At 46.5% G+C, this 57,671-nt stretch carries 41 protein-coding genes and 1 pseudogene (2 of these 42 cut by a window edge); 25 read left to right on the forward strand and 17 right to left on the reverse strand.

Going from position 1 to position 57,671, the window contains the following annotated elements; genetic code table 11:
• The 7 genes from AAE250_RS07120 to AAE250_RS07150 form a co-directional block, all read left to right on the forward strand.
• Positions 1 to 1,127: the 3' portion of a glycoside hydrolase family 88 protein gene (locus AAE250_RS07120; RefSeq protein ID WP_294597751.1), read on the forward strand. Its footprint begins 94 nt before the window's first position; 1,127 of the gene's 1,221 nt are visible here — the last part of the coding sequence; the start codon falls outside the window, past its left edge; the stop codon is at positions 1,125 to 1,127.
• A 25-nt stretch (positions 1,128 to 1,152) separates the two neighbouring features.
• On the forward strand, positions 1,153 to 1,698 hold the full coding sequence (locus AAE250_RS07125) for an RNA polymerase sigma-70 factor (protein ID WP_294597747.1): 546 nt from the start codon (positions 1,153 to 1,155) through the stop codon (positions 1,696 to 1,698).
• Positions 1,699 to 1,827: 129 nt separating this feature from the next.
• Positions 1,828 to 4,878 carry a SusC/RagA family TonB-linked outer membrane protein gene (locus AAE250_RS07130; RefSeq protein ID WP_294597744.1) on the forward strand — a complete coding sequence of 1,017 codons (3,051 nt, stop codon included), beginning with the start codon at positions 1,828 to 1,830 and terminating at the stop codon, positions 4,876 to 4,878.
• A gap of 34 nt (positions 4,879 to 4,912) precedes the next feature.
• Entirely contained in the window at positions 4,913 to 6,715 is a 1,803-nt protein-coding gene (locus AAE250_RS07135) for a RagB/SusD family nutrient uptake outer membrane protein (RefSeq protein ID WP_294597743.1), read from the forward strand.
• Between the two features lie 168 nt (positions 6,716 to 6,883).
• Positions 6,884 to 8,383, forward strand: a complete 1,500-nt coding sequence (locus AAE250_RS07140) for a glycosyl hydrolase family 28 protein (protein ID WP_294597740.1) — start codon at positions 6,884 to 6,886, stop codon at positions 8,381 to 8,383.
• 6 nt (positions 8,384 to 8,389) lie between these two features.
• Complete coding sequence (locus tag AAE250_RS07145) at positions 8,390 to 10,321, forward strand: glycoside hydrolase family 97 protein (RefSeq protein ID WP_294597737.1); 1,932 nt, start codon at positions 8,390 to 8,392, stop codon at positions 10,319 to 10,321.
• Positions 10,318 to 12,693 carry a GH92 family glycosyl hydrolase gene (locus tag AAE250_RS07150; protein ID WP_294597734.1) on the forward strand — a complete coding sequence of 792 codons (2,376 nt, stop codon included), beginning with the start codon at positions 10,318 to 10,320 and terminating at the stop codon, positions 12,691 to 12,693. The genes AAE250_RS07145 and AAE250_RS07150 overlap by 4 nt, the downstream gene beginning before the upstream one ends.
• 105 nt (positions 12,694 to 12,798) lie before the next feature.
• On the opposite strand, the gene AAE250_RS07155 is transcribed toward AAE250_RS07150, so the two are convergent.
• Positions 12,799 to 15,174, reverse strand: a complete 2,376-nt coding sequence (locus AAE250_RS07155) for a glycoside hydrolase family 3 N-terminal domain-containing protein (protein WP_294597731.1) — start codon at positions 15,172 to 15,174, stop codon at positions 12,799 to 12,801.
• 144 nt (positions 15,175 to 15,318) lie between these two features.
• Here AAE250_RS07155 and AAE250_RS07160 point away from each other — a divergent pair, with 144 nt between their 5' ends.
• A complete protein-coding gene (locus AAE250_RS07160; protein ID WP_342288794.1) occupies positions 15,319 to 16,923 on the forward strand; it encodes a hypothetical protein in 1,605 nt (534 codons plus the stop codon).
• 105 nt (positions 16,924 to 17,028) lie between these two features.
• On the opposite strand, the gene AAE250_RS07165 is transcribed toward AAE250_RS07160, so the two are convergent.
• The 3 genes from AAE250_RS07165 to AAE250_RS07175 are packed head-to-tail and all read right to left on the reverse strand — an operon-like array spanning position 17,029 to position 21,293.
• Entirely contained in the window at positions 17,029 to 18,162 is a 1,134-nt protein-coding gene (locus AAE250_RS07165; protein ID WP_294597725.1) for a glycoside hydrolase family 43 protein, read from the reverse strand.
• A 24-nt stretch (positions 18,163 to 18,186) separates the two neighbouring features.
• Positions 18,187 to 19,353, reverse strand: coding sequence for a serine hydrolase domain-containing protein (locus AAE250_RS07170; protein WP_294597722.1), 1,167 nt, complete (start codon positions 19,351 to 19,353; stop codon positions 18,187 to 18,189).
• A 14-nt stretch (positions 19,354 to 19,367) separates the two neighbouring features.
• Positions 19,368 to 21,293 (reverse strand): glycoside hydrolase family 127 protein, encoded by a 1,926-nt coding sequence (locus AAE250_RS07175; RefSeq protein WP_294597720.1) that lies wholly within the window; start codon positions 21,291 to 21,293, stop codon positions 19,368 to 19,370.
• 151 nt (positions 21,294 to 21,444) lie between these two features.
• On the opposite strand from AAE250_RS07175, the gene AAE250_RS07180 reads away from it, so the two are divergent.
• From AAE250_RS07180 to AAE250_RS07190, 3 genes are all read left to right on the forward strand, one after another.
• On the forward strand, positions 21,445 to 22,902 hold the full coding sequence (locus AAE250_RS07180) for a glycosyl hydrolase family 28 protein (RefSeq protein ID WP_294597717.1): 1,458 nt from the start codon (positions 21,445 to 21,447) through the stop codon (positions 22,900 to 22,902).
• Between the two features lie 97 nt (positions 22,903 to 22,999).
• The gene (locus tag AAE250_RS07185) at positions 23,000 to 25,291 is read left to right on the forward strand and encodes a helix-turn-helix domain-containing protein (RefSeq protein ID WP_294597714.1); all 2,292 of its coding nucleotides are present in this window, start codon (positions 23,000 to 23,002) and stop codon (positions 25,289 to 25,291) included.
• A 78-nt stretch (positions 25,292 to 25,369) separates the two neighbouring features.
• Positions 25,370 to 27,727, forward strand: coding sequence for a glycoside hydrolase family 31 protein (locus AAE250_RS07190; protein WP_294597710.1), 2,358 nt, complete (start codon positions 25,370 to 25,372; stop codon positions 27,725 to 27,727).
• Between the two features lie 121 nt (positions 27,728 to 27,848).
• Here AAE250_RS07190 and AAE250_RS07195 read toward each other — a convergent pair whose 3' ends face one another.
• Positions 27,849 to 29,948, reverse strand: coding sequence for a BT4734/BF3469 family protein (locus AAE250_RS07195; RefSeq protein ID WP_294597707.1), 2,100 nt, complete (start codon positions 29,946 to 29,948; stop codon positions 27,849 to 27,851).
• A gap of 388 nt (positions 29,949 to 30,336) precedes the next feature.
• Here AAE250_RS07195 and AAE250_RS07200 point away from each other — a divergent pair, with 388 nt between their 5' ends.
• Complete coding sequence (locus AAE250_RS07200) at positions 30,337 to 30,960, forward strand: HU family DNA-binding protein (protein WP_294597704.1); 624 nt, start codon at positions 30,337 to 30,339, stop codon at positions 30,958 to 30,960.
• Positions 30,961 to 31,222: 262 nt separating this feature from the next.
• Positions 31,223 to 31,327: pseudogene (locus tag AAE250_RS07205) on the forward strand (transcriptional regulator); the annotation flags it as partial.
• A 93-nt stretch (positions 31,328 to 31,420) separates the two neighbouring features.
• On the opposite strand, the gene AAE250_RS07210 reads toward AAE250_RS07205, so the two are convergent.
• From AAE250_RS07210 to AAE250_RS07240, 7 genes are all read right to left on the reverse strand, one after another.
• Entirely contained in the window at positions 31,421 to 33,844 is a 2,424-nt protein-coding gene (locus AAE250_RS07210) for a family 43 glycosylhydrolase (RefSeq protein WP_294597702.1), read from the reverse strand.
• Between the two features lie 180 nt (positions 33,845 to 34,024).
• On the reverse strand, positions 34,025 to 35,992 hold the full coding sequence (locus tag AAE250_RS07215; RefSeq protein ID WP_294597699.1) for a RagB/SusD family nutrient uptake outer membrane protein: 1,968 nt from the start codon (positions 35,990 to 35,992) through the stop codon (positions 34,025 to 34,027).
• A 24-nt stretch (positions 35,993 to 36,016) separates the two neighbouring features.
• Positions 36,017 to 39,280, reverse strand: coding sequence for a SusC/RagA family TonB-linked outer membrane protein (locus AAE250_RS07220; protein ID WP_294597696.1), 3,264 nt, complete (start codon positions 39,278 to 39,280; stop codon positions 36,017 to 36,019).
• Between the two features lie 36 nt (positions 39,281 to 39,316).
• The gene (locus AAE250_RS07225; protein ID WP_294597693.1) at positions 39,317 to 39,832 is read right to left on the reverse strand and encodes a sigma-70 family RNA polymerase sigma factor; all 516 of its coding nucleotides are present in this window, start codon (positions 39,830 to 39,832) and stop codon (positions 39,317 to 39,319) included.
• A 209-nt stretch (positions 39,833 to 40,041) separates the two neighbouring features.
• The gene (locus tag AAE250_RS07230) at positions 40,042 to 42,834 is read right to left on the reverse strand and encodes a two-component regulator propeller domain-containing protein (RefSeq protein WP_294597690.1); all 2,793 of its coding nucleotides are present in this window, start codon (positions 42,832 to 42,834) and stop codon (positions 40,042 to 40,044) included.
• A gap of 94 nt (positions 42,835 to 42,928) precedes the next feature.
• Positions 42,929 to 45,670 carry a heparinase II/III domain-containing protein gene (locus AAE250_RS07235; protein ID WP_446715734.1) on the reverse strand — a complete coding sequence of 914 codons (2,742 nt, stop codon included), beginning with the start codon at positions 45,668 to 45,670 and terminating at the stop codon, positions 42,929 to 42,931.
• 78 nt (positions 45,671 to 45,748) lie between these two features.
• On the reverse strand, positions 45,749 to 46,024 hold the full coding sequence (locus AAE250_RS07240; RefSeq protein ID WP_294597687.1) for a putative quinol monooxygenase: 276 nt from the start codon (positions 46,022 to 46,024) through the stop codon (positions 45,749 to 45,751).
• Between the two features lie 248 nt (positions 46,025 to 46,272).
• Between AAE250_RS07240 and AAE250_RS07245 the strand changes: the two genes are divergently transcribed.
• Positions 46,273 to 46,587 (forward strand): hypothetical protein, encoded by a 315-nt coding sequence (locus AAE250_RS07245; protein WP_294597685.1) that lies wholly within the window; start codon positions 46,273 to 46,275, stop codon positions 46,585 to 46,587.
• Between the two features lie 160 nt (positions 46,588 to 46,747).
• Positions 46,748 to 47,041, forward strand: coding sequence for a YtxH domain-containing protein (locus AAE250_RS07250; RefSeq protein WP_294597682.1), 294 nt, complete (start codon positions 46,748 to 46,750; stop codon positions 47,039 to 47,041).
• 52 nt (positions 47,042 to 47,093) lie between these two features.
• Here AAE250_RS07250 and AAE250_RS07255 read toward each other — a convergent pair whose 3' ends face one another.
• Positions 47,094 to 47,444: a winged helix-turn-helix transcriptional regulator gene (locus AAE250_RS07255; RefSeq protein WP_294597681.1), complete on the reverse strand. Its 351-nt coding sequence runs from the start codon at positions 47,442 to 47,444 to the stop codon at positions 47,094 to 47,096.
• Positions 47,445 to 47,609: 165 nt separating this feature from the next.
• On the opposite strand from AAE250_RS07255, the gene AAE250_RS07260 reads away from it, so the two are divergent.
• Positions 47,610 to 48,140, forward strand: a complete 531-nt coding sequence (locus tag AAE250_RS07260) for a DJ-1/PfpI family protein (RefSeq protein ID WP_294597678.1) — start codon at positions 47,610 to 47,612, stop codon at positions 48,138 to 48,140.
• Between the two features lie 49 nt (positions 48,141 to 48,189).
• Here AAE250_RS07260 and AAE250_RS07265 read toward each other — a convergent pair whose 3' ends face one another.
• Complete coding sequence (locus AAE250_RS07265; protein ID WP_294597677.1) at positions 48,190 to 48,894, reverse strand: TIGR02757 family protein; 705 nt, start codon at positions 48,892 to 48,894, stop codon at positions 48,190 to 48,192.
• Positions 48,895 to 48,979: 85 nt separating this feature from the next.
• Here AAE250_RS07265 and AAE250_RS07270 point away from each other — a divergent pair, with 85 nt between their 5' ends.
• From AAE250_RS07270 to AAE250_RS07280, 3 genes are all read left to right on the forward strand, one after another.
• Positions 48,980 to 49,837: an AraC family transcriptional regulator gene (locus AAE250_RS07270; protein WP_294597675.1), complete on the forward strand. Its 858-nt coding sequence runs from the start codon at positions 48,980 to 48,982 to the stop codon at positions 49,835 to 49,837.
• Between the two features lie 261 nt (positions 49,838 to 50,098).
• Positions 50,099 to 50,449 carry a DUF3795 domain-containing protein gene (locus AAE250_RS07275; RefSeq protein ID WP_294597672.1) on the forward strand — a complete coding sequence of 117 codons (351 nt, stop codon included), beginning with the start codon at positions 50,099 to 50,101 and terminating at the stop codon, positions 50,447 to 50,449.
• Positions 50,450 to 50,513: 64 nt separating this feature from the next.
• The gene (locus AAE250_RS07280) at positions 50,514 to 51,104 is read left to right on the forward strand and encodes a type 1 glutamine amidotransferase family protein (protein ID WP_294597670.1); all 591 of its coding nucleotides are present in this window, start codon (positions 50,514 to 50,516) and stop codon (positions 51,102 to 51,104) included.
• 36 nt (positions 51,105 to 51,140) lie between these two features.
• Here the strand turns inward: AAE250_RS07280 and AAE250_RS07285 are convergent, their stop codons facing one another.
• Both AAE250_RS07285 and AAE250_RS07290 read right to left on the reverse strand, forming a co-directional pair.
• Positions 51,141 to 51,506 (reverse strand): VOC family protein, encoded by a 366-nt coding sequence (locus AAE250_RS07285; protein ID WP_294597668.1) that lies wholly within the window; start codon positions 51,504 to 51,506, stop codon positions 51,141 to 51,143.
• A gap of 132 nt (positions 51,507 to 51,638) precedes the next feature.
• Complete coding sequence (locus AAE250_RS07290) at positions 51,639 to 52,442, reverse strand: helix-turn-helix domain-containing protein (protein WP_294597665.1); 804 nt, start codon at positions 52,440 to 52,442, stop codon at positions 51,639 to 51,641.
• 144 nt (positions 52,443 to 52,586) lie between these two features.
• On the opposite strand from AAE250_RS07290, the gene AAE250_RS07295 reads away from it, so the two are divergent.
• Together AAE250_RS07295 and AAE250_RS07300 are read left to right on the forward strand one after the other, a co-directional pair.
• Positions 52,587 to 52,850 (forward strand): GNAT family N-acetyltransferase, encoded by a 264-nt coding sequence (locus AAE250_RS07295; RefSeq protein WP_294597662.1) that lies wholly within the window; start codon positions 52,587 to 52,589, stop codon positions 52,848 to 52,850.
• Positions 52,851 to 52,858: 8 nt separating this feature from the next.
• Entirely contained in the window at positions 52,859 to 53,707 is an 849-nt protein-coding gene (locus tag AAE250_RS07300; protein WP_294597658.1) for a hypothetical protein, read from the forward strand.
• A 40-nt stretch (positions 53,708 to 53,747) separates the two neighbouring features.
• Here AAE250_RS07300 and AAE250_RS07305 read toward each other — a convergent pair whose 3' ends face one another.
• Positions 53,748 to 54,797, reverse strand: coding sequence for an N-acetylmuramoyl-L-alanine amidase family protein (locus AAE250_RS07305; RefSeq protein WP_294597656.1), 1,050 nt, complete (start codon positions 54,795 to 54,797; stop codon positions 53,748 to 53,750).
• A 118-nt stretch (positions 54,798 to 54,915) separates the two neighbouring features.
• On the opposite strand from AAE250_RS07305, the gene AAE250_RS07310 reads away from it, so the two are divergent.
• The 4 genes from AAE250_RS07310 to AAE250_RS07325 form a co-directional block, all read left to right on the forward strand.
• Positions 54,916 to 56,196 carry an O-acetylhomoserine aminocarboxypropyltransferase/cysteine synthase family protein gene (locus tag AAE250_RS07310; protein WP_294597654.1) on the forward strand — a complete coding sequence of 427 codons (1,281 nt, stop codon included), beginning with the start codon at positions 54,916 to 54,918 and terminating at the stop codon, positions 56,194 to 56,196.
• A gap of 258 nt (positions 56,197 to 56,454) precedes the next feature.
• Positions 56,455 to 57,006, forward strand: coding sequence for a helix-turn-helix transcriptional regulator (locus AAE250_RS07315; RefSeq protein WP_342288795.1), 552 nt, complete (start codon positions 56,455 to 56,457; stop codon positions 57,004 to 57,006).
• A gap of 25 nt (positions 57,007 to 57,031) precedes the next feature.
• Positions 57,032 to 57,295 carry a hypothetical protein gene (locus tag AAE250_RS07320; protein WP_294597642.1) on the forward strand — a complete coding sequence of 88 codons (264 nt, stop codon included), beginning with the start codon at positions 57,032 to 57,034 and terminating at the stop codon, positions 57,293 to 57,295.
• 4 nt (positions 57,296 to 57,299) lie between these two features.
• On the forward strand, positions 57,300 to 57,671 hold the start of the coding sequence (locus AAE250_RS07325) for a fimbrillin family protein (protein ID WP_294597639.1). It continues 1,857 nt past the right edge of the window; only the first 372 of its 2,229 coding nucleotides appear in the window; the start codon lies at positions 57,300 to 57,302; its stop codon lies off the right edge, out of view.

Genomic DNA, 57,671 nt, shown 5'->3' on the forward strand with positions numbered 1-57,671 from the left:
TTGATTATTGCAAATCCCAGGCACTGCGTACACTGGCAGTTATTCCTTCTGATACTAAAAAAGAAATCCCCAACTCAATAGATGCGGATAGTATTAACTGGCATTATACCAATCCCGGCTCGTGGACTTCGGGGTTCTGGCCCGGAATTCTGTGGTATCTATACGAGAATACCAAAGACGGTATCTGGAAAACTGCAGCTGAGAATTATACCCAAATGATTCTTCCTACCACACATAAGAAAGCCAGAAGCCATGATGTGGGATTCATCACAATGTGCAGTTTAGGAAATGGCTATCGCCTGACGGGTAATATGGAATATAAGGAAGGACTGCTGCGTGCTGCCGACTCCCTTGCTGTTCTGTTCAATCCTAAAGTCGGCACACTTCTTTCATGGCCGAATATGGTAAAAAAGGAGAATTGGCCTCATAATACGATTATAGACAATATGATGAACCTGGAACTTCTTTTCTGGGCAGCACGCAACGGCGGAGATCACCATCTTTATGACATTGCATGCTCACATGCCGACACAACAATGAAGTACCATTTCCGCAAGGACTACTCTTGTTATCATGTCGCCGTTTATGATACGCTCACCGGAAACTTCATAAAAGGAGTAACACATCAAGGACTAAGCGACGACTCCATGTGGGCACGCGGACAAGCATGGGCCATCTATGGCTATACGATGGCATACCGTGAAACAAAAGAGGCGCGTTTCTTGGATTTTGCAAAAAAAATAACGGATGTGTATTTGTCCCGACTGCCTGAAAGCTTGATACCCTATTGGGACTTTGATGCTCCCGAAATCTCTCCGGCCGAACCTAAAGATGCTTCAGCCGCTGCCATCACAGCCTCGGCATTATTGGAACTCTCAACTTATGTCAGCGATCGTGATTCTTCACATTATTATTATGAAAAAGCAAAAGAGATACTTGAAGCCTTGTCGTCGCCAGCCTACAAAGCCGGAAATAAGAAAGATGCTTTCCTGCTGCACTCTGTTGGCCACATGCCGAACGGTGGAGAAGTGGATGCATCTATTATATATGCCGACTACTACTATCTTGAAGCTTTAACCCGCTTTAAAAGGCTACAGGAAAAACGCTCTATATTAGCCAATTTATAACCACATCCTTTAATCTTATCCTATCATGAATACACCATCTATAAATACTGATTATTATTCAGAAAAAAGGTTCTCCTTAGAGAGCGTTTATAAAAAGTATTACGGCTATTTAGTTCGCTATGCAGAAAAGACGGTAGGAGGAAATTTCTACGTTGAAGATATTGTGCAAGACGTGTTTATCAACATGCTGCAACAGAATAACTATTTTGTATCTGAAGCAGCCGTTTTGAAGTATATATATAAAGCTGTGTATAACCGCTGCATAGACTTTACCCGCCATAAGCAAATTGAGCAACATTATGAAGAGGTAAGCGCTGATGGTTCCCAAAGAACATGGAATGACGCTGAGCACAATGTGCTGCTAACAAAAGAATTCTTTATAATAGTAGGGAAACAGATAAACAGCCTTCCCCATAAATGCAAACAGATCTTCCTGATGAAATACGAAAATGAATATTCCAATCCGGAAATCAGTGAGAAATTGGGGTTATCTGTGCGGACTGTAGAGAACCAGGTGTATATCGCGCGTAATGCATTGCGCAAATATGTTGATTCTTACTTATGTTCCTAAAAATCTTTTTAGAAAAACTCTTTTTCGTTTGAGTGAATATAAGTCTATACCCGTTTTATCTATGCATCATAGAAATGTACTAACGAAAAATATATGTAATTTATTTATGTTAAACTTAAAGTGTGTGCTATGAATAAGAGAGACAAATTCTTTATGCTTTTAGCATTATCTTGTTTGCCATTAGGAAAAGTGGCAGCAGAGGAAGTAGAGAGTATGACCATATCTCCCGTAACTCAGGAGGTATTACAAAATTCGGTCAAAATCACCGGTAAGGTCGTAGATGCTCAAGGAGAGCCAGTTATTGGAGCTACGGTAATGGAAAAAGGCACCAGTAATGGGGTTATTACAGATGTGGACGGCGGATTTATCATAAATATTGTCCCCAGTCACAAACTCCAGATTTCATATGTGGGCTATCAAACCCAAGAAGTTACGATTGGTACCAACCGCAATCTCAAAATAACCTTGAAGGAAGATTCTGAATTACTGGACGAAGTTGTGGTGGTTGGTTATGGTACAATGAAACGCTCGGATTTGGCAGGTTCCATCTCTTCTGTCGATAATAAAGAACTGACCAAGTCGGGTAAGGAAAATGTGATGAGCGCACTGCAAGGACAGGTTCCAGGACTGACTATTGTACGAAATAACAACAAACCGGGAGGAGGGTATTCGATGAATATCCGTGGTATCAGTACAATGAGCGGCAGTACTTCTCCATTGATTGTAGTGGATGGTGTGGCAGGCGCGGATATTACAACCATCAGTTCGGAAGATATTGAGAAGATCGATGTGCTGAAAGATGCCTCTTCTGCTTCTATTTATGGTTCAAGAGGTACCAATGGCGTTGTGATGATCACTACCAAACGTGGTGCGTCGGGTAAGCCTACCATCAATTATAATGGGTACGTAGGATTTAAAACAACAATTCACATGCCTGACTTTATGAACGGAGACGAATATGTCCAGTTAGCTCGCGAATATCGCCGCGCCATAAACAACAATGAGTATGTGCCCGACGAACAGATATTCACAGATCCGTCAGAACTAAAAGCTGTGCAGGATCACAACTATTTTGACTGGTATGATGCCATTTCAAAGACACCGATACAAACCAGTCATAGCCTTTCGGCCACCGGAGGTACCGAGAACGTGAAATATACTATCGGCGCAGCATATTATAGTGAAACCGGTATGGTTGAGCCAGAAAAATATGAGCGTTACAATTTCCGTACAGGACTGGATGTGAAAGCCAATAAATATGTATCTTTCGGAGGTAGCATATATGGTACCTATTATAATAACGATATGGGAAATCACGATATCCTCCAAGATGCTTTTCGTGCACGTCCTACACAACATCCCGTGAGCTTGGTAGATGGTAGTGAACAATGGAAGTTCTCTTCCAACGGAATTTTCAATCCGTTGACCACCCAGAAGAATGTAACCGTACAACATAGAAGTATAGAAGCCTTCGGAAATGTCTATCTGGATGTAACCCCTATCAATAACTTGTCATTGAAAACCGTTTTTTCTCCCTATCTGCGCGCCCGTACTTCCGGACGTTTCAGAGACACCTGGTCGAAGGCTTTGCAAGGAACACAAAAGCCCACTGCATACAAAAATGATATGTTCAATATCGATTACACATGGGATAACATTGCTAATTACAAATTTGATGTGGCAAAAGACCATAAGTTTGACTTCACAGGCATCTTCTCCATGCAGAAAACAACTTATGATGACTTGTATCTGGAAGTAAAAGATCTGCCGTTCAAATCGTTATGGCACAATCTAGGAAGTGGCGTAGCTACCAGTTACCGTTCAAATTATAAGCAAACCACAATAATGTCTTATACGGGACGTTTGAACTACAATTACAAAGACCGTTATCTGGTTACACTTAGTGGACGCTACGATGGATCTTCCCGTCTGGCCGAAGGACACAAGTGGGCGTTCTTCCCGGCTGCCGCTGTGGCATGGCGTATCAATCAAGAAGAATTCCTGAACGATGCAGATTGGTTAAGCAATCTGAAGTTGCGTCTGAGCGTAGGTAAGACAGGTAATGACAATATCGACCCTTATCTCTCTTTAGGTACACTTTCGAGTACACAATACATGTTTGGTGATGCTGTTGCATCGGGATTCCTGCCCGGAGGCCTGGCTAATCAGAACCTTACTTGGGAAAAGACTACAGAATATAATGTAGGTATAGATATGGGATTTTTGGATGGCCGCATCAGTGCCAGCATTGATTACTATGACCGCTTTGCCGATGGTATGATTATGAATAAAAGTGTACCTATCCATACTGGATACAGCACCGTAAAAGATAATGTGGCAACCATCCGCAATAACGGTGTTGAAATGGTATTAAACACCATTAACTTGAAGACACACGACTTCCAGTGGAGTACCAATATCAATCTGGCCTATAACAAAAACCGTATACACGACCTGAAGTTCAAAGAAGACCTGGGAGCTTACTCTCCTCAACTGAAAGGAAAGATGGGAGACTTTGCAAGCAAATATATCATTGGCGAACCGGTGCGCATCAACTGGACTTACATCTGTGAAGGTGTATGGCAACTTGGCGAGGAAGAAGAGGCAAAGAAATACGGCGCCAAACCCGGCCAATGGAAGATAAAAGACTTCGATAAAGATGGAACCATCACTGCCGATAAAGATCAGACTATTGTAGGAAAACGTACTCCCAGTTGGACTGGTGGCATGACCAATACATTTACTTACAAAAACTGGGATTTGGCAGTACAGATGTATTTCCGCACAGGACTTACAGCCCGCAACCAATTCTTTGTAAGCTATATTGGTGAGAACAAGCAAGATAACTTCAAGAATCTGCGTCACAATTACTGGACACCCGAAAATCCGACTAATGAGTATGCACAGCCTGGTAATCAGGGTGCTTACCGTAACAATTCATCACGCATCTACCTGAAAGCGGATTATCTGAAAGTGGGCTACATCAATTTAGGCTATACCTTCAGTAACAAAATGCTGAAAAGTACTCCGCTGAGTAAGCTTAGAGTATATGCTATGGTACAGAATCCGTTTGTATTCACCGGTGTAGTGGGCATTGATCCTGAAAATCCCGAATCAACCGTAGGAGATGACTCGGTGATGACCGCCACTTGGTTGTTTGGTGTAAACCTTTCATTTTAAATAATGTATCAATTCTTATATAAAAAGACTATTTATGAAAACAAAAAATATATTCATCAAAGGAATGGCAGCATTGCTCATTTGTAGTGGAATATCATCCTGTTCTGATTTTCTTGATGAAAAGAACTGGTCGTCACAAACTCCCTCGGAACTCTTTCCTACTAAAGAAGGATTTGAGACATTGGTGAATGGAGCTTATTCACAACTTAGATCTATTTATAATTCAAAAGATTATTTGAACCTGACATGGCTTGGTACCGACATCATTACACAAAGCCGCTACGACCAGGTAAATGCACAAAACCAGTATACGTCTCAATTGAATAGCAGCACCGGAAGCTATTTCAATTTTTGGAAGTCATTGTATGAAGGCATCAAAGGTGCCAATGCAGTAATAGGTCGTGCCGAAAATGCTGCAATAGATGAGGATACTCGCCGTCAACGTGTAGCTGAAGCCAAATTCTTACGAGCTTTGTATAATTTTGAAATCGTACGCAACTGGGGTGACGCTCCACTGATGGAAAAAGAAATACTCGAACCCATATATGAAGCCGAAAGAGTACCGGCACCCAAAATCTATGAAGCTATCTTAGCAGACTTGGAAGAGGCTATCAAAACTTTGCCGGTATCACAAACCGGGAACAGTTACGGACGTGCTTCCGCATCGGCTGCCAAGCATTTGAGATCATTGGTATACCTAACTCGCGGATATCAGACTTACGCGGAAGCTACCGATTTCCAAAATGCCTATAAGGACGCAGTGGGATTGATAGAAGGAGATGCTGATATTGCAAGTCCTTATCATAAATTGCTGAATGATTTTGGCGAAGTACATCGTCAGTCGAACGAAACAAACGAAGAGATTCTTTTTGCTGTGCAATGGGGCAAAGATGAAACTTCGGGACGCGGTAATGGACTGAACGTTTATTTCATGTTCCCCTATCGTGAAGGATATCTCGGTGGTTCAAAAGATAATTACTATGGCAATGACGACGGTAGTTTTGTACCTACCAAGTTTGCCTACATGCTTTTCGACTGGCAAAAGGATAGCCGTGCCAAGGTTACCTTCATGAGCGACTATAACGGTAATCCGGACACCTCCGTCAATGGACTGGAAAACGGAAAAAACTGGATGCAGGCTACAGCATCCGTTACCGATACATACGAAAAGGGAGATGCAACAATCCTGTTTCCCACGCCGGCTCATAGCGCCACTCCGCCAGCCAATAAATTGAAACCTTCTACAGTTACCCTGAACTATCCTACAGGCGATCCGAAAGACTTCTCTCCCGAAGGAGAAGGAAATGATTATTGGAAAATGGGAACTCCCAACACCAACCCAACTACCCGTACATTTCTGCCGGTATGGAAATTTAAAGACAGTGATGCTTATTTTACAGAAAACGGTTCAAAAACAGGAACACGAGACACTTACTTATTCCGTTTGGCAGAAACCTACCTGATTGCAGCTGAAGCAGCGCTTAAGAACAATGATAATACCAATGCGCTGAAATACCTGAATAAGATACGCCAACGTGCAGAGGCAACTCAGGGGGCACTTCAATATCCCGAAGGCACTACGGTGACTATTGATATGATTTTGGATGAGCGTGCATTGGAACTCTTCGGTGAAAGCTCCCGTTGGAACGACTTGCAACGTACCGGCAAACTGGTATCGCGTGCACGTGCCTATAACTGGGACATCACCAATGAAAGTGGCGGTGCCGTAACACAACTTATCGAAGGATCTACGAAATTCTATCTTCGCCCCATTCCGCTATCATGGCTGAACTCTTTATCCAATGGGCAAGAACTAGGTAATAATCCTGGCTGGTAAAAGACTGTTATACATACTGAAGAAGGCTATCTTTGAGTACAAGATAGCCTTCTTTGTTTCAGATTTTACCACTATGCGCTTGAGTAAAGTCAATCATTCATTCGTTTTTTATTTAAGAAAGCATCAAAACAATTATTTTATTAACTTTGAAAAACCATAAAACATATCATGAAAAAATTTTCACCCAAAACGATACCGGTATTCTTGCTGGCTATGCTATCGGTATTAACTGTTAGCGCTAAAGTGATAAGTTACCCTGCACCGGCAGGAGAACCGCTGTCAGCGGATTATGTAGTAGAGGTGAATGGAATATCCATACCTGTATATACAGCCAAAACTCAGCACCATGATAAAAAGTATTCGATAGCCTATTTTGATTTTTCAGGTACAGTAACAGTAAAGATAAAAAGTAAATTTCCACTGAGTAAGTTGAACATACTACCCGATAGATATGCGATCTGTCCCTCCATTGACAAAGATGAAGCGACTTTCCTGTTAAGCAAACCTTGTGATATTTCATTCGAACCGGACGGTTGCAACAGTCCTTTGATCCTATTCAGTAATGAACCGGAAACCGATGTTCCATCAAAAGAAGATCCGAATATTATTTATTTCGGCCCTGGCGAACATAACCCGGAAAATGGATTGATAAAGCTAACAAGCAATCAAACGCTTTATCTGGCAGGCGGCGCCGTAGTCAATGCTGGTGTAGAAGCAACCGGAGATAATATAACTATTTGCGGTAGAGGAATATTGGATGGTTCTGACTGGGAACATAATGCAGGTCCCACCGACTTTATGATTAATGCCAAGAATTGCAATAACTTTGTAATGAAGGATATCATTATAAAAGGATCTTACTACTGGACCATCGTTCCACAAAATTGTGACCGCGTATTGATAGACCATGTCCGTCTGGCAGGCTCTCGTGTAGGCAACGATGACGGAATAGATCCTTGTAACTCCAGCAATGTCACCATACGGAATTGTTTTTTCCGTACGGACGATGATTCTGTTTCTCCCAAAGGTACTACCCGCGCCGGCGGAGAAACAGAATCGAGACCGGTGGAGAATATACTTGTTGAGAATTGCGTATTTTGGGTTGACTTTGCCAATGTATTCCGTCTGGCTACAGAAAGCAGCTGCCCCGCATTCCGCAATTTCACAGCACGCAATATTGATGTGATTCATTTCCCGGACAGGAATCAGGTACAGATATTCTGGTTACATCCCACGGGAGAGATGCCAATGGAAAATATTAGTTTCGAGAATATCAGAATCAACGGAGAGCTACCTTACAACTTAGTAAAACTGACTCCGGCACTTCAATTAGTCGGAACCCGTCCGATAGAAAAGCCCCGTCCAAATCATATAAAGACAGGACCGGGAAGACGTGGACCGGGAAGCTGCGGATATGGCGAATTTATCGTAATCCCTTCTAACGGTCCTTATATTCACAACGTAACTTTCCGTAACGTCACGACTTACGGTAAAGAAAGCCCCCGTAAAGCGGAAAGAGGGGTGGTAATACTTCAAGGCATTGATGAGAGACATGATGTTTCCGGTATCGTATTCGATAATGTGAATTATTATGGCGATAAGATAAATGCCGGAAGCCCGAAGGTTCAAAAAGGAAATTTCGTAAACCATATACAATACTTAAAATAAAAAGACATGAAGAAATTGTTTGTAGGAATATTGTGGATAGCCTTGTCTTTAAGCATCCAGGCTAAAGAAGTAAAGATGGCATCGCCCGACGGCAAATATCAATTTACCTTGAGCGATGATGGTGGTCAGTTGCACTATTCCCTGGAATGGGATGGCAAACAGATGGTAAAGCCCTCCCTACTGGGAATTAACGCAAATGCAAAGTGGAGGGACGGACTCGAAATCGGGACGGTATCAACCAGCCGACAAGACACAATCTGGCACCCGGTCTATGGCGAAAGAAGCGAAATAAAAGATTGTTTCAATGCATGGAAAGTTGTCGTCAACCGCCAGAATGCACGCGATAAAATCGTACTTGACGTTCGTGCCTACAATGAAGGCATTGCCTTTCGTTATCATTTTCCCGGCGGACAGTATCTGAAGATTACAGACGAATACACAGAATATGCAATGCCCGAAGGGACTAAAGCCTACTTCACACCAAGAGCCCAGACTCCCTATTCGTACTTGCCCTTAGAGAACTGGCCGGGAGAATCGGACCGTCCCCTGTTACTGACATTATCCAACGGGACTTACGTATGCCTGGCCGAAGCACAAGTGGTAGATTATGTACGGACAAAGTTCAACGTATCATCTGCCAAGAAGAATACGATTGTATCTGCAATGTATGGCCCCGTAGAAGACATCGCCCCCTATTCCACTCCGTGGAGAGTAATCATGTGTGCCAACAAACCGGGACAAATATTGGAACATAACGACATCCTCCTGAACCTGAATCCTCCTTGCCGCGTCAAAGATACTTCCTGGATTAAACCCGGAAAGGTGATGCGTGAAGTGACGCTGACCACAGAAGGAGCTAAAGCATTGGTCGACTTTGCCGTGAAACGCAACCTGCAATACATTCATTTCGATAGCGGTTGGTATGGTCCCGAAAATGACAAAGCCTCCGATGCAACCACAGTAACCATTGATCCGCATCGAAACCAGAACAGCAACGCACTGAACTTGAAAGAAGTAGTAGCTTATGCCAAACAACATGGCATCGGAGTAATCCTCTATGTCAATCAACGGGCTCTGCAACAGCAATTGGACGAGATTCTCCCATTGTATAAATCCTGGGGAATAGCCGGACTGAAATTCGGTTTCGTACAAGTAGGATCGCAAGTGTGGACTAAATGGATGCACGAAGCAGTCATGAAATGTGCCGAGTACGGTCTGATGGTCGACATACACGATGAGTACCGCCCTACGGGTTTCAGCCGTACCTATCCTAACCTGATGACCCAGGAAGGTATCCGTGGCAACGAAGAATTTCCGGATGCAACCCACAACGTTACCCTTCCTTTCACCCGCTATGTGGCCGGAGCAGCAGATTATACCATCTGCTACTACCGTCAGGACTTCGGGCGATTGAATACAGAGAAAGATAGTTATGGAGTTCCCCGTTCAAAGTCCATCCAGACCACTCCCGCCCACCAGTTGGCATTGGCAGCCGTTTATTACAGTCCGTTGCAATACATGTACTGGTATGACAAACCGTCCGACTCGCAGGATGAACCGGAACTGAAATTCTTCGATGACGTTTATACGACCTGGGACGACACCAAAGTCCTGCAAGGTGAAGTCGGCGAGTTTATTACCGTAGCGCGGCGAAAGGGCGATGAATGGTTCGTCGGTTCCATTACGAACAATGATGCACGTGCATTATCCGTAGATTTGAGCTTCTTGCCTGCCGGGAAGGAGTATGTAGCCGAAATCTATACAGATGGCGACAAGTCCATTCCTACACGGACCAAAGTCAAAGTTTCCAAATACCGCGTCAATGCCGGAAGCATACTGAACTTCAACCTGAGAGCTTCGGGAGGTTCGGCCATCCGCCTGGTGCCCGAAACGACAAAAGACAGGTCTTTGAAAACATATAAAAAGCAGAAGCTATGATGAAGCAAAACCAATGTAAAAAAGCAGCAGGAATACTCCTGCTGTTTTTACTCGTCTGTACGGAAGCCGGCGCCCAGATGCGAAGCATCCAGCAAAGCAAGAGCAAGAACTACGTCGATCTGGTGAATCCCTTCGTCGATTCCCATCGATCCCGCTGGTTCTTCTTCAGTTCTGCATGCCGGCCCTTCGGCATGGTAAGCCTGAGTCCCGATACGGATACGGAACACTCATGGGGCTCGGGATATCTGTACGGCTCGGAGTACATACGCTGCTTCAGCCACATCCATAACTGGCAGATGTCCGGCGTGGCAGTGATGCCGACTGTGGGCGAGTTCAAAGGTCATCAAGGCATGGACACGTACCGCTCCAAGTTTACTCACGAAGGAGAAATAGCCAAGCCGGGCTATCATAAAGTAAAGCTTACCGATTATGATATTACGGCCGAGCTGACCTCTACGATGCGCGTCGGTTTCCACCGTTATACCTTCCCGAAGAGTGACGAAAGCTACATTCTGTTTGACACAGGCGCCTTCCTGGCACACGGCCCCACCGCCTACTCCGAAGTATGGAAGGTGAGCGATACCGAGATTGCCGGCTGGGAGATTATGGAACGCACCGGACGGCGCCCCAAGGACACTCCCGTCTACTTCTATGCCCAACTGAGCAAACCGGTGGACAAGATCATAACCTGGCGCGAAGGAAAGATAGAGCGCAACAGCAATCCCGAACGCATATCGGGCAAAGATGCCGGTATGGCAGTACAGTTCGAGACGGAAGCCGGCGAAGCCGTCATGCTGAAAGTCGCCATTTCCTACGTCAGCGTGGAGCAGGCGCGCAAAAACATGCTGGCAGAACTGACCGGCTGGGACTTCGAGCAAGTGAAGCAGACGTCTTTCGAGGAATGGAACGACTGGCTGGGACGAATTGATGTAGAAGGTGGAACGAAAGAACAGCAGATAAAAATGTACACCGATCTGTGGCACGCGCTATTGGGGCGCCGGGTCGTCAGCGATGCCGACGGACATTACATGGACATGACCACCGACTATCCGCGCATAAAGCAGATTCCGGCAGGCAAGGACGGAAAGCCTCTGTACCGCCATCATAACTTCGATGCCTGGTGGGGCAGCCATTGGTCGCTGGACATCCTATGGTCGATGGCCTATCCCGAAGTGATGGATGACTTTTGCAATACGATGGTCGATATGTATCAGAACGGAGGTTTGATTCCCCGCGGACCTTCCGGCGGCAATTATACCTACGTGATGATTGGCGATCCGGCCGCATCTTTCTTTGCAGCCGCCTACAACAAGGGGATACGCAACTACAACGCTGAGCTGGCTTACGAAGGTCTGCGCAAGAATGCCTTCGTGGGAGGCATCCGCGACCATGCCGGCTACGAGCACAGCAAGGCAGCCCGGTCGGGCGGAATGGCATTCTATGAAGAACGCGGCTACGTGCCCGACGGACGTACCGACACCGAGGGTATGCACACCACCGGAGCCTCCATGACGTTGGAGTACGCCTACCAAGACTGGTGCTTGGCGCAGATGGCCAAAAACATGGATAAGCAGCAAGACTACAATTTCTTCATGAAGCGCTCCAAGAACTATCGCAACATCTGGAATCCACAAAGCGGATATATGCAGCCCCGCGGGGTAGACGGAGACTGGCTGCCCGGCTTCGACCCTTTGGAACTGACCGAGAAAGACGGCTTCTGCGAAAGCAATTCTGCCATCTACTCGCACTACGTCCCCCACGATATGGCAGGGCTGATTGAGCTTTACGGCGGTGCGAAGAAATACATCGAAAAACTGAATTCAAACTTCGAGAAGAGCCAGCCGTATGGCTTCTTCCGCTCCAACGCCACCAAAGAGGGCAACTGGACAGACTATGGCAACCAGCCCGGAACAGGCATGGCCCACTTGTTCAGCCACGCCGGAGCACCGTGGCTCACGCAGAAGTGGGTGCGCAAAGTGAAAGCAGCCTATAGCGACATCACCCCCTACGGCGGCTATCGGGATGACGAAGACCAGGGACAGATGGGCGCCTTGGGCGTTCTGATGGCCATCGGACTGTTCGAAGTGGACGGTGGCTGCGCCGAGAAGCCATACTATGAAATCACCTCTCCCCTCTTCGACAAAGTGACGATTCGGCTGGACAACCGCTACTATCCGGGCCGCACGTTCGAGATAGTGACCAAAGGCAACTCCCAGAAGAACATGTACATCCAAAGCGCCACCCTGAACGGGCAGAAATGGAACAAGTGCTGGTTCTATCACGAAGACTTTGCCAAAGGCGGCAGACTGGAACTGAAGATGGGAGCGAAACCGAACAAGCGATGGGGAGTGGAAGCACTGCCTCCCCGTTAAATAGATTTCTCTGTCATTCATAGCGAAGCGAAGAATCTCTTCTCTTTACATAAAGAGAGTAGATCCTTCGCTTCGCTATGAATGACAGAATGAGACTTAATATTTTCAGGTGTGAGAAGCCACAATCTCAAACTCCCCCTCCAGCCTGATGTCGGCAGAAGAAGCGCCAATCATCACTTTGAAGTTCCCCGGTTCCACACAGAAGTTCATATTCTTGTCCCACAAGCCCAGGTCCTGCGGACGCAGCTTGAAATGCACCGTCTGCTCCTCGCCCGGCTGCAGGCTGATGCGCTCGAAGCCCCGCAGCACCTTGGTGTAGGTCGTCACACTACTCACTTCATCGCGCAGATAGAGTTGCACCACCTCGTCGCCCCGCACCGTTCCCGTATTCTTCACCTTGCAGCTTACATTGATTTCGCCCTGCACTCCTTGCTGCAACGGAGAGATCGCCAGATCACTATACGCAAAAGTCGTATAGCTCAGACCATATCCGAAGGGGAACAAAGCCCCGTATACCGAAGTCTCCGAACTCTCGTCCGAGCCCGGCTTGAAAGGAAAAGCAAACGGTATCTGCCCTACCGACTTCGGGAAAGTCACAGCCAGCCTTCCTCCCGGATTATAATCGCCAAACAAAGCCTCGGCCACCGCCTGCCCGCAGAATTCTCCCGGAAACCAGGCATGCAGGATGGCAGGAACAGTCGCCGCCGCATAGTTGATGGAAGCAGCCCGCCCGTCCATCAGCACCAGTACCACCGGTTTGCCGGTGGCATACACGGCTTTTAGCAACTCTTCTTGCCGCCCGGCAAGGTCCAGACTGGTACGCGAGCGGTCTTCGCGCACCGTCAGTTCGTTACCTCCCAGCACCATGACCACCACTTCCGCCTGCTTGGCAGCCTCCACCGCTTCTTCCATCATCGTCGCCTCGGCCTGCGTCTTCGGGAAGTCGAGGAGTTCACTTTCCGGAAAGTGAGGATCTACGATGTCGCAACCTTTCTTGTAGACCACCTCAGCTTGGGGCAGCATCTCCTTAATGCCCCGATACACCGTCTTGATGGGCGCATTGGCCGGGCCGTAGCGGCAAATCAGCTGATCGTGTTCATCAGCGTTCGGACCAATAACGGCCACCGAACGAACCGATTTGGAAAGGGGAAGAACCTTGTTCTCATTTTTCAGCAGCACCAGTGACTGCCGCGCGGCTTCCAGAGAAACCGCCTGATGTTCTTTGCTGTGTACAATCTGCTCGGCCTGCTTTCCGTCTCCGCGATACGGCTTGTCAAACAATCCCAGCCAGAACTTGACACGGAGAATCTCGGCCACCCGCTTATCAATCGTTTCAGGAGAAATCTTTCCATCGGCCACGGCTTTGCGCAACGGCAGAACGTAATCGGCAGGAGGCGTAAAGTGGGTACGGACGTTCAGCCCCGCATTCACAGCCTGCGCTATGCCGTCTTCGTAGCTATCCGCCACTTTATGCTTATTCGAGATGAATTCCACGGCTTCGCTGTCCGAAACCACATATCCCTTGAATCCCCATTCCTGGCGCAATATCTCGGTCAGGAAATGATAACTTCCGGTGATCGGTTCGCCGTCGTAGTCGTTGTACGAGCTCATCACCCCCAGCGCTCCCGCCTCCTGAAACGCTACCCGGAAAGGCTCGATGTAAAGCGTGCGCATCTCCCGCGGAGCCACATGCGGATCGGTACGCGTCTTTCCATCCCGTCCGCCTACAGGGATGCTATAGACGGCAAAATGCTTCGGGGTAGCTACCAGGTTATGCTTCTGCAAGCTGTTTATCATCTGCTTTCCCAACTGCCCCACCAGGTAAGGATCTTCACCGTAGGTTTCTACGCAGCGTCCCCACCGCGGGTCTTGGGCTATGTCGAGGATGGGAGAATAGATATTAGTATACCCCAATGCCACGGCCTCCCGGGCTTCCACTTCTCCGATGCGTGCTATCAGCTCCTTGTTCCAGGTAGCACCCTGGCCGCATTGTGCGGGGAAGTAAGTGGCGCGGTCGTGGCACAGTCCGCGGATGCCCTCATTGGTAAAATCTACGGGGATACCCAGACGCGTTTCTTCTACAAACCAGCGCTGAATGGCGTGTTTGGCCTCCACATGCCTGGTGTAGGGGAAAGAGTATTCGGATTTGAAGCTCCCCAGTCCGTTATGCTCTTCATCGATATTGCCTATCCCGTCCTTCCAGACTTCCGTTTTCCAGCTGTCTTGCGGCAATGCATCCTTCAGGACACGTCCCGAGCCGTATAGAGTGGCCATCTGGCAAGTCTTTTCTTCCAGCGTCATTTGCGAGAGCAGGTCTTGCACTCTGTCTTCCAGGGGAGCGCCGGGATCTTCGTAAATATCCATTTTCCCGTTCTTGTTGAAGTCAATCCAACCTTTGTGATAGATACCGTCTTGCATGGCACCGGTGGCTTGTGTGCAGAACAAGAGCGAAGCTACTGTCCATAAAATGTGTTTATTCATACCATCTTAGTTTTATTTATCATACTTTATATTACGCACAAAGATAGCCCTTTACTCATTTTATCCGGTAATTATTCATTCTTTATATTGAGTGTTTCCTTATTTTTGTTCGTCTTTATACTAAAAACAAAGACGAAGATGAATATGAGACATGTATTTTTAGTAGGGATATTTTTAGGATTTTTCTCCTTGTCGACACTCGGACAGACCGGCATCTGGCAATGGTCCGTACAAGTACGCAACTTCAGCACCCGGCCCAAGCATCCGGACGTACGCGCCTATCTATGGATTCCGGAGAAATGCAAGCAAATAAAAGCAATCCTGGTGGCACAGCACAACATGGAAGAGATTTCTATCCTGGAAGATGCTGCCTTCCGCCGGCGCATGGCCCAATTAGATGTAGCCCAGATATGGGTATGCCCGTCTTTCGACCTGGGATTCGACTTCACCGACCGAGCTTGGGAAACCTTGGACGGTCTTCTGGCTGACCTGGCCCGCGAATCAGGCTACAAAGAACTGGCAACAGCTCCCCTGATTGCTATCGGACATTCCGCAGCAGCCAGCTGGCCTTATTATCTTGCAGCCTACCAGCCCGAGCGCACACTGGCATGCATTTCCGTCAGTGGCCAGTGGCCTTATCATCGCGACCAGTGGCTGTGCAAGGATATCTGGGGAAACCGGAATATCAATAACATCCCCTGCCTGGAAACGATGGGCGAATACGAAGCTGCACATACGTGGAGCAACGAGGGACTGAAAGAGCGCAAAGAACATCCTCTGCTACCGCTCAGCATGCTGGCTTGTCCTGCCGAAGGGCACTTTGCCTACACTCCCGGAAAGGCGGAATACATAGCGCTTTATATAAAGAAAGCAATGCAATACGGGCGTGTAGATCCCACCAAGACGGGCTGGCTGATGGAACGATGGAAAAAGAACGAACAACCGTCTTGCAAACCGGCACCGGTCAATCAATACAAAGGAGATCCGGCACAAGCATTCTGGTTCTTCGACCGCGAAATGGTCGAGGCTACTTCGGCATACCAATCACGCTATCGCAACCTGAAGCCGCAATTGGTGAGCGTGGCACAGGAGGGCAAAACAGTCATCCAGCAAAACTCCCACCTGCAAGTTCATCCTGCTTTCCAGCCTCAGGAAGATGGCATTACATTCCGGTTGACACCCGTTTTCCTGGACACGGTTCCCGGAGAGAGCCCCCGTCTTTCCAATTGGACGGATTTACCGGTAGGTACTTCTATCGGCCATGCAGAAGGCATACAGCCGGCACTTCAAATGATTACCGGCCCGGCTGTTCTGGCAGATTCTGAAACGTTCCGGGTAGCGTGGAACCGGGGAACCTTATGGACGGAATCCAAAGCAGATATCGTGTTTGCAATTACCCATCCCGGAGACAAAGAATATAAACCCGCGGTTCAACAGGCGCAGATTACCATCCCGGTTCGAAACACCGAAGGTTCGTCGCAACAAATCAGCTTTACCAAACTGCCCGACGTAAAACGCGGCGTCCGCTCCATCCCCTTGCAAGCCGTTTCGAACAGCGGTTTGCCTGTCGGTTTTTATGTGGAATCCGGTCCGGCGTATGTAGATGGCACCCGGCTGATATTGACTCCGATACCTCCTAAAGCAACTTATCCGGTGAAGGTCACAGTTATAGCATGGCAATATGGACGGAAGTCGGCTCCACAGGTACAGACTGCGGAGCCGGTAAGGCAGACGTTTTATATCCGATAAACAGATACAAATTTCTCGTAACTAACTTTTCATCCGCAAAGGAAAGTTAGTTACGAACCTCCGTAAATTCAGAGGCAAATTTTACTCAGATACTGCACACGTTCATTACTGATATTTATCAAAGAAAGAGAGATCCCACTCGTCATGCCAATGAATGATGAACCTGTTATCCTTGAACTCCACCGGCAACCAGATGTAACGACCGTCAATGGCATTGTCCGGACACCAACGATCACCCATATAGATATAGGCATCCTTTTTTCCGGCCACAGGCAGGATATAGGTACTTTGAGACTGATAGGTAGTCTCCTTTCCCTCGTCTACACATGGATTCCCCAGTTCAGTCCAGGGGCCCCAAATAGAAGGAGCTACTGCCGAGCGAGCAGCATTTGGCCTCCATCCGGTACAACCGGATCCCATGAAATAGTACAAACCATCCCTCTTGAAAATGGCAGGTGCCTCCATTTTACGACCTACGAATGCACGCACATACTTCCCTGTATAGTCCAAGTAATCATCGGTGAGTTCAGCAATGTGAATCACACTGTTCGATTCCGAGGAGCAGATGTGATAAGCCTTGCCATCATCATCTACGAAAAGTGTCATATCACGTGAGTGTTGACCTTTCTCAAAATCACGTCCCAAGGTATTTACAGAATCTGGATGTTCCTCATGTCCCAGATTGGAACGCTCTTCCTTATACTGTTCCAATACAGCTTTTTTATGTAGCTCCAATACATTCACCGGCCAGCTTTTGGGAGTAGCCCGTGTGCTGCGGATGAAATGAAAGGGACCGGTCACCTTATCAGCCTGTGCTATACCTACCAAAGCTCCCCCGTATCCTTTACCCTTCGGCTCAAGGTGAAACCACATGACAAACTTCTTGGTCTTTTTATTGTAGATGACTTTCGGTCGTTCCAAGATGCAGCCCTTGGCAATGTCACTGGACACATCCTCACTCACTTGCAAAACAATACCGGCATCTTTCCAATTATAGAGATCTGTTGAAGAGTAGCAATGCACCCCAACTTGGGCGGAGTTTCCGATACGACCTTCCACCTTATGCTCACCGAACCAGTAATACGTTTTCTTATGTAACAACACACCACCGCCATGTGCGTTGATATGTATTCCATTATCATCCTTCCAAAGTTCTCCGGATTTGAAGGATGCGTACTGCTGGGCGAAACTTAAAGAGACACACCAAATAGTCAAAAACAAAAAAACAAACTTTTTCATACTGTTACTCAATTTTTATATCATTTATCTTCTTACAGAGCATACGTATCCATTATATAAAAGCTCTGTTCTATGGTTTTTGCTGTCTTTATTCCGGGTTCGACTGTTCTTTATGATTGCAGAAACTGTTGCCGAAATAACCGGACTGCCATAAAAGGAAGAGAAGCCATCCTCTCTATTCGACTTTCCTTGCACATGGGCAATAAAGAATCCGTAAACACTATCCCGCTTATTAATCCAGGGATAGGCACCTGCCCATCCGGGAGAACTTATCTGATAAGCTTCTCCCGTCCGTTCATCTACCAATTCACGCCATTCCCCCAAACCATAAATGCCATTATGATGTTGTCCCAAGCCCCGTTCTACATATTCACCGGGATTGACTTTTGCAGTCTTAACCTGATCGGCCTGCATCTCACGTACTGTCTCGGATTTTAGGATTTCTTTTCCCTCGTAACTTCCGTCATGAAAAATCAGATCCAAGAAGCGGATATAATCATCCAACGTAGTACACAGTCCTCCTCCTAGCATCGGAGCATGACCGCCAGCCATATTGACCGGTGTAAAATGAGAATGCTTCATTCCCAACGGCTGTGCTATAAATTCTTGAAACAACTGCTCAAATTCCTTGCCTGCCGCCTTTTCCGCCATGCGTCCGGCAATCTGCATGGCCAATCCTCCATATTCAAAACGAGTGCCGCAAGTAAATGCCGTATCCAAAGGTAGAATCTCCACCATAGCAGAATCCAGATGGTTGTAATTATCCACACGGGGTTCCGGTAAATACGGACGTACACCGGAAGTATGGGAGAGAAGACAGCGCAGAGGAATTTTCCCCTTCGGGTCATTCTTGAATTCAGGTATCCATTTTTCCACCACATCGTCCCATGATAGCGGAGTCCGATCTACAACCGCAGCTATGGTGGCAGCCGCCACCCATTTACCCGCGGAGGCTACATAAACCTTTGTATCAGACGTAAAATCGCCATAACACTGTGTAAAGAGTACACTGTCATTACGTACCACGCAGACAGCTCCTCCAGGATAATACCCTTTATCCATCCAACCGGTGATGATAGAATCCAAAGGAGCAAAATCATAAGCGTTCTGCTGTGAAACAGCAGAACGACATGACGTAAACAATAAACCAGCTACACACAGAAAAAGTAGTGCACAAATATTCTTCATCATGACTCTATATAGGTTTATTTCTCTACCAAATCCCAATACACCACGTACCGTTGACGATGCATATCATAGAGTGGGCGAATAACATCGCCTTGTGAAGTAGTGAATTTCAGTTCTTTACCCACGCGCTTCAATACACGTTCCGAATACTTTCCATCCACGGGCAGTGTTGTTCTCAAACCTGTCGGGACGTGATAGTCATAGGTGTAATAGTCATTATACAGTGCCGGATTGGAAAAAGGTGCCGGAGCCTGCATTCCATCTGTCCCTCGTTCGCCAGCCAGTACCAACGGACCATAGAGTAAAGCTCCTCTATTCGGATTATCAGGCATTGTCTCTATGCGTACCTGCATCGGATAAGTTGCTTCAATGCGATCACCATCCTGCCACCGGCGGGTCAATGCAATATAAGAACCCGGTTTCTGCTTTACGGATACTTTCTTACCGTTTATGCGAACCGTCACTTTCCCACTCCACGATGGGTAACGCAAATAAACGGTAGTCAGTATCGGCTGATTCACACTAACCGTCATTGCTGTCAGCTCCTCGGCCGGGAAAGCAGTTTCCTGCCGGAGTATCAGTCCTTTTTCTTTCCAGTTCACTTCCGAAGGGATGAAAAGATTGACATAAATACCTTTATCATCGTGATAATAAATAGCCTCTCCATACTTGGCATGGCTCTCAAACCCGCTGCCGACACAACACCAGAAAGAGTTTTCTTTTGTACTATATACCTTATGCGCTCCGTTGAGCAAAGGCAGAAAATAACAGACCATGCCCGACTCCGGATCTTGCTGTCCTAAGATATGATTATAAAGCGCACGTTCATAATAATCGGCAACTGCCTCATCGCCCGTCCAACAAAAGAGGTGACGACTCAGTTTCAACATATTATATGTACAGCACGTCTCTCCCGTATATCCTGAAAGATGCTCAGACATCTTCTGAGGATCAAAGTAATGCTCCTTGTCGCTGCTGCATCCTGGAGCAAACGTATGCTGTGCAATCATAGTATGCCAGAAGAAGTCGGTCAGCTTTCGGCTTGTCTCATCTTTTGTCAGTTCATAATTACGAGCTTCGGCAATCACCTTCGGAATAAACGTATTGGTATGCTTGGTTCCCAAATCATCACGTAATTCTTTCAGCGGGTCAATCACTTCATTATGATAGAAAAATTCTGCCAACCAATGATAATCTTCATTGCCGGTTATTGCATACAGATTATAAAACGCTTCATTGATACCTCCAAACTCATTACGTATCATCCGGCGCCGGGTTTCCTCACTCAACGGTTTCAGTTTATTATATGCCCAATCGCCCATCTTTTTCACTACCTTCAATGCCTGTACATTGTCGGCATAAAGATATTGGTCTATCAAACCGGCATAAAGCTTATGCAGCGTGTACCATGGAGCCCAGACACCGGTTCCACGGATATTCCGGTTAATCAGTTCTTCGGGGAAAGCACTGAGATAGCCATTACCGAGCGCCTTCTGTACTTCCGCCAACCCATTCACCAAGCTGTCTCCCTTTAGCTTGAACAGTTCACTGCCGGTAGCCGCGTACATCAATCCGTACGCAGACAGCAAATGTCCCGTGGTATGCCCACGCAACTCACAATCCAAAGATTCCCAGCCTCCCAACTTCTTCACAGTCATATAACCACCTTCGCGCCCGGCAAACACCCCTGCGTTGGTATAGAAACTGTGCAGCAAGCGGGTTACATCAATAGAGGCCATCCAAGCAGAATCACGCATCATATTCTCGCGAAAACGGCTGGGCAGCAAATGAACATCCTTCAGGTCAAAACTTTCCGCCCGAAGCGGAACAACGGTTTCTTGCTGCATTTTCCCCGCATGTTGTCCGGGGTAAATGGATTGTGCAGGCAAAGTGCCGGATATCCCTAAACACATCGCTGCAATAATGACGGTCTTACATCTCATACTTTCTTTGTTTTTTATAATATACGAACCAAAGCATGAAACTACTCAAAAGAAGCTTGCTAAATGTCTTTCTATTAAAATACGCTTTATCATTAAGTGTATTTATAATGCGAAACGTATCATATAAAGACAAACGTAAACTTCAGAATTTATGAAACCAAACAAATTATTAACCATCGCAACGCTTTTATGGCTTTGTGTGCAAAGCATTGGGGCACAAAACCAGTTAGTCACCTATCCTTCCCCCGAAGGTGCAGAGTTGAAAAACGACTTTACCGTCAAGGTGCGCCAGCCCGGAAAAGAATGGCAGACAATAGATACCTACGCCGTCAAAGTAGATGAGGTAAGAGGAGCCAGTCACCACGTGGAACTGGCATCTATGGGATATTTCGATTTCGCAGGCGAAGTCGAGATATCGGTGCTATCCAACAAAGGAGATATCCAAACAGGCAGAGTGCGCCCTCTGTCTTACGAAATCACTCCTCAAATCAACGGCAATATCCTGACTTTCAAACTCGACCGCCCGCGCAACTTATCGATAGAGGTAAACGGAGACATCTTCCACAACCTGCATCTTTTTGCCAACCCGATAGACCCGAACAATCCGCTAAAGCCGGGCATGAACCCGAAGAAACTGAAAAAAGACCGTAACCTGATCTATTTTGGTCCGGGCATACATCAACTGCCGGGTGACACACTGAACGTACCTTCGGGCAAGACGGTCTATGTGGCGGGTGGCGCTGTAGTAAGAGGCTGCATCCGTGCTTTCAATGTCCGCGATGCAAAGATACTGGGTCGCGGCATCGTTCATCCCCAAGAACGTGGCGAAGGAATTCACATCGGTAATTCTAGGAACATATCTGTAGAAGGGCTCATCACCACTCAATGCCCCACCGGTGGTTCGGACAGCGTGACCATACGCAACGTAAAGGCCATCAGTTCTTACGGCTGGGGAGACGGGATGAATGTCTTCGCCAGCAACAATGTACTCTTCGATGGTGTATTCTGCCGCAACTCCGACGATTGCACCACCGTTTACGCCACCCGCAAGGGTTACACCGGCGGATGCCGAAACATCACCATGCAAAACTCCACACTTTGGGCAGATGTAGCCCATCCCATCTTTATCGGTCTTCATGGCAATGTGGAGTATCCCGACACGATAGAGAACCTGAACTACCTCAACATCGACATACTGGACCATCGGGAAATGCAGGTTGACTACCAAGGTTGCCTCGCCATCAACGCCGGAGACAACAACCTCATCCGCAACGTGCGTTTCGAGAACATCCGCATCGAAAACTTCCGCCAAGGACAGCTGGTAAACCTGCGCATCTTCTTCAATAAGAAATATTGCAAAGCTCCGGGCAGAGGAATTGAAAATATCTTGTTCAAAGACATCACCTACACCGGAAAGAACGCCGAACTATCCCTCATCGCCGGATATGACCAGGAACGGAAAGTAAAGAATATCCGTTTCGAAAATCTGCGGATAAACGGAACCGTTATCTCGGACGACATGCCCGGCAAGCCCGGTTGGTACAAGACGGGAGACATGGCACGCTTCTCGATAGGGGAACATGTGGAGGGAGTGACGTTCACGAAGTAATATCGAAAAGCAGCCAAACAATCTGCGTAACAAAATACCGTCTGAATGCACTTATTTATCCGGGAATGGCTTTCTTTGTAAAAAATTAAAGCCCTATATGAAGAAACAGAAACACATCCCGTTCAAGCTGCTTCTGGCCTTATGCCTCAAGCTGGCATTACCCTTATGTGCCAATGACTTTCTATTTACATCCATCGACACATCGCAAGGGTTGAGTGACAATCAGATACGCTATATACTTCAGCTACCGGACGGAAGAATGACATTTACCACCACCGAGAGCGTTAATTTATATGATGGAGCACGCTTCACCTCCCTTCCCTATACTCCCAATGGCGTATATCCACTGAATCAATACAAAGGACACTTCCATATTTATCTAAGTGGAGATTCTCTTTTGTGGATTAAAGACTTCCAACGGCTGATGTGCATCAACCTCCATAAGGAGAAATACATCACGGACTTAGGTTCTTTTTTTCAAAACAGCGGTGTACAAAAGCCGGTAGAAGACTTGTTTGTAGATTATCAGGGATACATTTGGTTAATAACTTCCGGAGAAATCATGCAACAAGAACTTTCCTTCCGCATGAAACTGCCCGATTGCCCGGGAACCATACAAGACCTTACAGCAGACAATGAATTCCTGTATTTGTTTTACGATACCGGAAACATTGTTTGCTACCATATAGCCACCGGAAAACAACTATACGCCATTGCCGCATATCCCGACAACGATCGGGAGAAGTTCCAAAACACCTCACTCATCCTCAGAGGAAAGGACGGATTCTACCAGCTGCGGAACGGCTCTAAAGGAGGCTTTTTCTATTTTGATCTCCACAAGCGGACGTGGACAAAAATATTAGAAAAGGACTATACCCTCAACACCTTGATGATTTCTGCGGACAACAAAGCTTATATCAGTTGTATCCGTGGATTTTGGATCATCGACCTCGCACAAGGAACGCAGCAATACCTGCCTGCCCTGAGGACTCAAAAGGGAAATATTATTGCCACAGAAATCAGCACGATTTTCCAAGACCGGCAAGGAGCCCTATGGCTCGGAATGTTCAATAGAGGATTGCTGTATTATCATCCCGCCAAGTATAAACGGATTCATATAGCCCCAAAGTATTTCCCTATATCCCTTGAAGAAAACACGGCGGCCTCCAGCTTTGCCGAAGACAGAAACGGCAATATATTCGTAAAAGACCACTCTGCCGTTTACCTGCTGGACATTCAGGCAGACAGCAAACGGAAACTCGTGCCGATAGAAGCATCCGCCCTTCCCAAAGAACTGCAAGGAGAATACAGTTCCGGAGCAGCCTTCGTGTCACATGACGGAACACTCTATTTCGGAGACAACGGCAGTTGCGATATCTTCTGTCCTAATCCTAAGTCCCTCTCCCCGGAACTGCCCTACCCGCCCGTTTTCACAGCCTTCTATGTGCACGGTGAAAGAATAGCCCCAAACAAAATCTACGAAAACCGGATGATTTTGCCCCAGGCAGCTCCCTACACCCGGAAAATTGAATTGAACTATAACCAGAACTTCATCACATTTGAATGCTCTGCCTTAAACTACTTCGACCGCACGCACACTTACTACCGCTACCAATTGGAAGGCATCGACGGACAATGGGTTTATGCCACCGACACCAGACAGAACAATGGTATTCTCCGGGCACCTTACACCAACCTTCCTCCAGGAAACTATACCTTCAAAGTCATGGATTCGGGTGACGCAAGCCATTGGAATGACAGACAAATGACCCGAATAGAACTCACTGTCCACGCTCCCTGGTGGAAAACCAATATTGCATACGCCACCTATCTGATGCTGACACTGGCAACAATCGTGGCAGGTATCCGTCTATACGTGTACCGTACTAAAAGAGAGCTGGAGCGACGCCATAAAGAAGAAATCCTGCTGCTCCGCATCCGCAACCTGATAGAACAGTGTAACCAATATGAGGCCGAACAGAAAAAACACGCAGAAGAGAAAACCTCCCATGCCTGCGAAGAAGCTCTGCCAAATGAGTATAAACAAGATACAGCAGAATCCGTTTTCCTGACAAGAGCCATCGGATTAGTAGAAAAGAATATACATGTGCCCGGGTATTCCGTAGAACAGTTGAGCCGCGATTTGTGCATGGAACGCACCGGACTTTACCGGAAGTTGGTAGGCATACTCGATCAGTCTCCGAGTTTGTTCATCCGTAATATCCGTTTGCAACGGGCAGCCCAACTGATTCTGGAAGGCAAACTCAGCATTGCCGAAATTGCAGAATGTACCGGCTTCAGCAGTTCCAGTTATTTAAGTAAGTGTTTCCAGGAAATGTATGGATGCCGTCCCTCCGAATACGCCGAGAAAATGAAGAAATCAACCTGAGTGTTATCCGTTTCAACATGGCTATTGCCGCATTTGGAGCTTTGTGGACTACTTTTGCAACATAAATTTCAAATAACCATGAAAATAAATCTTAGTAAGAAAGTCGGCCTCGTGCTGACTTGTGCAACACTGTTTGCAACCGTATGCGAGGCGCAGAATGTGCAACAAACATCCCAGGGCATCAAGTGCAACACACAAGGAATGGACATCAGCGTAGAGTTCTATTCGCCTACCATTGTCCGGGTTTACAAAACTCCCGAAGGGAAACCTTACGATAAGGAGAGTCTGGTAGTCATCAAGTCGCCGGAGCGTATGAAAGTGGAGATTTCTCAGGAACAAGGACAAGCCACATTAAAGTCATCCTCGTTGAAAGTTATTGTCAACCCCTCCACCGGAGGCATCAGTTTCTATACAGCCGGAGGCAAGGAACTCTTGAAAGACAAAGACTACGGCACCTCCTTTGCCGGGAAAGATGATGCCGGCACACCCTCCTATCAGGTAAGAAGTGCTTTCCTGCTGGAAAAAGACGAACCGATCTACGGAGTGGGGCAAGTGATGGACGGCAAGTTCAACCGCCGCAACTCCATGCACCACATGCAGAACGAGAACATGTTCACCTATTCTCCCTACTTCATGTCGCCCGTGAAAGGCTATGCCGTATATTGGGACAACTATTCCATCTCCGAGTTTGCCGACTCTCCGCAGGAACTCTCCTTCCAAAGTCTGGGACACTGTGCGGACTATTACTTCATGTACGGCAAGGACTCCGATGGTGTCATAGCCCAAGTGCGCGACTTGACGGGACATTCGCCCATGCTTCCACTCTGGGCCTACGGATTCTTCCAAAGCAAAGAACGCTATCACACGCAAGAAGAAAACCTGAGCGTACTGAAGAAATACCGCGAACTACAGATTCCCATTGACTGCATGATTCAGGACTGGCGCTACTGGCCCGAATACAACCGCACGGACAGCGCATGGAATTCACACAGTTTCGACCCCGAACGCTTCCCGAATCCCAAGAAATGGGCCGACGAAATACACCGGCTGAATGCCAAGCTGATGATTGTGGCATGGCCCGGATTCGGTTCCAAGACGGAGCAACGCAAGGAGCTGGATGCCAAGGGCATGATTATCAACTTCGACACCTGGCCTCCACAAAGCGGCGCACGCCCTTACGATGTCTACAACCCCGAAGCCAGGGACATCTACTGGAAATATCTGAATAAAGGCATTTTCAGCTACATCGGCAACGACGGCTGGTGGCTCGACTCCACCGAGCCCGACCACATCAACCGGAAAGAATCGGACTACGACCTGCCCACCCACTTGGGTTCATACCGGAGCGTAAAGAATGCCTATTCGCTGATGCACAACAGCGGAATAGCTTCGCACCAGAAAGCACAAAACAAGGACAAGCGCGTGGTAATCCTCACCCGTTCGGGCTTCATCGGACAGCAGCGCTACGGGTCCAACACTTGGAGCGGAGACGTGGCATCCACCTGGGAGATGCTCGAAAAGCAGATTCCCGCCGCACTGAACTACACTTTGATGGGTATCCCCAACTGGAACAGCGACATAGGCGGCTTCTTTGCCGGACGCTGGAATGAAGGCGGCGGTGCCAAGAACCCCAAGTATCAGGAGCTGTACGTACGTTGGATGCAGTTCGGCGCCTTCTGCCCGATGATGCGTTCGCACGGCACAGAAGTAGCCCGCGAAATATGGAACTTCGGAGAACGCGGCAGTTGGTGCTTCGATGCCCAGGAGAAGATGATTAAGTTGCGCTATCGCCTCCTGCCTTATACATACAGCACCTCTTGGGATGTGTCTCATAACGACGGAACTTTTATGCGCCCGTTGCTGATGGACTTCACAACGGACAAGAATACCTACGAAGTCGGTGGGGAATTTCTTTTCGGACGTTCCATACTGGTAACTCCCGTCACCCGGCCGGAAGTAACGGAATGGCCGGTCTATCTGCCCGCAGGAACTGACTGGTGGGACTTCTGGAACAACGAAAAGCAGCAAGGCGGGCAGACGGTAGCGCGCAGTGTGTCTAAAGACATCCTCCCCGTTTACATCAAAGCCGGAAGTATTTTGCCATTTGGCCCCTCGGTTCAATACTCCACCGAGAAGAGTTGGGACAACCTGGAGATACGCATTTATCCCGGTGCCGACGGAATATTCACCCTCTACGAAGACGAAAATGACAATTATAACTACGAAAAGGGGCTCTGTTCCACCATCTGCTTCCGCTGGGACGACCACACACGGCGCCTGACGATAGAAGACCGCAAAGGAGATTTCCCCGGAATGCTGAAGAACCGCAAGTTCAAAGTGATTGTGGTTAATCAGAAGTCCGGAACCGGAGACCAGCCGATGAAAGGCGGAAAAACGGTGAATTACACGGGAAAGAATGTGACTGTAAAATTGTAATGACAAAGATGTCTCAATGATTCCACTTGAACTCGAAGGCGGACATTTGTCCGTCTTCTTCTATATAATCAATCTCCTTTTGCTGCTGAGTACGCCAAAACCAATAATTACAATATAATAGCTACCCCACCTTCTCCAAATGATACTGCGTCCCCTTATAAGACTTCCTGCACGGTATATTCAGCTTCTGAAGCGTACGTCCGAACTGCGCCACCTTGTTGAGAGCCAGCTTATCCTTCGTTTTTGTCTGTAAGTAGTTCATAATCTGCATGGTCGTAAGCCATTCTCCTTCTTCCGCTTCAGCATCCACGGAACGAAAATAGCAATGGAACAGTTGCTCCAACGGACTGATTTGTTCGAATTCCTGATTAGTCCGCTTCAAAATCGCCTCATCCTCATCATCCAGCCAATAGCGCTCGCCGTGATAGATGGCATCCATGGCCTGCGCATAAAGCTGCTTATAATTGATGGTGACATTGGTGCGGACAGGCGCCGTCACTTCGATGCAGATAAAACGGCGGCTGCCGCTGGGATCAGTAAGCAAGTCTTTCTGATTGCTCGTACCGATGAAAGAAGCATACCGGCGCACCTCCCGAATGGCTGTACCGTAGGGTTTCCGCAGATTGGCGGCAGGCTTTTGCAACAGATGCTTCAAGAAGCCCTGCTGGCTGACGTTCACCTGGTCGAATTCATCAATATTTATCAGGAAGAAACGTCCCAGGTAGCGCTCCGCCTCCTGCTTGCTCTTGAAGTCGAGACTGTCCGTATAGCCAAAACGAAGTTCAGGCGGCAACAAGATACGACAAAAGGTACTCTTCCGATAGCCTTGCGCCCCCACCAACAAAGGTGAAGTACTGTTTCCATGCTGACGATCGACGCCCTGCCAATGCGCCACCATGCTGAGAAACCAGCGGTAGAACAGCTCCCGCCAATGCGGATTGTTACACGGCACAAGGTCGGCCAAGGCGCGGATGCGGTCCTTTCCATCCCAGCGACCCGTGTCGTACAGATACTCTTCCACGGGATTGTACAGCGGGACGTATTCCGAATTCAGGAACCGGTCCACATCGCGATCCCACGCACTGATGCCCTCTTTCAAGGCACTGATAGAGATGCTGTTGCGCACACGCTTGTCCACAGGTTTGAAGTAGAAATGGATAGAATCGCGCTGGCGGTATTCCAAATCGTCCAGCACCGTATTGTAGCGGAATTCATAGCGGCGGTTCATAAATTCTTCCAGCAGGAAAGCCGTCTCCTGCTCCTTGCCCAAACTGCTTTTCTGTCCGAAACCTTTACATTCCTGATAAAGATTGTGCAAAGTCAGCCTTACCGTCTGCTCATCTGCCTGGCGGTGATAATGAATCAACGTTTGGCGTACCGCTTCTTCTTCGGGCACACCTGCCTTGTAGCATTGCTCGGCCAGGCAGACAAGCAGCGGTTGCAAGTCGTCATCGCCACGCCGCCAGTTCTCCACCTCACGAAGTGCGCGCCCCAAGGCAGCCTCATACATCAACGTAAATGTCTCTGCCGTCTCATAGCCGGGCGCCATGCGTGCCAGTGGGTTCTTCTCGTCCTGCTTCCGCTGGCGGAAAGTGCCCTCATCCGGCATTGCGAACGGTTGCGCCAGGCAGAAAGGGACAGCATCCGGATTATAATAAGGAGACTCGTCCAGCGTCATCCGGCAACTTTGCATCAGCGACGGTTCACTCAACGTAATGTCAAAAGGCAACACCGGCTGATAGCACCGCACGGCAAGCCGGTAGGCATGGGCATGAAACAGTGCCGCCTCCACTTCCTTGACAGGCAGTCCGCCGTCATCGGGCAAGGCAAACCGTACCCAGATTTTCACACTTCGTCCGCTGGAACCACAAAAGGCAGCAAAAGTCTGCGGCAGAAGTTCCGCCTGCCGCTTCACAAATTCCACTTCGTAGCGACCGGACAGTTTGTTTACTTCCAACTGTACCAGTCCGTTATACAGCTTCATACGCCGCTCACCTTCCTTGGTACGGCTGTACTCCACGGCAGGATAAATACGGGGAAGTTTGTCGATATGTTCATATCGAGATCGGGTGCCTTCCAATGCCGGCAACAGTTCCCTCAGGGCGGTGATGTGTCCGGATTTTGTCTCTGTCTTTATCTTTTCAAAAAATGTATTTGTGTCACAAGTACTTAGAGTTTCCTTTCCGGTTTCTTTCTCTTCTCTGATTAAAGTTATTTTCATTTGCTTCTTATCGGTTGTTTTTACATCTGCGGAATGCCGCTTAATGCTTGTAAAGATACGCCATAAATCTCCGGAATGCAAGTATTTCACCCGATAAATACCATTGTTTCTTTTGACAAATAAAGGCGTTTCATTTGTTTTGTCCCTTAGTTTATTGTATCTTTGCCTAATGTTTATCAAGGGCTCACTAATGTGGATAAATAAGCTATCAAATATAAACAAATAGGCTTACTAACGTAAACAAATTTATTCACAATTGTGAGCTCTTGATAAACAATAGGGCTGAACACAAGAAACATTAAGGCCGAACCAAAGGAACACAAGGCCTTGACACGTTCCACACCAGTGCTGAGCTCAAACAATGCATATACTTTTAAAACCCAAAACTATGGCAATACTATTTGACTGGTACGAGGACCCGAAACCCTCCGATAAACAAGAAAAAGAGAAAACCCTGCACCCACGCATCAAACTGAACGGCTCGACGGGTACCGACGTGTTGCGCCGCCGCATCCAGGAACGCTGCTCACTGACAGAAACCGACGTCAGCGCCGTACTCGACGCCCTCTCACATATCATGGGCGAAGAACTTTCCGAAGGCAGGCAGGTTCACTTGGACGGCATCGGCTACTTCTACCCTTGCCTGACCTGCACCGAACCCGTAACCGCCGACACCAAGCGGAAACTGACGAAAGTAAAACTGAAAGCCATCAAGTTTCGTGCAGACCAGACCTTGAAGAACGAATTCGGTCCCCTGAAAGTGCAATGTCTGAAAGGAAGCTTGGAATTCAAGCGCTTAACCAATGAAGAGATTGACCGGCGACTGACTAACTACTTCAAAACCCACCAATTCCTGAGAAGAACAGACTTCCAAAACTTGTGCGGAATGGTGAGAAGTACCGCCATGCGTCATCTTCGCCGCTTGCGCAGTGAAGAAAAGCTGGAAAATGTAGGTGGATTGATGCAACCGATTTATGTACCAAAGAACGGATATTACATTAATAAGCAATGAGTTATCTAAAATAAAGCAGAAAACAACTATGAGAGCAAACGCTTACTCTCATAGTTGCTACCAGGGTTACTACCATAGCTTAAACGCCGATGAATAAAGGGACACAGAGTTTTTATGAGGGTATGAGGGTAAAATGCGCATCAACTTTTATTTGGCGCTGAGTTCAAGTTACACTTTCTGCAGTGAAGAATACACCCAAACGGGTATAAGAAATGAGAATTTCAGCCTATTTATACCCGAAAAGGTGTAATATCACATTTAGCAGGGCAAGCAGTCTCTTCGGCTGGACAAGGTGAACCAGATATTAAGTCTGTTCGGTACCGAAGTCGGTGCTGTGCCAATCACTAAAACGGATGAATATGGATAACGGGGAATGCGGATATGCACTTAATGAACTTCTCACTCTACAGCAAGCAGCAAGGAACGTAAATGGCATCCGGCAAGGAAGCGGGTTATCTCCTTATAAACAATTTTCCAGTCTTTCCGCCTCTTCAGCAGTCAGGTGTATCACTGCACCATGTTTTGGAGCTGTGAAATTGGTAGTTTTCATCACTCCTTCATTGAAACGTCCCAGATCCTTGAAAGTGACGAAATCTGTTGTTTCAAGGAATGCAAAATTCGGAGGAGTCAGGCTGTACACATCATACATCAATACCCATTTATCTTCACCGATCCGTTTCCAAACTGTGGGAGCCTCACAAGCCTTCGGCTCAAAGTCATACCATCGCGGATCGTATTCATAATCTTCATTCGCACGATTTGAAACTGCCTGTTTGATTCCTGCAGGTCCATCATGAGCAACGTAAAACAAGTGATATTTATCTCCCACTTCCGTGATGTCTCCATCAATAGCCGAAATATTCTCGTCCGGATATTCGAATAATATTTGTGGCAGACTCTCGATAGTATCAAAATCATCGTTCACATACACATAATACAGCTTGTTCGCTTCATTTCTGAAACGCATCGTGTAATAAATCATCAGTTTCCCTTTTCTCTTATCATATATTACTTCAGGAGCCCAAGCACAACCTATTTCACTCAATCCTGCCGTCAATTTGTCGAAACGGATATTCGCGCGTTTCCAGTTAATCAAATCCCAGGACTTCATTAAGACCAGTCCCCTATTATTCCCCCATCCGTATTCCTTGCCGTCGCGTTCCCATTCGGTTTCCCGATAGCCATCCCGCTTTGCAAACACATGCAGATCTGTCATCGCCAGATAAAAAGCGCCATCCGGACCACGGTAAATATGTGGATCACGAATTCCTCTCTGATAGGCAATCGTATCTCCGGCAATCATCGGCTCCGCATTATTCAATGCCGTAAACGTATACCCATCCCGGCTGATAGCCATATAAAGTCCATGCGTCTCATCTTTATGAAACACCATCAGATAAGCACTCATGTCTTTTTCCTGCGGAACGGCATTCTTGTAACGGAACCGCTTAAATCCGGCATTACCTTTTCCCGTTGAGAGCAGTCCTATACGCAGAGCATAAAAGCCTTTATAATTATTATGATGCAACTGTGAAACATCTACATTCTCTGCAAGAGTAATCCATTCTTTATTATCCTTGCTCACCATTATCCGAAGACTATTGCCTTGGTTATGAATTTTGGCAATAAAACTTCTGCCCAGTTCATTGGGTAGCTCTGCTTTCTTATCCGCATTCTGATACACAATAAATTTACTGCCATCAGAAACGATTCCTGCATAAGCCTTTTCGTTATAAAACAAGATAAGCCCCGCTGTATTTCCTTTGCTTACATTTACTTCCACTTGTGCTTCGTAGTTCTTATCTTCGGCAGTTGTCAGGAGCAGACGCCCGTTGGCAGGAGTATCTCCCTTAGCTTTCACCCGGAGAGTTCCTTTATCGAAAGCCAAAGCGTCAGGGGTATATTCTTTCCAGAAAGTCCATTGAAGGCCTAATTCTGGTCCGTTAAAACCATCAGACAGCTTCAATCCGTGTGCGATTTGTTTCTCAGGTTTTATTGGGGTAGCGGTAGATTTGGTGCGATACCACCCATCTGCCGTCCATTCAATCGGCTCAATCAGCGTTTGACGCCCCAAGGTATGGTAGCCTTTGGCATAAGCGTGATATACAATCCACCAATTGCCATTTATATCATCTATCAGCGTACCGTGCCCTTTCGACCACCAGCTATCTTGTGCACTATATGTATGTACCACCGGGTTGTAAGGAGAATTCTCCCACGGTCCGAGCGGACTTTTGGAACGGGCAGCAACTACCATGTGGCTTGTAGCAGGTCCCGCTGTCCCTCCTTCAGCGGAAGTCATATAGTAATAACCGTCTTTATAATTCAACTTGGGAGATTCCAAGCACATACATTCCGTTTCCCACTCAAGCGGATACTCCCAACCGTCATATACTTTCTTCACTTCTCCTACGGTGGACAATCCATCATCAGATAAAGGCACGACATGCCCGTCAGACAGATAAAGATAACGTCTGCCATCCTTGCCGGCAAGATGTCCGGGATCAATACCACCCACCTTCAAGTCAATCGGTTCGCTCCATGGTCCGCCAATATTATCAGACCAAATCACCCAGTTGGTTCCGGCAGAGGGGTAGTATATATAAAAGCGATTTTTATACTTTACCAAATCAGGAGCCATAGCCGAGCCATCCCATTCGGCCAAAGCCCGGCACACCGGTTCCCAATTCACCAAGTCCTGCGAATGCCAGATGAGGAAACCCGGCGCATAATAGAATGGTGAGTGAGTCATATAATAATCCTTGCCATCCCTCACAATAGAGGGGTCGGGATAGTCGCCCGGCAAAATTACTTTCGGATATTCTTGCGCATCTACATGCAACATCATCCAAACCAGTAAAAACAGTAATGAAAACTTTTTCATAATATTCATATTCTAAGTATACAACTTCTTGAATTCTGTTCTTATAAGTCTATCATATAAAGAACACTCAGTCATCGGTCCAAAAATAATATAAATAAAACCTGCAAGAAAGTTTGTTTCAAGCTATCTTGCAGGTATATACGAAAACACCTATTGAAAACTTAGGCTTCTTTATTTACATTACCAACCCGGATTCTGTAACAAATCACCATTAAGACGTATTTCATCCGTAGGTATAGGCTGCAAGTAATCTTTCTGTTTGAACTGACGGTCTACAACCGTAGTACCAATTACACATCCCGGCTCCATCGGAGTAAGTCCGGCATATTCGGGGAATGACACACGTTCTTGCAAAATTACTGCATCAGGAAATGCTTCGGGGTTATACACCGGTTCGTTATCAATAGGGCTGATCAAAGTCTTGACGTAAGAGTCCTTACCTTTATAAGAGAGATAGACTCCGCACGTGGGCAGACCACCAAGGGCTTCTTCTGCTATTCCCCACCGGCAAAGATCATTGAAACGCAATCTCTCAGCATAAAATTCACAAGCGCGTTCACGACGTATCTCGCCCAACATTGTAAGATGCCCGTAGCCTTTCTCGTCAGCAATACGGTTAGCCTCGGCAAGCAGAGCAGCATTAAGAGGTGCTACTCCCGCACGTTCACGGACTTTATTAATAGACTTGTCCAAGTCGGTATCTGATATATCACCACCTCCTAATTCACAAACAGCCTCAGCATAAGTCAGGTACATTTCAGCTAAACGGATATGCATGCAATCAGGAGCTTCTGCTCCGTTAGCTTTGACACTTGCCAATTCCGTGCGATACTTGCGGCTACCGATACTACCTCCGGTCAGTGAACGATAATTAGGAACATTCATATAAGTGCCCTGAGCCAATGTCGTAATATCCTTGCTATAATCTGCACCGGAATTGTACATACCATATCCCCAATTCCAGGAGAAGTTATCTTCCCAATCCACCTTGGCCGCATTCTGCACCGAGCGGAAGCGCCAATCGCGATTCTTCATCTCTGACATAAAATCAGTATATCCCTGAAATAATGGAGAAAGATGAACCGGTAAACCATCCGTACAGAGATACATATCAGCCAACTTACGCGTCATTCCGGCATACCAACTATGAGTGAAAAACATTTTGGAAGGACGGTTCGTTGCATCGTAAACCGAACGGAATATGGACTCTTTGTTAGAGCTTTTGTCCAGACCGGACGGATTGGAGTCCGAAGCTTCCAAGTTAAAGAGATAATAATAACTGCAATGTGCATACATATCATCGTTACCGGTACCTTTCACTTCTTCAACTCCTTTCCATAACTCAAATGCCGGATTTTCCATAACAACTTGCGACAAGTCCCTTGCCATAGTGAGAAAACCTTCTATAGAAGGATACCCCTCCGGTTTATGCGTTCCTGCTCCGGTCTGTGTGCCATCGCCATCTGTCTTTTCGCCTACATACTTGTCCCATGTACCGGCATAAAGACATACGCGTGCTTTAAAAGCCTTGGCCGCCTCTAAAGTTACCTGGCCATCATTACCAGTGCTTGACACGGTAGTATTTGAGAGTTTTGCAATCGCAACATCCAAATCATCAATAACTTGTTTTATCACTTCATAACGGGAAGCACGTTTTCCCCATACAATATTGGCGTCATTGGTATCGGGAGACTTCGTCGCTATTATTACACCACCATATCTTTGTACAAGGAAGAAATGATGCCATGCACGAAAGAAGTAGGCTTGTCCTATCGAACCTGCAATTTCATTCTGATCGGTATACTGTTCGCCTTTCGCAATCAAATCATTGCAACGACGCAACCACTTATATACGGTAGTATAGTAATTATCAGCAGTTGGAGTAGTGCCCAGCCCGGTACTTCCTCCACCGGTATCTGTCCCGCCGTCAAATCCAAGCCCTTCTATCACACCTTTATTGGCATCAGCCACTTCCCACGCAAAAATATCTTCATGCAACTTCATGGCAGCTTCTACAAAATCGCTTTTCTTGTTGAAGAAGATAGCCTCGGTCTGTTGGTCGAGCGGTTCCAAGTCCAGGAAATCACTACAACCAGTTGTCAGCAATGCACCTGCCAACAATGCCACAAATATATTATTCTTTTTCATAATTGTTCTTTTTTTGATAATTAGTTAGAATGTCAAGTCAATACCAAATGAGAGTGTACGTGCAAATACATCCATATTACCGGAATTGGTAGCAGCCTTGCTTTCAGGGTCAAACCCATCTTTTACATTAGAGAATTCAAACACGTTGTCGGCTGAAACATACACACGAAGATTTTCTACACCAACTTTTGAAAGCAAAGACTTGGGAAGAGTATAACCCAGGCAAATATTCTTGGCACGTACATACCAACTATTTACAACGTTAATATCGTTATAGTCTTTGTAATTCCAGGTATTTCTGGCTCCACCTTTCCATCCGCACATAATAGGATAACGTGCATTTGTGTTTTCCGGTGTCCATGTATTTCCCCAGAAAGTTACATTCTGATTCGTATAAATAGCATTGAATGGACTTCCCAACCAACCTTCGCGCAATACATACATCTGGCCTACTCCCTGCAAGAACATAGAGAAGTCAAAGCCTTTATATTTGGCTCCCAAATTAATACCAAATTCATAATGAGGATTGGCATCACCATAATACACAAGGTCATCTGTAGTGATTCTACCATCCTGGTTGACGTCAACACGACGTACACATCCTGGTATCAGTTGGTTTTCAGAGCCTTCTACCGGATGAATACCTCCTTCTTTTTGAGTAATCTCTTTATAATAAGCCTTTACTTCGGCATCATTCTGCAAATATCCATTCGTTTTATATACATAGATAGCGTTCAGCGGCTTTCCTTCCTGCCATGCGCTACCTCCAACCTTATTGTTGACCCCAACGCCATGCACAGCCGCACCATTATAATTGGTTACTTTAGTTCTGGCATCAGCCAAGGAAAAGCCTACATTATATTGGAAATCTTTACCTATTCTGTCCTGCCACTGCAAGTTCAATTCCCAACCATTAGCACGGAAACCACCATCGTTCGTCTTTGGAGCAGATGCGCCAAGTGTTGCAGGATATGTAACCGAGATCAACATATCATTGTTTTTTCGTACATAGTACTCAAATGTACCGGACAAACGGTTATCCAACACAGCAAAGTCTAAACCAAAGTTCAGAGTACTGACGCGTTCCCAAGTACGATTCTTTGAAGACATTCCGTCAACCCATGCCGTACTCACTTTCTGACCATTATATCCCAGGATTGTATTCCCTTGTTTTATGGTAGAAATATAATCATAGTCTCCGATACCGGTCTGCGAACCGGCTTCACCATAAGAAGCACGGATCTTCAAATTGTCAAAAATACCCTTATCTTTCAGAAAAGCATATTCGGAAAGGCGGATGCCACCGGATACACCAAGGAAGTTTGCCCAACGATTATCCTTATAAAACTTGGAAGAACCGTCACGACGGAAAAGACCTTCCAACAGATAAATGCCTTTGTAGTCATAGTTCAGACGTCCGATATAGGAAACCGTACCATTATGATTGCTACCTCCTGTAGCCTCTGAAGTAGCCACATCACCGGTGTTGATATCATCCAGCTCATCGTTCGGCATATTTTTACGGAAACTATACAATTTCTTATATTCAGTCTTTTCAGCCGTCATACCGAACATCGCTGCTACATTATGATCTCCGAACAAGCGGCTGTAATTAAGAAAGCCACCATAAGTCTGATAGAAGGTATCTTCATAGGTATTCTTTACCCAGCAGTCCTTATCGGCAGTTTGCTTAAAAATAGAACCTGATGTAGCGCCACTTACCGGTAGTCCTGTCTCACTCTCTTTCTCACCCGCCCAGTCATAGTTCGTAACTCTTGTCTGGCGTTCTATTTTCAAATGCTTACGGATACGAAAGTTGGCATTCGTACTGAAAGAAAGTCCCTTTGTGAGTTTACTCAAATCGATTGTGAGTTTGCCACCCAAACGGAGGACTTCTTCTGTATCATTAGTACGCCCTCCCTCCGTCAGTTGAGAAAGGACATTACGTTCACCGGAGAAAGTATCGTAAAATTGTCCGAACTCATTGTACAACGGAAAAAGATAAAAGTCCTGCACACCTTGTCCGATACCTTGTGTGGGAGTACTAACTATCCGTTTATCATAAGATAAATTGAATTCGGTCTTTATGTACTTGCCAAGCTGGTAATCGATGTTGGAACGGAGGTTGTATTTTTTCTGTCCGTCAAACACAACCTTCTCCAAAGAACGGTCTTTGGAATAACCCAATGAAGTAACAGCCTTCAGCTTATCATTACCACCACTTATTGTTACATTGTGGTTCTGCCCCCAGGTAGTTCCGTAAATCGCATCAAACACATCTACCGAAGGATCAAGATGTCTCCACATCCCACCTTCAACGCCTTCATAAATATCACCCTTAGCTACAGTCCTCCAAGCTTTTTCCGACCACATCCACCATTGGGGAGTTTTATCTTCACGAGCCAGTGCGTCATTCTCAGTAGCATGAATAAACATGTTTGCCCAAGTAGTACCATCGGCTACTGGAAAGCGTTTTCCTGGAATATTGGCATGTACATTGCCGTTGTATGTCACAGTTACTTTACCTTCCTTAGCACGTTTGGTTGTTACCAATATTACACCGGCACCAGCCTTATTACCATAAATGGCTGCTGAAGCATCCTTCAAAACAGATATACTCTCGATGTCACTGGGATTCATTTGAGAAAGTTCCCACGTATAAGCCTCCACTCCGTCAATCAAGACCAATGGATTGGCATCCTTATTGACCGACATACCACCACGGAGGGAAATAGAAGTATTTTCATTACCCGGTCGTGAAGAAGTACGCGTAATGGTAAGTCCGGGAATAGTTCCTTGCAAAGCCGCTGCAACCGAAGTCGTGGCTTTCCCTTTCAACACTTCGTCACCTCTTACCTGAGATACAGAACCGGACAGGGTTGCTTTTTTCTGTGTACCGTAACCTACAACTACTACTTCATCCAGCAATTCGGCATCTTCCTGCAACACCACCTTAATGGAATTCTTCCCCTGCAACTTGACTTCCTGTGTTTTATATCCCACATAAGAGATAATCAATGTAGCATTAGATGATGCAGCTACTGCGAAATTACCATCTATATCCGAAATTACTCCAGTACCGGCACCTTTCACCTGCACACTGGCACCAATCACCGGTTCGCCATTGGCATCCACAATTTGTCCTTTCACCGTACCAACCTGCATGGTTGTCCGTACCTCGTTCACATCTGCCAAAACAGTATGCGGGCTACCTGCCAGAAGAGCGGAAGCCATCACCGTAGAGAAAAGAATTCTCTTTAGCGGGAACTTTGATAAATCATTCTCCATAATTACAAATTTAAAATTAACATTATATTGATCTAACTATATACATTGTTTTATAAACTCACGTATCTCTTTACGTCCGGCAAATAAATGGTTTTCGACTGTACGGGAAGAAAGTTGCAGTTCAGCGGAAATATCAGCCACAGATTTATCCTCAAAACGACTCATTATATATACTTTTCTGCGCTGAGGCGGAAGAAGGCTTAACCTGCGATGCTCCAACATTGACAAATCTTTCGCCATAACTCCACTTTCCATTTCGGTAGTATAAGTTACGGAATGATCGTATACGTAAGAGGTGATTTCCTGTTTTTTATAATGGCGACGCAAATAATCAGTCACCAGATTACGGGCAATGGTGAAAATAAAACATTTCACGGTGTCCGGATGAAGCATTTGCTTGTAATCCATCAAGCGGAGGAATACGTCCTGGGATAAGTCTTCTGCATCCTCTTTGCTGTTTATTCTATAACATATATAGTAATAAACAGAGCGGTAATAGTTCACATAAGAGTCAGCTACTAATTGGGCGGATGTCATCGTTATGTCTTTCATGTTTTCAGACCTTGGTTAATGTTTTACATTGCTTAACGATGGCAAATATAAAAGGTAAAAATGATAAAACATTTCTTTTAGCGACAGAACAAATCTCATTTCATTAGTTTAGACCAAAAGCAGAATAAGTCACTAATAAATAGCGACTTAATAATTTGGGACTCTCAGTATCAATTAATAATTTGAGACTCTACAGCAAGAAATAGGACTTACTCATTGTCCTTTCCGATACTACGGATATACTCATTGGGAGTAATCCCCGTAGCTTTCTTGAAGTAACGGAAGAAGGAAGCACGCGAACTGAAGCCGCATAGCTCGGCCAAAGCGCTTAATGTATATTTGGTATATTCGTCTTTGTTCACCAACTGCTTGAACTCGGAAATACGATAATCATTGATGTAATCATAATAATTACGGTTGAGATGCTGATTGAACAAGTAAGAAAGTGTATGGGCAGAAGTGCCCATAACAGCAGCCAGATCTGCAATCTTTAAATCGGGATTAGTATATGGCTTGTCGCGATGCATCATATTCTCGAGCTTCTCGGTCAAACGCTTGCACTCTTCGGGACTGACTTTATTTGTTTTGTATTTGTCTTCCGGCACCGGCTTTATTTCAGGAAGTGCAGTTTCAGATACTGTAGCCTCCACTGCCGGAACCGGCTGCCCTGTACCTTTTTTCGAGCGCCATATATAATAGCCTGCTCCACCTCCCAGCAGCAATACAACGATTACTCCCAAAGCAGCCCATACACTGAAAGAAGATGCTATCTTCACCGCCAACCGACTTTCAGAATCCGGTTGCCCCATACGCCGCACCTTGAACACATAGCTGCCCGAAGGCAGATTATAATAAGTAACATCCGAACTGCCCGTCATCGCAATCCAGCTTTCATCTTCCCCTTCCAACTTATACTCGTATGACATAAATCCCGGAGAGGTATACGAGAAGTCAGAAAAGCTGAAAGTGATATTCTTCTGAGAAGATTCCAACGAAATTTCCGACTTTCCATCCTTTTCACGGAGAACCGGATGCCGGGAAGGACGGCCATTGATATATACATCCGTAACCATGACCGGATAAGGGTTCTGCTTCTTGGACTCCATGCGGGCAACATCCAGATACAGCAATCCTTTGGTATTGCCAAACCAAAGATTCCCCTCTTCGTCGCATATAGGCAGGCAAAGAGTAAAAATCGGACTGGGAATACCGTCCACAAAATTATAAGGAACAAAATTATGTTCTTTATCATAACCGAACAAACCATTGCTGGTACCCAACCACAGCCACTGATCATTGTCCTCAACAATGAAAAGCCCGTCCCTTCCCTCTAAAGGGGTACCGGGTTGCAGTTGTCGGAAACTATTCATAGACAAATCGGACATAAACAAGGGACCTTTATCCGGAAAGAAATAAAGATTGTGCTTACTGTCTTCATAAACAACTCTGATCTTCTCTTTCTGAATAAAGCCTTCCGGAAAAATATCCGTCCTCAACTTGGCAGAAGAGGGGTCCCAAATGCACATTCCATTTTCCGTACACACCCATCCTTTACCTGCTGAATCGAAATAAATCTCGTACACGTTCCCCTCGGGAAGCTTGGAATTGGCACTGGTATAATGAGCTGATTGTTTGCCGTCTTTATAGCAGTAAATGCCCTGAGAAGTTCCTATCCACAACTGATTATCAGCATCCTGCTTGATGCAGAAGATATGTCCTTTCTGAAAAGGCATAGACTCCTCCGGCTCAAAATCACGAAGAGTCAAAGTTTCGGGATTCAAGACATACATTCCACCTCCATAAGTCCCCACGTAATACTCCCCTTGATGGTATAATATGCAAAATATCATGCTGGAACGCATCTGGGGCACTTTAAAGCTTCTGAAGCGCTTCCGCTGTTCGTCAATATAGAACAAGCCGTCACGGGAACCGATCAACTTCTCGTGTGCACGGATAGAGACGGCACGGATAGGCATATCTTTCGAATCGAAATAAGGAGGAAAAGTATAAGTGGAAAACAAATCAGTCTGATATAGCGTATAGTCAAGCCCAAACTGATAAAAACCCACCCAAATAACCCCGTCACGATCGACCAGCAACGAATAGACAGAATTGGAACGCAGGCTTCCGTCGTTTCCCGACTCGTGCCGCAAAGAACGGATAATCTGTTTCTGACCGGTATCAATGAAATGAACACCATTGCCATCCGTACCTACATACAATATATTCTTTCCATCACTGGACAAAGAGGAAATGACATTACATCCCACATCTACAAAATGACCGAACTTGCCGATACGGGTATCGAAAGCTATAATGCCTTGATCCATCGTTCCCAAATAAAGCATTTCACCAATCCGAGCTATGTGATTGAAGGCACATACATGCTTATCACTCATTATGTTATGATATCCGGCCACTTTTCTGTCAGACAATTGCAAAGAATAAAGTCCGCTTTCGGTAGCCAGCCAAAGAATGTCTTCTGCTCCTTTACAAATATCAGTAATAGTATTGGCTGCAGAGAAGGTGTTCTTATCCAACAAAACCTGGTCCAACTTACCGTCCTTATAAAGGAACAACCCTTTTTCAGTACCGATATACAGTATACCATCTTCTGCCAGAAGTGAATGTACCGGACAATCTATCTTTTCGGGAACGATGCTTTCCAATATATCCGTCTCTTTATTCAGACGCCAAAGCCCCATGCCATTTCCCAGCCAAATCTGGTTATCAGCCATTTCGGTGATAGCATTGATCCTTTTCAGTTTTTCATTGGCACCTATTATAGGATAATGTTTGAAGTGAACCCCGTCAAAACGTTCGAGTGAACTGCCGGTGCCCAACCATACATACCCTTCTGTATCCTTATAAATTGCATTGACCAATAAATCGGAAAGTCCTTCGGATACAGATACTCCCCGGAATGCATACGAATGCGGATATGCAAAAAGGCTAATCAATAATAAGGAACAAGTCAGTATGTATCTCAATATGTCTTTCATTAAATCTGTGTTACCATTAATCAAACGCAACAAATATAATGAAAAATCCCGTTGCACTCTCAGCCTATAAAGAAAAAAGCGAAAATACATTAACTTATTGAATCTGTATTTTCATTCTCCCCGCCGCCTGGATTTTGTACTCCTTACCTTTCAGCAAAACTGAACAGTTGCCGGAAGAGGTACAGTACCATCCGTCGGCATTTTCTTCCAAGAGTACATTGACCGGAGTTTCCGATTTTATAGTGGCTCCGGGTGTTTGCAGCAAAGTGCCGTTTCCTAAAAACAACGTGTTTCCACTCTGCCGGTTGCTTCCCCAAAGAGCATAAGCGGCCGAAGCACTCATCTTCCCCATAACACAAAGATGGGCGGGATGATCGGATGACAGAATCTGATCGGTACGCCCGTTCTTTTGAGTAATTCTGATGCCGACATGGCTACCTTGCTCCGTACATTCCACCTCAGGAAAAACGACGGAAGAGATACCGCCGGGTTCTTTGACCGAAGAAGGCTCGTAAACAGCAACAAACGGTCGGTTCCAAGCTTCGCCGGCCTGCCGGGCTACAAAAGTGAGTGTTGGCTGTTCTTTGATGTCGTAAGGCATTCCCGGTGTGCGGCTGTACCCCTCTGTCATAGGAGATAAAGCTGTAAACACCTTTCGTTCGGGCTCTCCCTTCATCCAAAGATTCATGGAAATATCGTCGCCGTCTTCCGCTGCCATGGTGAAAGTAGCTTTCACGTCCTTATCCGTCTCCGACACTTTCTTATCGTATATATAAGAGTAGGCATACAGATGTGCACCGGCAAATGCCAACTCTTCCGTCGATTGCAGGTTCAGGTCTGCCCCATCCGTACCGGTCAGCGAGAGCGTCTGCCCCAAGTTATGGTAGAAATAATCGTGCATCTTGTCTCCTTCCTCTGTTTTGCGACTCCGGAAAATATCGACATAATATCCTGTTTCCGGTCCGGTAGTAACGATTCCCATCAGGCGGGTCTGATCGGCACAGCTTTCGGGTTCGCGGAAGTAGACTTCGCTGTATGTTACAGGCGCAAACTCCCCTTTCTTTGCCGACGGAGCAGGAAAGCAGGATTTCAGGCGGAAAGCATGGTTGCTTTTCATGACCGGATAGCTGGATATGCCATCTACGCATACCGTGTTATGACTGGGAAATTGAGAATAGTATTCGGCATAATCCAGACCGCTATACAAGTAAAGTCCGATGCCGGCATCGGGGCCGAGGACATAACCTTTGCCATACAGTTCCATAGAAATGCCGTTAGCATGCATGTGGTTTCCTTCACTGCCATTCATGGATATCATCAGGCTATGACGGGGATGCATACCGTTGCGCTGCACCAGCCATGATACATTGGGAGCATAGAACAACGGCGATACATAGTCTTCTATCTTGCCTGCCTTTATTTCGGGATTCAGCGCCAGAGGCTTGTCATCAAAAAAGGCATTGATGGAAACACGGACATTCTTTTTCTCCCCTGCCCTGTCTGCATCCGGATTCAAGCATTTCAGCAAAGCGGTGAAATAGTCTTCCTGCTCTTTCTTGCCATTGACCTGGGCATTCTCTATCATGCGCACCACGGGATTGGTGTTCAAATAACTGGGATGAGTATCTCCAAAACCACATATCATCCGGTTAGGGAACAAATACTGCGGAGTGGCAGCCACAGCCTTAGGTATAACGGACAACTCTTTCGTCAAATCATAATGCAGGTTACGGTCGAACAGATTGGTAAAGTTAGCGTAATCATTCAATACGACACTGCTATATCCGGGACATTCAGCCCAAATACCGGTATTCGGATCAAAACCGTAATCCGCCAGTTTCTTCAGACTCCACTGCCGGATGCTGGAACGGTTGAGAACATAATCGATGTAATATTCCCGTCCCTTGCCGTCGGCATAGAGATGGTTATCTTCCAGAACCATGCCGATATCCATGATATAGCGCGCCTGCATCAGATTCCAGTTATTGTGAGGAACACCATTCGCAATGATATTATCGGCCCACTTCTTGAAAGCTCCGGCATAGATATCGAGTTTATCGGTATAATTGGCATGCAGATAATTATAAAGGAAATCGTAGAGAGGAACAATATCATGGAGAATATCTTCATGGATTACCTCAAAAGAAGTCATACCGACCAGGGTCTGTTGATGGCCGTGATTCAGGTCAACAGGGACATTGCGGTAATAGATGCCTTGCATATAGGTATCGAAAACTCCGGCTGCCAGTTTAGCATACTTCTCTTCATCCGTCAGCCAGTAGAGAAAAGCAGCATCGCGGGCAATGCCGATAATTTCACGATTCAGAGCCTCGATATTGCGCCCCGTCTTGGAAGGATGCACGCTTTCCATCGGATTTCCGGGCAAGGTACTATTACAAAATGTCACATTGCCTCCGGCATCGTCATAAGGCACAACATCTTCCAGCTTGGGACGGCTGTGTGTGGCAAAAGTCCCGCGCGTGCCTGTATAGCGTACGGTAGGAACAGGTGCTTTCTGTCCACCGGCATGGTCGAAAGTTTCGCCTTTGACATATACATCTGTTGCATGAGACTCCCAATACATGGCAAGGCGCGAAAGTAACCATTCGGGTTGTGCTTCCGTCAATTGGGTATATACGTCGGTCTTTGCCTTCAGTTTGCCGAACACATCTTTAGCCCACGGTTCGTCATTGATCAATTTCAGAGTGGTCTCTTTTCCTCCGGCACCGGTAAGGTAGCGCGGATGTTCCTGAGAAAGCTGCATAGATTGAGTATTGACCTGCGCTTGCAGCAACGCGGAAAAGAACAAGGCGATTAGTATAAGAGTCTGTTTCATGGTATATATCTTTTCTTTTATATACGTATAACAGACTCTTTACACTCAATGCACAATGTACTTTTCGTTTTATTTATATCAGAAGTCGAACTTCTCCAACTTCATGGAAGCCAGTCCTTGTATCTTAGGCACCAGTGTCACAAAATGAGTTGCTGCCTCGTGCGCAGCCAATGACTCGGCATTCTCCCACGTTTCGCAAATCATAAGGACGTCACTGCGGGTTGCGCTCTCAAAAATGTCATAAGCAATGCAACCTTTATCTTTCAAAGAGCATGCAACCAATTCTTTTGCAGCTTCCAAAACAGCAGCACGGTTCTCCGCACTTACCTGAATAAAAACATTTAATCTAATCATATCTGTATATATTTTAAGTATTCGGCAAATTTAAGCAGAATAAATTAGAACCGTGCAATTATTCCCCAAGTGTATTACCCAATTCCACACTTTTCTACACTTCATTGATAGGCCACGATAAGCACATTTCATACATATTACACTGATATACAAACATATAAAAACAGCCACTATCTTTTGGCATCCCCTTTGTCCTATAGTTAGCGTTAGAAACAATAAAACAAAATATTCACTTAAACTTTACGATTATGAAAAAAGTATTAGTAGCATTAGCAATGATTTTGGGAGTAGGTAGTTCTGTAGCATTTGCACAGGAAGTAAACAACGCAGCAGTAGTAGCAGAAGCACAGGTTCCACAAGACGAGTTTGTAAAGATGGACCCCACCCAGTTGCCGCAAGCTGTTATGCAGACGCTGGCAAAAGATTATGAAGGAACTTCGGTAAAAGAAGCCTATGTGAAAGAAAAAGACGGCGCTAAGGTTTACAAAATTGTAGTTACCGCTCAAGATGGCACTGAAACAACTGTTCTTTTGAATGAAAAAGGAGAAGCTGTAAAAGAATAAGCATCTCGCAAAGTAGATAACTCATGATAAATAATTCCGGTTCGTGACGAATCGGAATTATTTTTTATTAATTGCGTTGCACGGCATGAACCAACGCAGGGCTGGCATGTTATCTACACAGAATTGATTTTAATTTTAATCGTTTAAAACTAACTTAATTATGAAATGTAAAGAATCTCATTTTCTGATCGGACTGGGGATCGGTTCGGTTGTAGGTGCATTAGTTTATCATTTTTCTCGTACGCCAAGAGCTGAAAGACTGAGAAGAGAAATGTGTCATGCCATTCACAAAGCGGGCAGCGAAGCCAAAGACATGTTCCACACTGCTGAAGAGGAAGCACTGCATGCAGGAACCAAAGTAGCGGATAAAGTGGCGGATGAAGTTCATGAGGCAGCCGAGAAGGCTGACAATCTGAAGAATAAGGTACATTCCTTTGCAGATGCAAAGAAATAAGATGACTGCCTATAGTCCTTGGGGAAGACAGTAAAACGATTACTGTCCTCCCTTAGTTTTGTATGTTACGCCGGTGCAAAATATCATCCATGTGCTCCAAAGCCCACCCTACCAAAGACTCGATATGCGGCATCAGGCTGCGCCCCGTTTCCGTAAGCTCGTACTCCACACGAGGCGGAACTTCGGCATATACTTTCCTGACTATTAAGCCATCGGTTTCCAGCGAACGGAGCGTAACCGTCAGCATACGTTGGGAAATATCGCCTATCGTCTTCTGAATATCACTGAAACGCATTGTTCCATTCGCCTTCAGTGTAACCAAAATAAGCATTGTCCACTTATCGCCAAGTCCGCTCAGCACATCCCTTATCGGACAAACATCTATACGATGAAAGTTTTCCATATTTTAACTTTTCCTAATTAGTTGAACACCAACAATAGTTACATTGTTGTAACTATCTAACATTCAAGTTCCTTCTTGTTTTTATCGGACAAGAAGCATAACTTTGCTGTACAAAAGTAATAAACTTACTGAAAATAACTATTGTCTCACTTAATAATTAAAATTATGGCAAAGAAAGTTGCGGTTTTAGCAGTCAATCCGGTTAACGGATTCGGTTTATTCCAATATTTGGAAGCATTTTTTGAGAATGGCATTTCCTATAAGGTATATGCAGTGGCAGATAGCAAGGAAATTAAAACCAACTCCGGCATTACGCTGATGGCGGATGATGTAGTAGCCAACCTGAAAGGACACGAAGATGAGTACGATGCGCTGGTATTCTCTTGCGGCGATGCAGTGCCCGTATTCCAGCAGAACGCAGACAAACCATATAATGTTACGATGCTGGAAGTAGTCAAGGCTTTCGGCGAGAAAGGCAAAATGATGATCGGCCACTGTGCCGCTGCCATGATGTTCGACTTCACCGGAGTGACGAAAGGCAAGAAAGTAGCCGTCCACCCATTGGCAAAGGCCGCCATCCAGAATGGAAAAGCTACCGACAGTCCATCCGAAATAGACGGAAACTTCTACACTGCCCAAGATGAAAACCATATCTGGACAATGATGCCGAAGGTGATTGCCGCACTGAAAGCATAACAAAACAGAAAGTTCTATTGCCTGATGTCGGAGGGCAATAGAACTTTTTTCATTTATGATTCACCCCATAACCGAACAGCGCAAAATCTCCGAAACACGGATCATCGGGAAAGACCTCCGCCAATGCAGCAGTAATCCGGCGGGCATTTTTCAGGGAGAAAGTCTCCGTCTCGGTAAGTCCTAAGTCGCAGGCTACACGGCAGACGTGGGTATCTAAGGGGATTATCAAATCCCGGCAGTCAAAGTTTTCCCAAATGCCAAAATCCACCTCCGGACCCCGGCGTATCATCCAGCGCAGAAACATGTTCAGCTTCTTCTGAGGACTTTTGGAAGAAACATCCAGAAATGCACAAAGCTTCTCCATAGGCGTGCCGCAGTGCACCAACAAAGCATCTTCAAGACTGTCAAAACGGGAATATGCCGCGTGCAACCGCTTGAAGTAAGAGTAGAAATCGGCATAAGAAAGCATACGATAAAAGCTGCTGCTATCCGTCGAAGGGAAATCTCTCTCCCACCGGCGCGACAATACATATTTATAAGGAGAAGCCCCCATCAAGGCGTGCAGTTCATCTGCTTTCTTCAGAATCTGCTTGCGGTTACCAAAGCTCATGATAGCCGTCAGCAAGCCACTCACTTCAATGTCCTGCTTCTGCACGTACCGATGCGGAAATTGCACCGGATCGCTCTGTATAAAGTCGGCACAGTGATAAGTTGCCGCCCATGCTGATAATTGTCGCTTTATATCTTCGGTCATACTAATTTGCAAATATAGCAACATCGGACAACTCCCCTATCTCTTTTCCTCTTATTTTTGCAGCATGAAAAAGCCCAATAGAACTATGCAACAGAAAAAGACAACGCAAGAAGAGTATCAGAAGTGTGTGAATGCAGTGGTAGATTACATCAATCTGCACCTCGGAGAAGAAATTGACCTGAAATCACTGGCCGCGATTTCCCATTTCTCCCCGTTTTACTTCCATCGCATCATGAAAGCCTTTTTGGGAGAGCCCATCGGTACGTTTATAGTCCGGACGCGTACCGAAGCTGCCGCCCGATTGCTGCGTTATTCCGACCTGCCGATAGCAGACATTGCCTATCGCATCGGTTATTCTTCCTCTTCGTCGCTGTCGAAAGTATTCAAGCAGTTCTACGGCATTTCACCATTAGAGTATCGTAACAATAAAAACTTTGTAATTATGAAACCAGCCATTATCCGTCCGGAACTGGAACTAAAACGGGAAATCAGAGAAGTTCCCGCAAAAAATGTAATTTATATCCGCTTATTCGGAGACTACAAACTGAATGACTATTGCGGCACATGGATGCGCCTTTTCCAGTTCATCCGGGAGCAGAAACTGCCGATAGGTGAAGTGATGCCGTACTGTATCTATCACGACGATCCCAAGGTGACTCCGACCGAAAGATTGCGCACCGATGTATGTATGGTTATGCCCGAAGCCGTCAGTCCTAAAGGTGACGTCGGCTCCAAGCAAATACCTGCCGGGCGCTATGCCATCTTCTTGTATAAAGGTTCTTACGAGCATCTGCAAGCCGTCTATGATACCATTTATGCTAAATACATTCCCGAAATGGAGTGTACCCTGCGGGATGAACCCAGTGCGGAACGTTATATGAATGACCCGTCGACAACGGCACCGGAAGAACTGCTAACGGAGATTTATATTCCTGTAGAATAAACGAGAAACTTTTATCACTATATGCAAGGTTTCATATAGTATATATTTATTCGTTCCTCTATTGGGGAAATTGCATACCACTATAAGGAGAAATGCATACCACTACAGTGGTATGAAAATTTCCCCATAGCAGGACGAATAAAGATTAGTAACTCCACCACTTAACAACCATACTTTTTGAGGATAATTATCGCATTGATTCTCCCAAATAAATGTAACTTTGCAGCAAGAGAAAGTAGACATTAAAAAATCACTTCCATAATGGACAAAACAGAAATTAAGGCTAATGCCTCATACATTGCGGCTTGCGGGCTTTACTGCGGAGCTTGCCGGAAATTCTTAAAAGGCTCATGCCCCGGTTGCCACAAAAACGAGAAAGCCGGTTGGTGCAAAAACCGACGATGCTGTCAAGACAAAGGTTATGCCACTTGTGCCGAGTGCGAAACAGACGTAAAGGCATGTAAGATACATTCCAATCTCATCGGAAAGGTATTCGCCCTTCTGTTTAATTCCGACCGGGCTGCCTGCATCCGGTATATCAAGGAGAACGGTGCCGAAGCCTTTGCAGAGGAGATGACCCGGAGAGGAGAACAAACGATGAGACGAAAATGACATTCGAAAGATGCTGTTTACGTGTTGTCACTAAATAAAAAGAGTAAATAAGAAAAACAGACTAATGAAAAAAGAAGTAATCTTCGTCTTATTAAACGAATATGCCGACTGGGAAGGTGCATTCATCGCCTCCTCCCTCAATGCGGGAGTAATGCCGGGCAGTGAAGTGAAATATACGACCAGAGTCGCGGCTCCCACCATGGATGCCGTAAGTTCCATCGGCGGTTTCCACACCCTGCCCGATTATAGTTTCCAGACAATACCCACAGACTATGCAGCATTGATACTGATAGGTGGCATGCAATGGGGTTCTCCGGAAGCTGAACAAGTAGTACCATTAATACAAGATGCCCTGCAACGCGGGAGAATAGTCGGTGCAATCTGCAACGCGGCCTCCTTCATGGCAAAGCATGGTTTCCTGAACGACGTAAAACATACCGGAAACACCGTTCAGCAACTGAAACTATGGGCCGGCGAACGGTATACGAACGAAGCCGGATACCAAAAACAGCAAGCCGCCAGCGACAAGAATATCGTCACCGCCAACGGTACGGGGCAATTAGAGTTCTCCCGCGAACTGCTTCTGCTGCTCGAGGCCGATACTCCAGAAAGAATCCGGGAATCGTATAATTTCTATAAGAACGGATTTGTGTAATAAATGGAAATTTAGGGGCGCAGCGCCCCTAAATTATCACTTATCGGCGTACAACCCTACATGATTCCCCTCGCAATCGGCAAAGACTGCAAAGTACCCCTTGCCTTCTGCCTGAATTTTCGTTATAGGAATGACAACCCTTCCTCCTTTCGAAATGACTTTTTCCAAAGCAACTTCCAAGTCATCGCAGTTGAAATGAATCAATACACCATGCTCCGAAGGAAGAAAATCGGGTGACCAAGATATGGCACCTACCGTTTCACCTTCTTCGGTGAAGCACGCCATTTTTTCTTTTTCCCATTCATAAGCAGGAAGTTGCACACCCAGTACCGTTTCGTAAAAATCGACTGCCCGACGGAAGTCTCTGGTCGGAATCTCAAAAAATGCAATCAAATTCTTCATTTGTTCTTTTTGTTTTAGTTACTACTGTGCCTTTGCAAAGACTCTGCAAAAGTAGAGCAACCCAAACTCTCCCGATAGTAAAAAAGAGACATCTTCTATTTAAACGTATCTACCCACTTTAAACAGCCCTTTTCATTCATTGGAAAAATAATCGGAATAAGGTGCACAGACAGCAAGATACTCCACCGGCGTGTAACCTGAAAAAAGCCGGAACTCCTTTATCATGTGCGACTGATCGGTAAACCCGCACTCATAAGCCACCTGCACCAACGGAAGCCCGGGATTGCACTGTATCTTATAAAGTGCCCGCTGCATACGCACAATGCGCATAAAGCCCTTGGGAGTAGTTCCCACATATTCCGTAAACACCCGGCTGAATTGCTTGCTACTCCAACAGGCGATGTCTGCCAGCCGGGCAATATTGGTCTGTGGCTGTTCATTGATTTCCAACAATGCAGCCGATATCCTTTTCAAGTGATAATCTGAAAAATCATAAAACCGATGAAGCAAAAACAACTCGATCAGACGAATGCAAGCCTCATCCTCCGGAGTATCTTCCACCTTTTTTGCCAGATCCGAAAGTTCAGTATCTTCTATATCTTCTGTAGAAACACTTTGTCCCTCAAACAGCCCAAGAGGCATTCGCAAGAATGCTTTTGCCGCATAAGGCTGAAAGACGACCGCAATCATTGCAATCTCTCCCGTCGAGCAGACATCGGAAAAGCCGAAACTCTGTCCGCAGACAAAAGTTCTCGGCTGCAACAGATTCTCTTTCAATGATAGTAGCCGCTTTCCCTTATGGAATACCAACTGAATACAGCCCACAGGCAGAGTCCGTTCCGATACGGATTCTATGGCATCATCCCTCAATATCCAATAATAGCGGATATAAGAGGCCAGTTCCTGAATTGGTTTTATGATTCTAAACGACTGCATAATAAGCAAAGATAAATGTTTCCGGATAATCGTGGCAAAGTTACGCCCTTCTATTTATAACGTATTGTAAAAAAGAGACATTCCTTTGTCTTTCTCCCTTTTTTTTACGACCTTGCACTCATTCACCAAAGAAAGGGAAACGTCATGGAGTACATCATCAATCATCTGCCCGAACGCCACTTGTTCACCACCGAAGTAGACGGCTATACAGCCTATGTAGAATATCGTCTGGACAGCAGCAGTCTGGACATTCTTCACACAGTTGTCCCTCCTCCTATCGAAGGGCGGGGCATTGCGGCGGCTCTTGTCAAAAAGACTTATGAGTATGCGACAGAGCAAGGCTTGAAACCGAAAGCGACTTGCTGGTATGCTGCGAAGTGGTTGGAGAGGCATCCGGAAATGAAATAACCGTAGCCATGACAACCTATACCCACTACGGCAAACAAGCCGATATGCTGAAACACTTGGGGTTATGCGATGTGTTGAGCAGAGAAAAGCCACAAGTGTATGTGGAAACGAACTCGGCATGTGCACAATACAGTATGCAGCATTCTCCCGAACAAGAATACGGCATATATCATTTCCTAAAGGAAGCTCCCCGGTATGCCTCCTTATCACAATCTTTTTACTATCAAATAGAGGACCAATCCATGCTAAACGAAACGTACATCGGTTCTCCGGGGCTTGCCATGAATGTGCTGAAAGATGTAGCAGACCGATACATCTTCTTCGACTTGGAACAGTCTTCGCTCGACACGGTACGCGAATATGCAGTTCAACAAGGGCTATCACCACGTGTCACGTTCTATAACTGCGATTCTATCTCTGGGACATTGGCGTTGTTGCCTTCGTTGTCCCCGAAAACATTTTTGCACATAGATCCGTATGAAATCAACCGTCCTAATGATGACGGGCATACTTATCTGGATGTATTTATTGAAGCTGCACGGCGGGGTATGAAGTGTTTTCTTTGGTATGGATATATGAACCCGGAAATGAAAAAAGAGCTGAATGATGAAATAAAGGAAGCAGTGGAACAGCATCAGATAAAAAACAGTATCTGTGTAGAGTTAATCGTAGATTTCATCCGGCAAACTCCCACTCCTTGCAATCCGGGAGTGTTGGGTAGTGGGATTTTAACAGCCAATCTTTCAGAAGACTCCAACCAAGCACTGCTAGAAGACGCAGAATTACTTGTTAAATGTTATGAGAGCAGTTCCTACAAAGAACATCCAGGTAAAATCTATAAAGACATTATCCTATAATGACCGAAAAAGCAATCAGTAAATAGAAGTAAGCACGTCTTTACTTCGACTTCTTATAATCCGTGATAAATCCTTCCATCATCCACTTCGCCAAAGCCTGGCGGTTGGAGCTAATTACAAAACGGCGTTGGTCGAAAGTATTCTGAATATTTCCCAGCTCTACGAAGACAGAAGCGGGGGAAGTGTTGGCAAGTACATACAGATTACGGGCGCTGACGGTCCCCGTAAAGCCACGGTTGGGTTGGTGCTTGTCGTATTTCGACTCAAAAGTCTTTTTCATGGTGGTTGCCAGGCGCTTGCTTTCAGCGCTGTGCTTGGAGTGATAAAAGAAGACATCGGTCTGATGGCTTTTACTGCGACTATCTACGTGGAGGAAGATGGCACGGCAATACTTATAGTTCTTGCGGTCTTTCTTATAAAGTTCGTTGATTTTAGCACAACGCTGTTGCAGACGCGCCACCTGATTCAAAGGGATAGGGGCACCCATGCAGGTTTCGCGCTTGCTATTCGAGAGGTATTGATCGTCACGAATGCCGTCTTTAGCATCTTGGATGATGATACGCACCTCGGCCCCCTCCTGCATCAGATTGCGGGCAAGACGCAAGGCAACGTCATAAGCATACTCATCCTCGTGCAACTCTATCTTGCCAATTCTGCCGATAGCACCGGGATCGGGACCGCCATGTCCGCTGACTACGTAGAAGCAAGCGCCCCGCAAGCGATTGGAAGTTACCGGCACATTGGCAAGCGCTTTTCCGAACAAAGGTTCATGAACATTCTTTTTTCCACTACCGGAAGAGGTTGAAGAAGAAACATTCGCCGCACTATCTTTCTTGCCTTCACCGGCTACCGGCTTACCGCTTCTCAATGGTGGCAATACATATTTCACTCCTAAACGCAATTCTTCTTTTCCTCGCAAACGCTTCTCGTTCAGCTTCAAGAACTCCTTATAGTACGTTCTTGCCGGACGGTTATTCCTTTCAAGAAAGGCAGATATGCCCTCACCGGATTTCGGAGTCGCATATTCTTCTTGGGCAAAAACCGAAAAAGAGCAAAGCATGAAAAAGAATAAAAGCAATAATCGAGCCATAGGATTATCATTTAGCAGTATTTTCCCTTAATTGCGGACAAATTTACATTATTTTCCTTACTTTTGCGATGGCTTAGACGTTAATAGATAAAAAACTCTTAAAAAAACAGATAGCATTATGGCAAAGCAATTCAAGCCGGAGACCCTCTGCGTGCAAGCAGGATGGACTCCGAAAAAGGGCGAGCCCCGTGTACTCCCCATCTACCAAAGTACAACCTTCAAATACGAAACCAGCGAACAAATGGCACGCCTGTTCGACCTTGAAGAGGCAGGTTACTTCTATACCCGCCTTCAAAACCCGACGAACGATGCCGTTGCCGCCAAGATAGCCGCCCTCGAAGGAGGTGTAGGTGCCATGTTGACGTCCAGCGGACAAGCTGCCAATTTCTACGCTATCTTCAATATCTGCCAGGCAGGCGACCACTTCGTGGCCTCATCCTGCATCTACGGCGGCACGTTCAACCTCTTCGGCGTAACATTGAAGAAACTGGGCATTGACGTGACTTTCGTCAACCCGGATGCATCCGAAGAAGAAATCTCCGCTGCTTTCCGCCCGAATACCAAAGCGCTGTTCGGTGAAACAATCTCCAATCCGACGCTGGAAGTGCTGGACATCGAGAAGTTTGCCCGCATCGCTCACAGCCACGGCGTGCCCCTGATTGTGGACAACACTTTCCCTACTCCCATCAACTGCCGCCCATTCGAGTGGGGTGCCGACATCGTGGTACACTCCACCACCAAGTATATGGACGGACATGCCACCAGCGTAGGCGGTGCCATCGTAGACAGCGGTAACTTCGACTGGGATGCGCACGCCGACAAATTCCCCGGACTGTGCACGCCGGATGAGTCTTACCACGGACTGACTTATACGAAAGCCTTCGGCAAGATGGCCTACATCACCAAAGCTACCGCACAGCTGATGCGCGACCTCGGCAGCATCCAGTCTCCACAAAATGCTTTCTTACTGAATCTCGGTCTGGAAACCTTACACCTGCGCATGCCGCAACACTGCAAGAATGCGCAAGCCGTTGCCGAATATCTCTCTAAGAACGACAAGGTGGCTTGGGTAAATTACTGCGGTCTGCCGGGAGATAAATACCACGACCTGGCACAAAAATACATGCCGAACGGTTCTTGCGGTGTTGTCACCTTCGGGTTGAAAGGCGGCCGTGAAGTAGCCATAAAATTCATGGATTCGTTGAAACTGGCTGCCATCGTTACTCATGTGGCCGATGCCCGCACCTGCGTGTTGCATCCCGCCAGCCATACGCACCGCCAGCTCTCGGACGAGCAACTGATGGAAGCCGGCGTACGTCCCGACCTTATCCGCTTCTCGGTAGGTATTGAGAATGCGGACGATATTATTGCAGATATCGAACAGGCGCTGAAAGCATAAAATATTTACATCCACACATTTTATCTCCCTCAAAGCGGAAGGCCGGAAAGTCTTCCGCTTTTTTGTTCCTTCCCCTTCATTTTAATTCCTCCTTCCGGCAAGGCTGCCCATTTCCTGCCCTTTCACCTCGAATTCCCTTAAACCGTCTATGTAACTGTCCATAGGCAGAACATGGCAGTTAGCCCGATAACACTTACCTTAGAGGCACGTGTTTTCACTATGGGAGCACACTGCGACGAACGAATATAAATTATGACAATGAACATAGAATACACACTACTGGCTGCCGCCTTCTTTTTTGGCGGATGTACGGTTGCACTTATCGCGCAACAGTTGCTGCCCGCCTGGAGGTGGGCGAAGATACGCCGCCGCACGGACGCACTGATAAAGATGCGCCTGCAACAACAACTGAAACAGCACGAAGCCGAATGCCCCATGGTGCAAATATGCGCACAGCACGACGGCACCTCCCTGCTGCCCACCGGGAAAAAGCAGAGTTACAAGATGATACTCTCCTTCATGATGACCCACTACCCCGGTTTCATGAAGGAGCTGGAAGAGCACGTGCACACACGCCTCTCCATAGCCGAGCAGCAGACCTGCTTCCTCGTAAAGTTGGGGTTCAGAAACCGGCAGATAGGCGAAAGCACCGGCGTCAGCCCCAACAGCGTGATAAAGACCAAGCAACGCCTGCGCCAGAAGCTGAACGGCGCCCCCGAAGGAGAGGAACTGACGCAATGGATTCAGCAGTTGGGCGAGCCCACCGGAAAGATGCCGCCGGGCTATGTGGTGTTCAGAGAGGAAGACTGATTATAAACCTTTAATATATATGATTATGAAAGCAAAACAAGCAGAAAAAGTACAGACGACGGACAGCATCCACGCCACCCGCCGCGCCCCCTACTCCCCACCCCGGGTAGAAGTCATCAAAATGGAAATGGAAGGCAGCGTGATGAGCGCCAGCAACTTCGGCGGTGCCGACGCATTCAGTCTCCATAACACCGGAACCTACTCCTCCCCCGGCCGACGCACCTACAACAGTGCCACCACCAGCGACCTGGAAGACCTGATAAACGATATACTCACCATAGAACAATGACGCCATGAAGAAACGAAACCTATACACCGCCCTGCTGCCCATGATGGCAGAAGCTCTGCTGCCTATGCTGGCCTGCGCCTTACCGTCCATGCTGACCTGCGCCCTGCTCACCGCATGCACCAACGAAACCCTGCCGCCTGCCGACGGCACCGACCCCGGCAGTCCCACCACCCTCACCGCCACCCTGGCCGATGACACGGACACCGGCAATGCCCCCGATACCCGCCTCTCCCACGAGAGCGAAAGTAGTGCCACCACTCCCGGCGTCATCGTGAAGTGGACCGTGGGCGATGCCTTCAAGCTATACCCGGCCAGGGGCACGAGCGGCAGCATGGAATACGAGATAAAGGACGCCGCAGCCATTACAGGCGAAGGC

The sequence above is a fragment of the Bacteroides sp. GD17 genome (assembly GCF_038448625.1).
In the GTDB taxonomy this organism is placed as follows: domain Bacteria; phylum Bacteroidota; class Bacteroidia; order Bacteroidales; family Bacteroidaceae; genus Bacteroides.

Coding starts and splice junctions, on each gene's coding strand:
- AAE250_RS07125 (WP_294597747.1), top strand. CDS start 1,153: ATGAATACACCATCTATAAATACTGATTATTATTCAGAAAAAAGGTTC.
- AAE250_RS07130 (WP_294597744.1), top strand. CDS start 1,828: ATGAATAAGAGAGACAAATTCTTTATGCTTTTAGCATTATCTTGTTTG.
- AAE250_RS07135 (WP_294597743.1), top strand. CDS start 4,913: ATGAAAACAAAAAATATATTCATCAAAGGAATGGCAGCATTGCTCATT.
- AAE250_RS07140 (WP_294597740.1), top strand. CDS start 6,884: ATGAAAAAATTTTCACCCAAAACGATACCGGTATTCTTGCTGGCTATG.
- AAE250_RS07145 (WP_294597737.1), top strand. CDS start 8,390: ATGAAGAAATTGTTTGTAGGAATATTGTGGATAGCCTTGTCTTTAAGC.
- AAE250_RS07150 (WP_294597734.1), top strand. CDS start 10,318: ATGATGAAGCAAAACCAATGTAAAAAAGCAGCAGGAATACTCCTGCTG.
- AAE250_RS07155 (WP_294597731.1), bottom strand. CDS start 15,174: ATGAATAAACACATTTTATGGACAGTAGCTTCGCTCTTGTTCTGCACA.
- AAE250_RS07160 (WP_342288794.1), top strand. CDS start 15,319: ATGAGACATGTATTTTTAGTAGGGATATTTTTAGGATTTTTCTCCTTG.
- AAE250_RS07165 (WP_294597725.1), bottom strand. CDS start 18,162: ATGAAAAAGTTTGTTTTTTTGTTTTTGACTATTTGGTGTGTCTCTTTA.
- AAE250_RS07170 (WP_294597722.1), bottom strand. CDS start 19,353: ATGATGAAGAATATTTGTGCACTACTTTTTCTGTGTGTAGCTGGTTTA.
- AAE250_RS07175 (WP_294597720.1), bottom strand. CDS start 21,293: ATGAGATGTAAGACCGTCATTATTGCAGCGATGTGTTTAGGGATATCC.
- AAE250_RS07180 (WP_294597717.1), top strand. CDS start 21,445: ATGAAACCAAACAAATTATTAACCATCGCAACGCTTTTATGGCTTTGT.
- AAE250_RS07185 (WP_294597714.1), top strand. CDS start 23,000: ATGAAGAAACAGAAACACATCCCGTTCAAGCTGCTTCTGGCCTTATGC.
- AAE250_RS07190 (WP_294597710.1), top strand. CDS start 25,370: ATGAAAATAAATCTTAGTAAGAAAGTCGGCCTCGTGCTGACTTGTGCA.
- AAE250_RS07195 (WP_294597707.1), bottom strand. CDS start 29,948: ATGAAAATAACTTTAATCAGAGAAGAGAAAGAAACCGGAAAGGAAACT.
- AAE250_RS07200 (WP_294597704.1), top strand. CDS start 30,337: ATGGCAATACTATTTGACTGGTACGAGGACCCGAAACCCTCCGATAAA.
- AAE250_RS07210 (WP_294597702.1), bottom strand. CDS start 33,844: ATGAAAAAGTTTTCATTACTGTTTTTACTGGTTTGGATGATGTTGCAT.
- AAE250_RS07215 (WP_294597699.1), bottom strand. CDS start 35,992: ATGAAAAAGAATAATATATTTGTGGCATTGTTGGCAGGTGCATTGCTG.
- AAE250_RS07220 (WP_294597696.1), bottom strand. CDS start 39,280: ATGGAGAATGATTTATCAAAGTTCCCGCTAAAGAGAATTCTTTTCTCT.
- AAE250_RS07225 (WP_294597693.1), bottom strand. CDS start 39,832: ATGAAAGACATAACGATGACATCCGCCCAATTAGTAGCTGACTCTTAT.
- AAE250_RS07230 (WP_294597690.1), bottom strand. CDS start 42,834: ATGAAAGACATATTGAGATACATACTGACTTGTTCCTTATTATTGATT.
- AAE250_RS07235 (WP_446715734.1), bottom strand. CDS start 45,670: ATGAAACAGACTCTTATACTAATCGCCTTGTTCTTTTCCGCGTTGCTG.
- AAE250_RS07240 (WP_294597687.1), bottom strand. CDS start 46,024: ATGATTAGATTAAATGTTTTTATTCAGGTAAGTGCGGAGAACCGTGCT.
- AAE250_RS07245 (WP_294597685.1), top strand. CDS start 46,273: ATGAAAAAAGTATTAGTAGCATTAGCAATGATTTTGGGAGTAGGTAGT.
- AAE250_RS07250 (WP_294597682.1), top strand. CDS start 46,748: ATGAAATGTAAAGAATCTCATTTTCTGATCGGACTGGGGATCGGTTCG.
- AAE250_RS07255 (WP_294597681.1), bottom strand. CDS start 47,444: ATGGAAAACTTTCATCGTATAGATGTTTGTCCGATAAGGGATGTGCTG.
- AAE250_RS07260 (WP_294597678.1), top strand. CDS start 47,610: ATGGCAAAGAAAGTTGCGGTTTTAGCAGTCAATCCGGTTAACGGATTC.
- AAE250_RS07265 (WP_294597677.1), bottom strand. CDS start 48,894: ATGACCGAAGATATAAAGCGACAATTATCAGCATGGGCGGCAACTTAT.
- AAE250_RS07270 (WP_294597675.1), top strand. CDS start 48,980: ATGCAACAGAAAAAGACAACGCAAGAAGAGTATCAGAAGTGTGTGAAT.
- AAE250_RS07275 (WP_294597672.1), top strand. CDS start 50,099: ATGGACAAAACAGAAATTAAGGCTAATGCCTCATACATTGCGGCTTGC.
- AAE250_RS07280 (WP_294597670.1), top strand. CDS start 50,514: ATGAAAAAAGAAGTAATCTTCGTCTTATTAAACGAATATGCCGACTGG.
- AAE250_RS07285 (WP_294597668.1), bottom strand. CDS start 51,506: ATGAAGAATTTGATTGCATTTTTTGAGATTCCGACCAGAGACTTCCGT.
- AAE250_RS07290 (WP_294597665.1), bottom strand. CDS start 52,442: ATGCAGTCGTTTAGAATCATAAAACCAATTCAGGAACTGGCCTCTTAT.
- AAE250_RS07295 (WP_294597662.1), top strand. CDS start 52,587: ATGGAGTACATCATCAATCATCTGCCCGAACGCCACTTGTTCACCACC.
- AAE250_RS07300 (WP_294597658.1), top strand. CDS start 52,859: ATGACAACCTATACCCACTACGGCAAACAAGCCGATATGCTGAAACAC.
- AAE250_RS07305 (WP_294597656.1), bottom strand. CDS start 54,797: ATGGCTCGATTATTGCTTTTATTCTTTTTCATGCTTTGCTCTTTTTCG.
- AAE250_RS07310 (WP_294597654.1), top strand. CDS start 54,916: ATGGCAAAGCAATTCAAGCCGGAGACCCTCTGCGTGCAAGCAGGATGG.
- AAE250_RS07315 (WP_342288795.1), top strand. CDS start 56,455: ATGAACATAGAATACACACTACTGGCTGCCGCCTTCTTTTTTGGCGGA.
- AAE250_RS07320 (WP_294597642.1), top strand. CDS start 57,032: ATGAAAGCAAAACAAGCAGAAAAAGTACAGACGACGGACAGCATCCAC.